Raw genomic sequence first — 53342 nt, 5'->3', positions numbered from 1 at the left:
GCGACGACGCCGCTCAACCGCGCGAAGATCCTCTGGGCTGCCGCCGACCTGATCGAGGCGCATATCGACGAGCTCGCCGAGATCGAGACGCTCGACCAAGGCAAGCCCTTGTTCGTCGGGCGCTGGGCGGAAATTCCGGGCGCGATCAACCAGTTCCGCTTTTTTGCCGGCCAGGCGATGGCGATCGAGGGGCAGGTGATCGAATCGTCGATCGACTATCAGCCTGCGGGCAGGAAGATGGCGACCTGGACGAAGCGCGAGCCGGTGGGCGTGGTCGGCGCGATCGTGCCGTGGAATTCGCCGCTGGTGCTGACCGCGATGAAGCTCGCGCCCGCGCTTGCCGCAGGCTGCACCATCGTGCTCAAGCCCGCAGAGAACACCTCGCTCTCGGCGCTGCGGCTGGGCGAACTGCTGATGCAGGCGGGCGTTCCTGCTGGCGTGCTCAACATCGTCACCGGGCTCGGCGGCGAGGCGGGCGCGGCGCTGGCGGCGCATCCGAAGGTCGACAAGATCGCGTTCACCGGATCGACCCAGACGGGCCGGGCGATCATCGACGCCGCGAAGGGGAACCTGAAGCGCGTCAGCCTGGAGCTCGGCGGCAAGTCGCCGATGATCGTGATGCCCGATGCCGATCTGGAACTGGCGATCCCTGGCGTTGCCAATGCGATCTTCTTCAACGGCGGCCAGGTCTGCGTGGCGGGCTCGCGGCTCTATGTGCATGCCGCGATCCGCGACGAGCTGCTCGAAGGCGTCGCGAAATATGCGCGCGGGCTCACCGCCGGGCATGGGCTCGATCCGGCGACGCAGATGGGGCCACTCGTTTCGCGGCTGCAGGCCGAGCGAGTCGAAAGCTTCGTCGCCGGAGCGAAGGCGGCGGGCGCGAGCGTGCTCACCGGCGGCGAACGATTCGGCGACGCAGGCACGTTCGTGCAGCCGACCGTGGTCGCCGATGTCACCCCCGACATGGCGATCGTCCGCGAGGAAGTGTTCGGCCCCGTGCTGGTCGCGCAGAGCTTCGATGATGCCGATGCGGTGATCGCCGCCGCCAATGACAGCGACTATGGCCTGGCCGCCAGCGTCTGGACCCAGTCGCTCAGCCACGCGCACCGCATGGCCGATGCGCTGGAGGCGGGCACGGTCTGGATCAACTGCCACCTGATGTACGACGCGGCACTGCCGATCGGCGGCATCAAGCAATCGGGCCATGGCCGCGACAGCGGGCGCGCCGCGCTCGACAATTATCTCGAATGGAAAACCGTCTGCGCGGTCGTCTGACCGCCGACCGAAAGGGGTATCTCGATGATCTTTGAACAACTTTGCGCGAGCGTTTCGCGCCGTACGCTGCTGGGCGGCATCGGCGCTGCCGGTGCGGCGGCGGCGCTGCCCGGTGCGGCGCTGGCCAAGGCGGCCAAGGGCCATATCCGCCCGCTCGACATCATGGACCCGCGCGAGAACCTGTACGGCTTTGCCAAGATGTGGGGCACGATCGGCGACAAGGCGGTGCTCTCGGGCTATCAGGGCGTGCAATATGCGATCGTCGGGAGCAACCGCGCCAAGCCTGTGTTCGGCTATTGCGGCTTCGGCAATATCCGCAACGCGATCCAGCCCGATGGCAGCGTGCGCGTGATCGGCAAGGAATGCGGCTATTTCACCGATCTCGCGACCGGCGAAATCCTCGATCACTGGGACAATCCCTGGACGGGCGAGCGGGTCGAGGTGTTCAACTTCCTCAACGACAAGTTCCGCGGCACGCTGGGCCTCACCCGCAAGGTCTTCAAGGTCGGCGATGGCGAGACGGTCAACAACGACATGGGCAAGGGCGGCGGCGCGGGCGAGCCTTATCGCCTGCCCTGGCAGGTGATCGGCGACCAGTATCTGCTCGGCTGGGACTATGCGCACGAATATACCAATCCGGTAACGCCCGAAGGCTGGCCCAGGGCGTCGACCGGCAAGCGCGTCAACCCATCCGAGCATTTCACGCTGTTCACCCCGCGCGCCGCGATCGACGATCGCGATATCGTCTCCGCGCCCTATACCGGCGGCTTCATGCGCCAGGCCCCCTGGTGGCCATGGATGCGCATGGGCCAGAGCGGAGTCGACGGCGTGCTGATGGGGCGGATGCACACCTACAAGATTACCGGTGGCATGGACGACGTGCCGGTGGCGGTGCGCAAGCGCGTCGAGCGCGACCGGCCCGACCTGTTCGAGGAGCCCGAGGACGGTCCCGATCTGGGCGTGATCGGCACGCTGGAACATTATGCCGAGCAGGTTCCGCCCGAAACGCCGGGCTACAGCCGCAAGAAATAAGGCGGCGGGCTCAGCGCGGCTGCAGGCCCCGGATCAGCAGGTTGGGCAGCTTGGCGTTGTCCCATTCGGGGCTCTTGGGCGGGGTTTCGCCCATGCGCAGCACGATCAGCCGGTGTTTCGGGCTGATATGCACCGTCTGGTTGCTGTTGCCGTCGAACAGGAAGAGATCCGGGTCGAGATAGGGTTCGGAATGGAGAACCTGCGGGCCCGGTGCGCCCGGAGCGCCGAAGCCGCGCCGCTCGCGATAGGGCTCGCCCAGCCAGACGCCGAGGCCGAAATTGGGGTTTTGCGGCGTGCCGGTGCGCATTTCGCGCACATAGCCGCTGGGGAGCAGGCGCTTGCCGTTCGCCACCCCGTCGTCGAGCAGCAATATGCCCAGCTTCAGCCAGGTTTCGGCGGGCAGCTTGATGCAGCAACCCGAATGCGCCAGGCCCTGCGGCCGGTTGACCCAGATTTCGCCGCCTGCCGCACCCAGCGGGCCGAGCACCTCCTTGCTGAGGAACTCGGAATAGCGCCGTCCCGTCGCGCGCTCGATCACCAGCGCGATCAGCTCGCTCGGCGCGTTGGCATAGGCATAGCGGCTGCCGGGCGCATCGGTCAGCGGATAGCTCTGCACGATATACTGGCCGTGGTCGGGGTCGAGATAAGCGCGGTTCCACGGATGCTCGGGATCGGGCGAATAGCCCTGGTCGAGAAGCCCTGAACGCATGTCGAGCAGATGCCGCACCAGAATCGCGGCCTTGAGCGTGCCTTTTAGTTCGGGGAGGAAATCCGCGATCGGCTGGTCGAGCCCCTTGATGCTACCCAGCATGATCGCGCGGCCGATCGCGATCGCGGTCAGCGGCTTGGCGAGCGACTTGGACACCAGCGGCGTGTCGCGCGTCGTGCTGCCGAAATAGCGCGCGCTCTCGAGTGCGCCATCGCGCCAGACCAGCAGCGCGCTGGATCGGTTCGCCTCGGCATAGCGCGCCGCTTCGTCGAGCGCGGCGGGCGCAATGGTCGGCGCCTTGCGCTGCGCCAGCGGCCTGACCCGGCGGGCACCCGGTACCGGCTCCATCGGGCTGTAATCGAACTGCGCCGGGTTGGCCATGAACGCGTCGAAACGCGCGCGATAGGTCGCATCGTCCGCTGGCGTGGCCGCCGTCGCCAGCAGCGCCAGCGCAGCCAGGGCGTTACGCGCGCTCAAGGATTTCCAGCGCGGCGATTTCCGCGGTCTCCATCGCCGATTCCATGCCCGGCTCCAGCCGCCGCAGGTGCTCGCCCGCAAAATGGATGCGGCCGTGCGGAAGCGCCATGTCCTTGGCGAACATCTTCACCTGGCCTGCGGCAAAGCAATGCTTGTTGCCGCCGACAAACGGGTTCTTCTCCCAGCTATATTCCACCAGCGGCTCGAGCGCGCCCTGGATCGACGGACGGGTCGCGACCAGCTCGGCGATGATGAAGGCGCGCTGCGCCTCGACCGGCATGGAATTGAGCTTCGTCGCGCCATCGCCGTTCATCCACACGATCAGCGACCCGTATTCGCCGCCGCGCCCGGTCATCACGAAGGCGCGCTCGAAATAGCGGTCGGACCAGATCGAGGGCGGCAGGCCATCGGCCTCCCAGAAGGGCTTGAGCACGCGGAAATGGAACTGGGTGGTGGCGGAATAGATCGCGCCTTCCACCGCATTGGCCTGGGCCAGGGGCAGGCCAGGAGTGAAGTTGATATAGCGCACCGCAGAGAAGGGCGCGGCCATGACGCAATAGCGCGCCCGCAATCGCTCGCCGCCCATCAGCCGCACCTCGACCTCGTCGGCGGTCTGGTCGATCGCCGCGACCGGCGTGTTCAGCATCACCCGGCCCTTGAGCGCGGCGGCCATCGCCTTGGGCAGCATGTCCGATCCGCCCTCGATCGCGTGGCTCTTGGCGTTCGCGCCCCGGCCATATTGCGGCTTGCTGGGGTCGCGAAACCCCTCGACCTTGATGCGGGCGAGATCGCGGAAGATGCTCATCGCCGATACCGAATGGAGGCTGGGGCCGTTGAGATCGATATCGGCGAGCTTGATGGCGGCTTCGGACACGCCGCGCGCACGCATATAGGCCGCGGCCGACATGTCATGCTCGTAATATTTCGGGTCGAGCCATTCGGCCGGGTCCTCGAACGGCACCCAGTCGAAGAACAGCTTGTTCTGGATGAGAAAGGGCAGGATCTCGCGCTCTGCACCGATCGTGTGGTTGGCAGGCGAACTCGCCCAGTCCTTGGGCAGGATCATCTGGCCTTCGATGTTCAGCACGAAGGGGGTCGGCTTCATCGCCTGATCGACCAGCCCGACCTCGAACTGCACGCAGGCATTGCGCACGCGGCCATAGAGCGGGCCGACCTCGCTGCCGCCGAGTTCCGCACTATAGCCTTCGGCGCGTCCGGTCCGCAGGCGTCCGCCGACCCGGTCATTGGCTTCGACCACCGCGACCTTCAGGCCCTGGCTTTCCAGGATGTGCGCCGCGTTGAGACCGGCGAGCCCCGCGCCGACGACGATCACGTCGAGCTTTTCGGGTTGTCCGCCGCCCTTGGCCGTCCTGGCAAAGGCCGAAGTTCCGATCAGCGCGCTCGCCCCGAACAGGAACGTGCGGCGGGTGCCGGTGATGAACGGATGCGGCATTGGGCGGACCTCCAGCGATTGCGTCGCCACACTATGCCGGTGCTCGGCTGGAGCACCAGCGCAAAACGGCGGCGATGTTCACCTGGTGGATAGTCGCGCGCGGTGGAGCGCCTGTGCCGCGCTCGCGCGGATCAGCGCCAGATGCTCGCGCGCCAGCTGCTCCGGGTCCATCGCGCCCTGGCCGAGCGGGATCATCGTGCCGGGCGACACCGCATAGCGCGGGGCAAAGCCATGCCCGGCGCGCAGCAGCGCCCAGGCGTTGGTCAGGTGGTTGCCATAGCGATCGGGCGTCAGGTCGGGGAACAGTAGCGCGGGGTCACCTTCGAGCAGCGGCTCGTGCGTGACGGTGCTCGCGCCCAGTCGGTCCGCTGCCGCGTCGACCACGGCCTGCCAGGCGGGCCAGTCGGTCGGGGGCTCGCCCGGCCAGCGATCGGACAGGCCATGGCCCGGCAGGTCGATCGCCAGCCCGTTTCCTTCGAACTGGTCGAGCGAACGCCCCGGCGCGTGAAGGTGCAGCGCGTCGCCGGTCCCGCGCCAATGGATCAGCCCGTCAAAGCCGCCTGCGGTGATCTCCAGAAAGCCCGCGTCTTCATCCTGCGCCGGCGCAAGACGCGGTGCGGGGTGGCAGGCAAGCCAGTCGGCAGCGGCGGCATAGTGCGCGGCCGGACCGGGCTGCACAGCGGTTTCCCAGCCCGCGGGCAGCGGCGGAAAGCGCGCGATATGCGCGGTCATGGGATCGGACGTGTAGCTCGAGAGAAAGGCTGGCGGCACGTCGGCATCGGCAGGGGGGACGTCGAACCCGGCGGAGAGCGCGGCGCGATAGCCATGGCGATAGGCATCGCCCGAGACGAGCAGGTCCATCACCTGCGCGTGCAGCGCGGCCGGATCGGCATGCGGCGCGGGCAGGCGCCGCGCCTGTTCGGGCTTGTACCAGGGGAAATACCAGCTCTGCTCGAGCATCCGGTTCCACGCCCAGAGCAGATGTTCGCCATAGGGCTGCGGGACCAGCGGCGGCAGATAGGCCTCGCCGACATCGTCGCGTTCGTGCGGAAGGAAGCAGGGATAGCCACCCACCGCCAGCGCCGCGAACCGCCCGGGGTGCCGCTTCAGCGCATTCATCAGGAAGATGCCGCCCGAGTGAAAGCCATAGGCGGCGATCTTTTCGAAGCCGACAGCCTCGGCGAACGCCAGGATCGCATCGGCGAAATCCTCGGTCGCCGGGCGCTCGATCGCCAGCGGGTCGGACTGGCCGAAGCCCGGCGAATCGGGCGCGATGCAGGTGAAGCGAGTCCCCCATGTCCGCATTACCGTCGCGTACTCGGCCGAAGAGCGGGGGCTCTGGTGGATCAGCAGCAGCGGCGGACCGTCACCGCACATCCGGTAATGCACGCGGCGCCGGCCGAGCGTGAGATAATGGCGGGTGATGCGCATGCCCCCGGGGATAGCGCGATGCGCCGCCATTCGCGGACCATCGTCCCCGCGCTGGCCGCACAGCGGATAGCCGGATGCGAGCCCGCTGCACTTGGCGCCCCGGTGCCACCAAGGGGCACTGGCCCGAAGGCGGGCAGCACTTTGGCAGGGGAATGATCGATGTGTGACGGCGTGACCGAACTGGGGCCGCAGCGTTACCGCGAGACTTATGGTCGATATTTCGAGCAGTTCGTCGTCGGCGATGTCTATGAACATCGCCCGGGACGGACGATCACCGAGACCGACAATATCTGGTTCTCGCTGCTGACGATGAACCAGCATCCGGCGCATTGCGATGCGAGCTTCGCCGCGAAGACCGAATTCGGCAAGCCGCTGGTCGCATCGCCGCTGACCGTCGCGATCATGACCGGGCAGAGCGTCTCCGATGTCAGCCAGAAGGCGGTCGCCAATCTCGGCTGGAAGGACATACGTCTGCTCAAGCCGGTCTTCGCGGGCGACACGCTCTATTCCGAATCCGAGGTGCTCGAGAAGCGCGAAAGCGACACGCGCCCGACCCAGGGCATCGTCACCGTCAAGACCATCGGCAGGAACCAGCGCGGCGAGGTGGTGTGCGAATTCACCCGCGTGATGCTGATCTGGAAGACCGGGCACGGCCCGATGGACACATGATCGGAAGCCGCCCGCCCGCGACGCGATGGTCGCACGGTGGATAGTTTGGGCCAAGCCCGCATCGGCGAACCCGCCGGTTTTCTAGCCAGAACGCAGATGAGACGAGGGACTGGACGCATGTCCGCAAAGGAACGTTGCCAGGTGGTGATTGTCGGGGCCGGGCCGGTAGGCACGACCATGGCGACCTTGCTGGCCAAACAGGGCGCAGATGTGATCGTGCTCGAGGCGAACGAGGATTGCGCCCAGGATCTGCGCGCCTCCACCTTTCACCCGCCGACGCTGGAAATGCTCGACGAGGTGGACGTGACGCCGATGCTGCTGGCGCGCGGGCTCAAGGCCCCGGTCTATCACTGGCGTGATCGGCAGTCGGGCGAGGTCATCAGCTTCGACCTCAGCGAGATTGCCGATGTCACGCGCTATCCCTTCCGCATCCAGTGCGAGCAATACCATCTGTCGCGCGCGCTGGCCGAGGGATTGTCGCGCTATCCGAGCGCGCAGGTTCGCTTCAACCACCGGCTGCTCTCGTTCGATCAGGACGAGCAGGGCGTCACCGTGTTCGCCGAAAGCCCGACCGCGATCCAGGAAATCCGCTGCGACTTCCTGATCGCTGCCGATGGCGCGAACAGCGTGGTGCGCAAATGGCTGGGGATCGAGTTCGACGGCTTCACCTATCCCGAACGCTTCCTGTGCCTTTCGACCGACGAGGACCTGACCGCGTATCTCGAGAATCTCGCCTATGTGAACTATGTGTCCGATCCGGAAGAATGGCTGGTGCTGCTGAAAGTGCCCTCGGTCTGGCGCGTGCTGCTGCCTACCGACGGCGCGGCGAGCGACGATGACCTGCGCTCCGACGAACGCAAGAACGCGATCTTCGAGCGGCTGATCGGCAAGGGTGCGGAGGTGAAGACCTTCCACCGCACGCTCTACCGGGTGCACCAGCGGGTGGCCAAGTCGTTCCTCGAGGGGCGGGTGATGCTGATCGGCGATGCCGCGCATCTTAACAATCCGCTCGGCGGCTTCGGCATGAATTCCGGCCTGCACGATGCATTCAACCTGTTCGAGAAGCTGCAGCCGGCGCTCAGGAGTGGTAAGCCCAATGGTTCGCTCGAACTGTTCGACCGGCAGCGGCGGCAGGTCACCCACGCTTTCACCCAGGCGCAGACGATCGAGAACATGGAGTTTATCCGCGGCGGGGCGGGCGAGGGGCACAAGCGCCGCCGCGCCGCGATGATGGCGATCCGCGACGATGACGAGCGCCGCCGCGCCTATCTGCTCAAACAGGCGATGTTCGAGAGCCTGGAAAAGGCGCGCGCGATCAACTGACCACCACTATCGGGGAGTGCGAGCAATGGGTGATGTGCTGGGCTGGCGCAAGCTGCTGGGCGTGATTGCGCCTTCGACCAACACCGTGGTGCAGCCGGACATGGAGCGGATGCGCCCAGAGGGCGTGACCAACCATTTCTCGCGCATCTTTGTCGAGGATCCGGTTGCGCTCTCCAACGAGGATTTCATCGCCGGGACCACCGCGATCGCCGAGAACACGATGGATGCGGTGCGCTCGGTCATGACCTGCCGCCCCGACTATCTGGTGCTCGGCATGTCGGCGATCACCTTTTATGGCGGGGTGCAGGGATCGATCGATTTCAAGCGCAAGGTCGAAGCGGTGGCGGGCGTGGGCGCGAGCACCGGCGCGGAATCGATCGCGGCAGCGCTCAAGGCCTATGGCAATGTGCGGACTGTCAGCTTCGTCTCGCCTTATTATCCGGTGGCCAATGCCGAGGTGCGGCGTTTCCTTGAGGAATCGGGCTTCGAGGTGGTGCGCGACGTGCCGCTGCAATGCCGCCGCTGGACCGATATCGCCAAGGTGACGCCCGAGCGGCTGCGCGAGGTGATCGACCATCTCGACGGCCCCGAGGTCGATGCGGTGGTGCAGGTCGGTACCAACCTGTCGATGGTCGATCTCGCCGCCGAGCAGGAGGCGGCCCGCGGCAAGCCGGTGATCGCGATCAACACCGCGACCTATTGGCACGCGCTGCGCGCCTGCGGCATCGAGGACCGGATCGAAGGGCTCGGCCGGTTGCTCGCCGAGCATTGAAGGTCGGGGCGGCTGAAGGCGATCAATCGACCGGCGGCACCCCTTCCGGATACCAGGAAACCTCGACGCGCAACCCGTCGGGATCGGGCATGAACAGCGCCACGATGCCATCGCCGAAACGCTGCAGACGCGTCTCGTGCCCCAGATAGGTCATGTATGCGGCCAGCGCCTCGACAAAAGCCGGATCGGGCGCGGTGAAGCCCAGATGGTTGAGGCCGGCGCCATAGCGCTCATAGGGGCGGGCTTCGGTCCTCGCGGTGCGGAACTGCAGGTACAGACCGTTGGCATTGCGCCAGATTCCGGACTTGGTGCGCACGAAGCCGAGCTTCGGCAGCAGCGCGCCATACCAGGCCGCGCTCGCCTCGGCATCGCGGCTCAGGATGGTCAGATGGTCTAGCGGCAAGGCGGGCATATTCTGTCTTTCGCAGGGAACCAGGAGCGCTCAAGGTGCCGGGCCTTTCGTTGGACTCCGGCCTCGAGTTACACCAGGCGCGACGGCGGTTGGAGATTTGTCGCCGTCGCGGAGATGTCAAGTCGTCCCAGCGGACACCGGCGCGTCGGGTGCGAGCAGCGGATCGGCGGCAAAGGCGCGGCTGAGGAAATCGATCAGGCTGCGCGTGCGCGCCGGGACATAGCGACCGGGCGGCAGCACGATATGGATCGGCATGCGCACCGGCTCATGATCGTGCAGGATCTGTTCGAGCTGCCCTGCCGCGATCGCGTCCTCGAACAGCCAGCGCGCGTTGACCGCGACGCCCAGTCCGGCCACGGCGGCGGCGCGGACGAGATGCGGACTGTCGGCGCGAAAGCTGCCACGGATCTCGACCGACGAGCCATCCTCGAAGGCCCAGCGCGATCCGGTGCCGAGCAGCGAATAGACGATGCACTGATGCTGCGCGAGATCGGCAGGGGATTGCGGACGCCCGGCGCGCGCGAGATAGCCGGGTGCGGCGACTGCGATCCGCCGCGCCACGCCGATCCGGCGCGCGATCAGGCGGCTGTCGGCGAGCTGGCCGACGCGCACCGCCATGTCCAGATTGTCCGCGACGAGATTGAGCGCATGGTCCGACGCAGTGAAATCGATCTCGATCCGCGGATTTTCGGCCATGAACTGCGTCAGCATCGCGATCAGCCGGTTCTCGGCGAGCGTCAGCGGCGCGGTTACGCGGACGATGCCTTCGGCGCCCCCCTCGAGCCCCACCGAGGCTTCGGCTGCCTCGATCGTATCGAGCGCGCTCATCGCCTTTTCATAGAAGCGCGCGCCATCGGTGGTCAGCGTCAGCGATCGCGTGGTCCGGTTGAACAGCCGCGTCTTGAGATGCGCCTCGAGCGCGGCGACATGCTTGGACAGCGTCGACTGGCTGCTGCCGAGCCGCGCCGCGGCAGCGGAAAAGCTGCCCGCGTCGGTCACCGCGGCAAAGCTTTTCATCCAGATTGCGATATCGGCCATGGGGTCTCGATCGAAAGGGCAGGGGCCGACGTGGCGCGGTGCAGATTAATTCTGACTGGGACTAAATGATAGTCGGATTGTCGCAATTGACGCCTGTTTGTCGTTAGATCACTGTGCCCGGCGCTGCGAGTGACAGGGGCTTTGCGGCCGAAAACGGGGGTTTTCTGCGTGCACCGCCCGGAGCGCCTTTGATGGAAATGCATCAGGTCCGATATTTTCTGGCGGCGGCGCGGACGCTCAATTTCACCCGCGCGGCGGAGGAGTGCAATGTCACCCAGCCCTCGCTGACGCGCGCGATCCAGAAGCTGGAAGAGGAATTCGGCGGCCAGCTGTTCCGGCGCGAACGGTCATTGACGCATCTGACCGAACTGGGGCGTCAGATGGTGCCGCATCTTCAGCGCACCTATGATGCCGCGCAGGCGGCCAAGCTGCTCGCCAGGGGCATCGGCAAGCAGGTGCACGCGCCAGTCACGCTGGGGGTGGCGGGTCCGGTATCGGATCAGCTCGGCGATGCGCTCTCCCAGGTCATGCAGGGCCTGCCCGGATTTCAGCTGTCGTTGGTCAAGGCGGACTCGACGAGCCTGTTGCAAAGCCTGTTCAAGGGCGAGGTGGACGCTGCGGTGCTCCCCGAGCCTGCCGATCCGCCCGAGCGGCTCGACACGATCCTGCTGTCGCGCCAGGAGCTGACCATCGTCGTCCCGATCGACTGCCCGGTGGCGCAGCAGCAGGCGGTGCAGCTTCCCGATCTCGCGCGGCTCGCCTGGATCGAGGGGGATGCGCACGTCACCGCACAGTTCACCGCCTTGTGCGTCGAGGCGGGGCTGCGCCCGGAATTTCGGCACAGCGCCAATCTGGAAAGTGACCTGGTCGAGCTCGTCGCCAATGGTCTGGGCTGTGCCTGGGTGCCTGCGAGCCTGGCCTTGCCCGACCGGGTCCGGCCACTTTCGGTCGAGGGCATCGCGATGATGCGCATGACGGTTTTCGCGACGGTATCGGGCCGCAAGCGGTCGGTCGCCACCGATGCGCTCGTCCGGGCGATCCGGGCGAGGGCCTGGGGCTGAGCGCGCTCAGTTGCCCGGTCGGGCCAGCGCTTCGACCACCGCGATCACGGCATTCGGGTCGGCGCGCCGGCGGAAATCGGGGTCGACATTGGCAAAGCGCACGATCCCGGCCCGGTCGAGGACAAAGGTCGCGGTGATCGGCAGCAACTGGCCCGAATTGCCGTAGATCGCGCCCAGATCGAGCCCGGCTGCGGCATAGCGCCGCGTCAGGTCCTCGCCGATCGGAAAGGCGAGCCCCAGAAGCAGCGCCAGCCCGTGATCGACATCGCACAACATGGTCGCTGCCGGCGCGATCTCGCGCCGGAAGTCCTCGGCCCTGCCGCCCGTCTCGGCGCTGATCGCGACGAACCTTCCCCCCGCCGCCTCGAGCCGGGGCATCGCGTCGTGCCAGGTGCCGAGCTCGCGCGCGCAATACGGGCACCAGCGGCCGCGCAGGAAGCCGAGCACGAGCGGACCCCGATCGAGCAACTGGTGCAGTGCGACCGGATGGCCATGCGAATCGGGCAACGCGAAATCGGCGAAACGATCGCCGATCTTGGGAGCGCGCGATCCGGCGCCGGACTGGCATAGCCGCGCGATCAGATCGTCCGTCGGTCGTTCCCAGGGGTCCTGCCCGGCGGGAGGGGAGGTGGGTTCAGGCTCGAGTGGCGGGCTCATTCGCAGAATCATGCACCGTGCCCGATCATTTGCAAATGGGCGCGGCGCGCATGGGTTCGATACCAAGCGGTCATGACCGGCGAGGCTGTCACGCGAGCGCGACGAGCACGGCTTCGGACATCCAGCGCTGCAGCATCGCGCCGGCCTGCGTCGCCGCCGCGTCGGAGCCGGTCGGACCCTTGGCGAGGATCGAGCATATCTCGCCAAGGCTGCCGCCGCGCATTGCCACGGCCAGCGCCTCGTGCTCGAGGGCCTCGATCGTCTGGAAGCGCGGCATCAGCCCCTGCCGCCAGACGGTGAGCACCGCCGGGGTCGGAAGCCGCTCGGCCGGCGGCGGGTCCGGCTCGCCATCGTCGAGCGCCTGCCAGATCAGCGCGACATTGGTGACGATGGGGCGGTAGGCCAGCGTGGGGTTGATCACCAGCCGGGCGCTGTCCCAATCGACCCCGGCGAGACTGGCGAGGTCCAGGTCCGGACAATCGGGGCCGTTGAACGCCACGCGCAGCGTCCAGTCGAGCCAGGCGAGCTCGGCGACTTCGGGATGGTCGGGATACAGCCCGGCCAGCGTCTCTTCGAAACCCGCGCCATAATCGGCCAGCGTCCAGCTCGCGGGCGGATGAAGCGCGATATGCCGCGCGGCGGCATGATCGAAGCGCGCATCGCCCAGCCAGGCATGGGTGCGTTCGAACACGTCGCCGAGCGCCGCACCCAGCGTCGCGCGATGCGCGAAATGATAGACGCCCAGGCCCCGCTGCGCCGCCGGGGCAACGCTGGCGAGCGTCACTGCGCCGTCGCTGCGCAGATAGCTGCAGAAATCGTCCTGAAGCTGGCGCAGGTTCATGCCGCCAGGCTCTCGCTCTGGTTCGCCAGTCGCCGCGCCATGGCCAGTTCGCCCAGCAGCGCTTCGAGCGGCGGAATGTCGTCGTCGCGTTCGATCATCACCGCGACCTCGCCGAGCCTGGTCATCGCCTCGGCATAGAGCGCCCAGACCGGATCGGGCACGGGATGATCGTGAGTGTCGATCAGCAGGCCATGCTGCCCGGCGCTGTGCCCGGCGAGATGAATCTGGCGCACGCGATCGAGCGGGATGCCTGCAAGATAGGCGAGCGGGTCATGGCCATGGTTGGTGGCGCTGACATAGATATTGTTGATGTCGAGCAGCAGATAGCAGCCGGTGCGGCGCGTCAGTTCGGACAGGAATTCCCATTCGGACATCGCATCGTCGACAAAATGGATATAGCTTGACGGGTTCTCGATCAGCAGCGGACGATCGAGCAGGTCCTGCGCCAGCGCGACATTGGCGGACGCGATGTCGAGCGCCTCGCGCGTATAGGGCAGCGGCAGCAGGTCGTGCGAATTGAAGCCATGGATACCGGTCCAGCACAGATGGTCGGAGACCCAGAGCGGATCGATGCGGTCGGCCAGGCGCTTCAACCGGCCGAGATAGTCGGCCTTGAGCCCGTCGGCGGACCCGATCGACATCGATACGCCGTGCATCGCGACCGGATAGTTCCTGCGCACCTGGTCGAGCAGGTGGAGCGGGCGGCCGCCATCGCCCATGAAATTCTCCGAGATGATCTCGACGAAATCGACCGGCGCGCTGCCGCTCAGATACGCGTCATAATGCTCGGTGCGCATGCCCAGGCCAAAGCCGGCGAACGAGGGAAGCGGGGGCTGGATCATGAACGGGGCTTTGCGTCTGAGGACCAGGAGCGGTTGCTCGGCCAGGCGGACAATGCCCGGCCTCGCTTGTGCGGTGCCGGGCCTGCCTGGATCGTTGGGGCGGTTACTTGGGTTCGGTCAGGCTGCCACCCTTGGCGGCACATTCCTTGGCCGTGGTCGCGATGAAGCCGCTGCCCTTGCACGAGTTCTGGCCCTTGCACGAGGTCTTGGCGGTGGCGCAGTCCGATGTGCCCTTGCAGGTGTTGATGCCATAGCAGTGCACCAGATCCTTGGGCTTGGCCTTTTCGGCGGCCTGGGCGCTGATGCCGAGGCCGGTCATGGCGAGCATCGCGGCGGTGGCAGCAAGGCTGATGGTCTTTTGAGCGGTGTTCATGATCGTGTCTCCGGGAATGGGTCGTTTCGGTGCCGGTCTGGCACTCTTCCGTTCGCAGGCCCGGCCGGATCGGTTACAGCGCGGCCCCGGTTACCAGCGCAAAAAGCGCGGTCCGCAGAGCGCACCCGCCAGGGTCGCGCCGCCGATGCCAAGCCCGTACCAGCACAGCACGAATGCCGCCGATTGCTCGGTGCAGGCCAGCGCGTACAGCGCCGCTGCGATCGATCCGGCCAGCAGGCCCGCCGCTGCGCCGGTTTGCCGCAGATGCACCGGTGCCTGCCCGCGCAAGCTGCGGAAAATGCCTCCGAGCAGCGGGAGCGACAGCGCGAATATGCGCCAAGGGCAGGCTTGCCATGTCGTTCCAAACAGCATGCGCTCCGCACCCGCCTGATGCGCGACCAGCATCTGGCCGAGCGCGACAAAGCCGAGTGCCGCAACGACAGCGCTCAGCCCCGGCAGCAGCGCAGCAGGTGGCAGGCCCGGGCGCGACAACGCTGCCAGGCTGCGCAACGCCAATGCCGCGAGCGCGATCATCGCTGCGGCCTTGAGCAGCAATGCCGGCAGTGCCGTGCCATGGCCAATGCCAGGCTGCACGCCCCAGGCCCCCAGCACGGCGAGCAGCGAAACGCCTCCGCCGATCAGCGTACCTCTGGCGATGACCTGCGCAGCGGGAACCGGTGGCACCGGCGTCAGGTCCTGGCATAGCGCCTCGATAAGTGCGGCCTGGTTCATGTGTCTGTGCTGGGTCCAAAAGGCATCGCAGGATTGCGGATGCGCGCCACGGCATGCGCCATGGGGCCTGCTACGCGACCGGGCGAACCGCGGTTACAATAGTGTGCGCAATATTTGCTCCATTCACCCGTATCGCGCGTAACCCTGGCAATGACTTGAGCGAAAACAGCATCATGGTCCGTTGGCAAGTTACGGTCCATCATGCGGCAGCATCGGCCATTTCGTTCCCCCCGAATCCCTGGTGGCCAGGCTGCCGCATGCGTGCTCTTGCTGAAGGGGATCGAGATGCGGAAACACTGGCGCTGGGCAGGCGCTGCCCTGACGGCCGCAATCCTGCTGACGCTGCCGCCCGCCGACGCCGCGTGCGGAAGTCCGGTGGCGCTGCAGATCCTGGGTTCGGGCGGTCCGATCGCAGAAGGAGAGCGCGCCGGATCCTCGGCGATCGTCTGGCTCGATGGCAAGGCAGTGCTGCTGGTCGATGCGGGAAGCGGAGCCTTTGTCCGCTATGGCGAGGCGGGGGTGCGGTTCGAGGACCATCTCGCGATCGCGATCACTCATTTCCATGCCGATCATGCGGCCGATCTCGATGCGATCCTCAACAGCGGCGGCTTTTCCGAACGGACCGCGCCGTTACCGGTGATCGGTCCGGGGGGCAGCGATTATTTCCCCGGAATGCGCGATTATCTGCACGCGCTGCTCGACCCGCAGACCGGCGCTTTCCGCTATCTTTCGGGCTATCTCGACGGCAGCGACGGCAAGGCCAGGCTGGTGCCGGTCGAGGCGGCCGTCGATGCCGCGAGCGTCGTGTTCGAGGATGTCACGCAGCAGGTTAAGGTGACCGCCATTCCCGTCGAGCATGGCGTCGTTCCGGCGCTCGCCTATCTGGTCGAGATTCGCGGCAGGACCATCGTCTTTGCGGGCGACCAGAATGCGATGAGCCAGCGCTTTGTCGAAGCGCTCGCGAGGCGCAGGCCCGACATTCTGGTCGCGCACAATGTCATCCCCGAAGGCGAGGGTCAGCCGCGCGGGCTGCACCGGCCGCCGGCTTCTATCGGCGAGATGGCAGCCGCGATCGATCCGAAGCTGCTGGTCCTTTCGCACAACATGCAGCGCGCGCTGGTGCACCAGCCCGAGGGCGAAGCGGCGATCCGCCGGCAATATCTTGGACCGATGGTGGTTGCCGGCGATCTGGCTTGCTTCGCGCTCTGAACGGCCGATCCCCGCCGGGATTCAGTCCGCAGGCGCGGAGGCAAAGCCTGCGAGCCTCGCAAGCCCGCGATGGATGTTCACCTTGACCAGCGATTCCGACTGACCGGTCATCGCGGCGGCTTCCTCGATGCTGTAGCCCTTGAGCTTGACCAGCCGGATGACCGCGGTCTGCGCCGGACGCAGCCGCGCCAGCAGCTCTTCCAGCACGACCGCGCTGGTGACGCTGAACTCGTGGTCGTCGACCTGCGGTTCGACCAGCTCGTCCTCGATCGACACCGTCGGCCGGCGTCCCATCGCGCGCAGCCGGTCGATCCACTTGTAGCGCGCGATCGTCGCCAGCCAGGGGCGGAAGGGGCGCCCGGGCTCATAGGTGTGGCGCTTCTGGTGGACCGCGATCAGGCATTCCTGCGCCAGGTCCTCGGCAATGCTCATCGGCAGGCGGCGCATGAAATAGCGCTCGAGCCAGGGCTGGATTTCGCCGAGTAGCCGGTTGTACGCGCCCTTGTGCCCCGCCAGCGCCGCCGCCATCAATCGACCCCATTCGTCCTGGGCACAAGCGAGGGTGGATACGGCAGCGGTAGGGCTTTCAGGGGCCATGGTCGGTCTCCGGCCCGACGCGGGAAATGCCGCGTTCGGATGACCGTTTATCGCCGGGTGCCGTGGCCTCGTGAACGTATCAGACGGGTATGGATTCGATGCGTGTTGTGCATGAACGCGCGGAAAACTGCCGCAAGCGGGCGTTTCACAGCCGGGTCAGCGCGGTCACCATCGCCTTGGGGTCTGCACGGATGCGGAAATCCGGTTCGACAAAGGCCTCGCGCACCTGGCCGCCCGAATCGATCAGGAAGGTTGCCGGAATCGGCAGGATGCCGCTGGCAGTGCCATAGACGTCGGTCAGGTCGAGTCCGGCATGGCGATAGCTTTGCAGCAGATCGGCGCCGGCATGGTGCGCCAGTCCCAGGTCGAGCGCCGCGCCATGGTCGATATCGCACAGCACGATCGCATCCCCGCCGAGCAGGGCATGGATGCGGTCCGCACCGCCCGCGACCTCGCCAACCACGACCACCAGTCGCCCGCCCGCTGCGGTGAGCGCAGGCATCTGATCGCGCCACTGGTCCAGCTCGCCCCGGCAATAGGGGCACCAGCGGCCGCGCACGAAGCTCAAGATCATCGGGCGGTCGGCGCGCAGCGCGGCCAGGCTCTGATACTGGCCCAGATGGTCGGGCAGCTTCAAATCTGGGAAGGGTGTTCCGACGCACGGAGCGGAATGCCCCGCCTCGAGCGCGGTCAGCCGCGCGACGAAGCGGTCGTAGATCTGGGCCCAGCCGCTATCATCGGCGGAGCGGCGCTGCAGGTCCTGGTAGAGTCGGGTCGTCTGTTCCATCGCCAGCCTATGGACCCCGCGAGGCCGCAAGAGAAGAGAGAGGGATGTATCAAGTCGATACGCGCGGTGCATGGCAGAGGATGCGCCGGCAGCTTGGGCACGCTGTCGATGCGCTGCTTGACGTCGCGCATGCGCATGGCAAGCTGGCTGCTCCCAAGCGGGGGGTGCGCGATGATCGCCTATTTCGAACGCAGGCCGGACCAGGCACTCCGCTGGGCGGTCAAGGCCTTCTGGCATCTCGAAGGTCATCTGCTCGGCGAGGCTGCAGCCATTCCCAAGCCTTATGTCGAACTGGTGATCAGCCTCGGCGATGGTCATTGGTGGAGCGCGGGCGAGCATGCGACGCCCTTTGCTGGCGGATGGATCACGCCGATCCAGACCGGTCCGCGCTTTTCGCGATCACTGGGACAGACGCGCTTCGTCGCCGCGCGATTGCACCCCGATGCCGCACGATTGCTGTTCGGCCCGTTGCCGCTCGGCGACGGGGCCCCGCCGCTCCTCGCCGAGGATGTGATCGGCCCGGAATTTCACGCCCTGCGCGACCGGTTGGGGGAGATGCCCGATGCCGATGCGCGGATCGCAGTATTGCAGGCCTGGCTGGCGAGGAGACTGCCGAACGCATCGCCGGGGTTGCGGGCCGCGCCCGCCGAGCCCTGGCGCGCGGAGCATCTGAGCCAGGTTCTCGGCTGGACCGACCGGGACATGCGCCGCCATTTCGCCCGAACGATTGGCTGCTCGCCCAAATACTGGCTGCGGCTGCACCGGCTTTCGGCGGTGCTTGGCGATCGCGGCTTCCAGCAGGGGCGCGAGACGCTCGCCGATACCGCCGCCGCGTTCGGCTTTGCCGATCAGGCGCATCTGGCGCGCGAGTTCCGCCTGCTCGCAGGGATGCCGCCCTCGGCCTATCAGAAGCGGCGCGAGGCCGAGGGGCTCGACACCGCGCCGACCATGGCCCCGCGCGCGCCGGTTTTTCCAAGCCAGGCCGGGCGGGCCGTGGCAGACCGCGGGGCACAGGAGGTGATGGCATGATCGTTTCACGTTTTCCGTTCCGCTTAATACTCGCGAGCGCGCTCGCCGCTGTCACGCTCCCCTTGACCGCCACGGCACAGGAGGCACCGAAGCGCATGCCCGCTCCCATCGTCTATTTCGATATTGCCGGTCCCGCCGATGCCGGACAGGCCGCTTTTTACGAAAAGGTGTTCGGCTGGACCGCAGGCCCGGGCGGCGTGGTCGCGGTGCCGGTGAGCGGCCCGATGCTCGCCGGAACGCTGCGCACCGACCCGGCGCAGAAGGTGATTTATATCGGCGTGCCCGACGTCGCCGCGACGCTCGCCGAGATCGAGGCGCATGGCGGCAAGACCGTCACGCCGCGATTCGAGGTGCCCGGGGTGGTGGTGCTCGGCCTGTTCACCGATCCTGCCGGAAACGCCATGGGCCTGGTCGAGCTGACCGCCGACGGCAAGACGAAAATTCCCTGACTTTTTTGCTCTCTCGCCCCGTGTTTTCCGAGGGTTTCGCTTGGCGAAAGCGGCCCATTGCTGCTATGCAACATGGGATAATATTGCGGGGAGCATGCGGGTGGCGATCGACTTCAAGGTGAATGGCAAGCCGGTCAGCGTCGAGGCGGAGGCCGATACGCCTCTGCTCTGGGTGCTGCGCGAAGAGCTAGAGCTGACTGGCACCAAATTCGGCTGCGGCATCGCGGCTTGTGGTGCGTGTTCGGTGCATGTCGATGGTGAGCTGACCCGCTCGTGCAGCGTCCCGCTCGCCGACATGGCGGGCAAGTCGGTCACCACGATCGAGGGACTCAAGAGCGCCGACGGCACGCTGCATGCGGTGCAGCAGGCCTGGATCGAGGCACAGGTGCCGCAATGCGGCTATTGCCAGTCGGGACAGATCATGGCGGCGGTGGCGCTGATCGAGCGCACCGGCAGCCCCAGCGACGAGCAGATCGACGAGGCGATGACCAATATCTGTCGCTGCGGCACCTATCCGCGCATCCGCAAGGCGATCCTCGCCGCGACGGGCAAGGCGGCGGCTGCGAGTGCGCCTGCTGCTGCACCGGCGATGGGAGAGGCATGATGGCGGACAATCCCAATCCCGACATGGACGTGATGGAGCCTGCGACCCCGGTGAAGAAGAAGCGCGGCATCGTGCGCCGCGCTTTTCTGGTCGGTGGCGCACTGCTCGTTGGCGGCGGCGTGTTCGGCGTCTACTGGTCCGACCGTTCGGCCAACGCCCGTGCCAAGGCGCTGACCGAGACCGGCAACGATCACAATTTCCTCAGCTGGATGAAGATCGCCGAGGACGACACGGTCACGGTCTATTCGCCGCATATCGATTTCGGTCAGGGCACGCACACCGCGATGGGGCAGATGCTCGCCGACGAGCTCGATGCCGACTGGTCCAAGGTGAAGGTCGAGCAGGCCCCGGCAGACCTGTCCTTCGCCAATGCCGCGCTGGGCCGCGGTTTCCTGCTCAGCGATTCGTCGATGCCGGGCGTGATCAACGCGCTGCCCAATGCGGTCATGGCGATGCTGGCGCGCTCGATGCCGCTGCAGATCACCGGCGGCTCGTCGGCTGTGCGCTTTACCGGCCAGGTCGGCATGCGCGTGGTGGGGGCTTCGGTGCGGCTCGCACTGATCGAGGAAGCCGCCGATCGGCTCGGCGTTCCGGCGAGCGAGCTGACCACGGCAGACAGCAAGGTCGTCCACGCCAAGTCGGGCAAGTCGCTGCGCTACGGCGAACTCGCTGCAGGCGCGGCGGAGCGTTCGTTGACCGGGTCGCCCGAGCTCAAGTCGGCCAAGGACTACAAGCTGATCGGCAAGCCCGTCCCGCGCATCGACATTCCTTCCAAGGTCGATGGCAGCGCCAAATACGGTATCGATCTGGTCCTGCCAGATATGCGCGTCGCCACCATTGCGGCGGCGCCGGTGCGCGGCGGCAAGCTGGTCTCGGTCGATGAAAAGCCCGCGTTGGCCGTGGCCGGCGTCGAGAAGGTGATCAAGCTGGACGACGCCGTGGTGGTCGTCGCCAAGCGCTACTGGCAGGCGCTCAAGGGCCTGCAGGCGCTGACCCCCAAATTCTCCGATGGCGGGCATGGCAATCTGACCAGCGAGACGATCCATGCCGCGCAGGTCAAGCTGCGCCAGACCGGCAAGCCCGAGGGCGAGGCGGGCGATGGCGATGTTGATGCGGCGTTCGGTGCGCCGGGGGCGAAGCTCGTCACCGCCGATTACCGCGTGCCGTTCCTGCACCATGCGATGATGGAGCCGTTCGCGCTGACCGGCCATTACAAGAACGGCAAGCTGACGCTCTGGGGCGGGCTGCAGGATCCGCTGACGACGCGCGACCGTGCCGCCAAGGCTTCGGGGCTGGATATCGACGATATCGTGTTCAACCCGATGATCATGGGCGGTGGTTTCGGCCGGCGCTTCCCCAATGTCACCGAGATCATCGATCAGGTCGCCGTCATCGCCAAGCAGGTGCCCTATCCGGTCAAGCTGGTCTGGAGCCGCGAGGAAGAGGTTCGCCACGGCACCTATCGCCCGCAATCGTCGAGCCAGTTCAAGGCATCGCTCGGCAAGGATGGCAGGATCACCGGCTGGCGCGCGGATTATGTGCAGAGCGACACCGCCGAGGGCGAGGTCACCTTCATCTACGACATTCCCGCCGTCTCGCGCCGCCATTTCAAATATCAGTCGAACCAGAATGATGGGCCCTGGCGCTCGGTCAACTCGACCCAGTTCGGCTTCTACAACGAAAGCTTCATGGACGAGCTGGCGAAGGCGGCGGGCGAGGACCCGTACCAGTTCCGCCGCAAGCACCTGGCCGAAGGATCGCGCCACCGCGCGGTGCTCGACATGGTCGCCAAGCGTTCGGGCTGGGGCACGCCGCTGCCCGAAGGCACCGGACGCGGCATCGCGATTGTCGAGAGCTTCGGGACCATCGTCGCCGAGGTGGTCGAGGCGACGGTCAAGGAAGATGGCCGTCCCAAGGTGCTCAAGGCCTGGGCGGTGGTCGATTGCGGCACGACGGTGAACCCGCTCAACGCCGAGGCGCAGATTGCGGGCGGGCTGATCATGGGGCTGTCTTCGGCGATCGGCGAGGAAATCACCATCGACAAGGGCGCGGTGGTGCAGGGCAATTTCAACGATTACGAGCTGATCAAGCTGGCCGATGCGCCGCCGCAGATCGATGTGCACTTCATCGAAAGCGGCGCGAAGATCGGCGGCATCGGCGAGCCCGGTCTGCCGCCCGCGACGCCCGCGCTCGCCAATGCGCTGTACGCCGCGACCGGCAAGCGCATCCGCACGCTGCCGTTGCGCGATCAGGCCAAGGCCTGAGCGCCGCGCGCGCAATGGCGCTGGCCGGCTGGCGCGCGGTCATCCTGGCCGCAGGCGCGGGCCGCCGCTTTGGCGGTGCCAAGCTGCTTGCGCCATTCGATGGAGTCCCGATGATCCGCCGCACCGCCGAGGTGGTGACAGCCGAGGGTTTCGATGAGGTGCGGATCGTGGTCGGCGAGCATGGTCGTGCCATCGGCGACGCGCTGGCCGGGCTCGACTGCCATCTGGTCGAGGCCGCCAACTGGCAGCAGGGCATCTCCGCTTCGATCCGCGCGGGCATTGCCAGCCTGCCGGACGAGGGCGAGGGGGCGTTCCTGTTCCTTGGCGACATGCCGCTGGTGCCGGTCGCCCTGTGCGGCGAAATGGCCCGGCTCGCGCAGCGCTCGGGCTATGCCGCGCGGCCGAGGGTCGATGGCAAGCCCGGCCATCCGGTCTGCTTCGTGCGTTCGGCGTTGCCCGATCTGATGCGGCTTTCGGGCGATCGCGGCGCTGGCGATGTGCTCAAGGGCAGACCGCTCGCCTATCTGGATACCGACGATGGCGGTGCGCTGCTCGATATCGACGATGCCGCCTCGCTGGCGCTGGCCGAGCGCGCATGGATTTCGCGCGCGACATCGGCGACCACCGACAGCGCGATATCGCGTGGGGCCTTGCCGAAGCCTTGAAGCCCGATCGGGGCGTGCAGCCGCGCGATGTCCGCCTCGCGCACGCCATGGCCGCGCAACAGCGCAATCCGTCCGTCGAGCCGTACGCGCGCGCCGATCGCGCCGACATAGAAGGCGGGAGAGGCGAGCGCGGTGGCGAGCCCGGCCTCGTCATCCTCGCGGTCGTGCGACAGCACGGCGACGGCGGTCCAGCGGTCGAGCCCGATCGCCTCGAGCGCGGCGGGGGCTTTGGTGCGATGATAGGCGATGCCGGGAAGCGGCGCGGCTTCGGGGCCGTTGGGGGTGACCAGCGCCACCTCCATCCCCATGGCCTGGCCGAGCGTGGCGCAGGCGAGCACGGTCGCATCCTCGCCGATCAGCACCAGTCGCAGCAGCGGGTCGAACCGCTTCGTGTAGCGGGCTGCGTCCCAGGCGAAAACGGGGGCATCGTCGCACGCAACCGCTTCGCGCGCCGCGCCGTCGCTGGTCCATGCAACGGGAAAGCGCGACTGAAAGCCATCGAGTAGCGCGGACACCGCCGGGTCATTGCCGCGCAGCGGCTCGACCAGCACCGAAATGCCGGTTCCGCAGGCGAGGCGGATGTCGATCCACGGGCTGCCCTCGCCATAGCGCAGCAGCCTCGGCTTTCCCTCGGCCATCGTCTCGCGGGCGTGCCGCGCGACATCGGCCTCGATGCAGCCGCCGGAAAGATAGCCCCAGTGCTGTTCGCCCGTGATCAGCATCTGCGCGCCTAGTTCGCGCGGGGCGGGGCCGGAGGTCTCGACCAGCGTGGCGATTGCGAACGGTGCGCCTGATGCGTGCGCCGCCATCAGCAGCGGGCGGATGTCATCGGTCTGCGCGTCGAATTGCCATGTGCTCATGCGGGACGACTTAGGGTGCGCCGGCTCGATCGGCAATCGCAACCCGATCGGTCAGGCTCAGCCTCCCGAAAGGCTGCGCAGGAAGCGCCTGCGGATCAGCCGGTCCTCGAGGATGCGACCGATGACGTAGAGCAGCGCGAACAGCCCGGCGAATACATAGGCCGAGGTCGGCGAGAAGCGGTCCTTGCCGCCCTCTTCCTTCTTCTTTTCCTTCTCGTCCTTCTTGGGCTTTTCGGGCGCGGGCGCGCCGAGCATCTGGTCGATCCAGTGCAGCTCGCGGACCTTGTCCTTCTCGTCCTTCTTCTTCTTGTCCGCCTGTTCGGTATCGGGCTTGGCCAATATGCCGACCCCGACGATGATCTGGCCGAAGGCGACGAACAGCAACGGCGCGAGGAAGCAGAAGAGCAGCGACTTGCTCGTCATCCAGTAGCGCAGCACGCCGCCGCCCGGCTGGCTCTCGACGCGCAGTTCGCCCCGATCGTAGATCGACATCCGGTCCTGAGCGAGGGGGTCCTTCTTGGTAAAGGTCAGGCTGCCCTCGGCCTGGTCGAAGCTGGTGCCGGGTTCGCGGAAGAACGGTTCGAGCCGGGCAAGGGCCTCGGCTGCGCTTTGTCCGGCCGGCAGCGGCAGTTCGCCGCGCACTGTCCAGATCCAGTCGATCAGCCGCATCCACGAACGGGTATCGCCGCTCGGTGCGATGGCGGGAAGGCGGTCGCCATCCATGCTGGGGGCCTGGCCGGTCATTCTGCGGGCACCGCGTGGGTGTCGTCGGGCTTGCCGAACTTCTGCTTCATCGTCTTCCAGCCTTCGGTGAACGGGTAGGTCATCTGCTCGCGGATCGACATGCGGCGGCCGCCTTCCATGCCCAACAGCTCGGCCTCGCCATCGACGCAGGTGCCGAACATGCGGTCGATGAAGATGAAATTGCTGGCATAGTTGCTGCGCGTCGCCTCGAAATCGAGCGAATGGTGCAGGCTGTGATGCTCGGTGGTGTTGAACAGGAAGCGCCACCAGGCGGGGGTGTTGAAGCGCACATTGATATGCTGATAGACGCCGATCGACATGCCGATCGCGCCTGCCAGCAGCGCGGCGCGCGGGAGGAAGTCGAACAGCCCGCCAATGCCCAGCCCGATCAGGAACAGCTCGACCGGGTTGCCGACCGCGCCCTTGTTGATGTTGAGCTGGGTGATGTAATGGTGCACCGAATGGGTGAGCCAGAGCGGGTACCAGTTGTGCATGCCGCGGTGCATCCAGTACTGGCCGAAATCGAAGATGAACAGGATCAGGAACGCCTGGACCAGCAAAGGCAGGCCAGTGAACCAGGCGAACTTGTCCCAGTTGAAGCTGCTCAGCAGGTTCTCGATCAGCACGTCGCTGCCGATGAAATTGTCGACCAGATTGAGGATGGTATAGCCCAGGCCCACATAGAACAGGTCGGTCACGCATTCCTTCCAGGTCAGCTCCCAGCTCTTGTGGCGCGGGTTGACCCATTCGAGCGCGAGCAGCAGCGCGCGAAACGCGATGCCGATGCCGATCGCGGTCGAGGCCTTGGCGATCGAATTGGGCGCATAATACCAGAACAGGATCATCGAAAAGAGCACGGCAGGCTGGAACCAGGTGAAGAACAGCCGCTTGAACGGCCCGCCCTCCACCCTGGGTACATTTTCCCAGCCGATGGTGACGGGTGAATCTGCCCCGATGATGCGGTTGCCGACGCGGACTCCGTTCATGTGCCTGTACTCGCGTTTCGGTCCCGGGCTGCCGGCATAGGGCAGCACTGAAGGCGGGACGGTTGAGGTTCGCAGTGGAAAGAGCGTTGTAAAATCCCGGCCATCACGCCAGACGGCATCGGCCAATAGTTCCCATAGACCTGATCTATGCGGTCATTCGTCACGGGGCGGCACCGGTACGATGATGAAGCGGTCATGGACATGCGACTGGCCCGGCGTGTCGAGCTTCGCCCTGAGCCCCTGGCGCAGTTCGGCGATCTCGCTCGCGGGCAGCTCGAGCGGATGCTCGTTCGGGTGCTCGAGCACCTCGTGCGCATAGTCGCGCCCCGGCTCGCGCGTCATCTCGATATGCGCGCCGAGCACCGCGCGGATCGGGTGCGTGCGCGCGAAAGCGCTCAATCGATCGATGCTGTCGCGGTTGTCGGCGAGGAAATTGACCGGCACGTAGAGCCGTCCGGGATAGAGCGTATCGCCCGAGAGCAGGATCTTGAGCCTCGGGTCATAGACCATCATGGCGGCCACCTGATGCCCCGGCGTCGGGACTATCGACAGCGCCCGGCCGCCCAGGTCGAAGGTCGCGATATCGCCGGGCCAGGGTTTGATCCCGAAAAACGCGGCGACATCGGCCGGTTTTAGCCCGACCAGCGTGGTGCCAGGCCGATCGCGAAACGCCGCATCGCCCGCGATATGATCGCCATGCGCATGGCTGTGCGCGACGACCAGCGGGATCGATCTGCGACCATGCGCGGCGAGCCAGTCTGCGATCACCCGGTCGACCACCGGGCGGATGACCCCGCCTTCGGCCCCGGTATCGATCAGCAGCGCCTTGTCGCGCCCGAACAGCAGATAGAGGAACGGCGCTTCGAAATTGGTCCTGACCGACTGGCGGATGACGAACGTGTCGGCGTCGAGTGCCTGGACCTGCGCGACAGGCTCGGCGCCGTTGGTGCCGTCGATCCAGCGTTCGGCGAACAGCCGGGGCAGGGGGGCAGCGGGTGCGGCGGCAAGCGAGCCGGAGGTCCCCAGCCCCATCATGAGCCCTGCAGTTCCAAGAATTCGGCCTTTTGCTGTCATCATCTGGCCCCCTTGATGGCGGGTCGCATGGGGCGGGACCGGCCTTGCCCAACCAGCCCTGCGCCCAAGCCTGCGATCAGAACCTGAACCGCGCCTCCAGACCCAGGGTCATCGGGTTGATGACGCTGTTGCGCAGATAGCGCAGCCGGACATTGTCGTTCAGGCCGACGCGAGAGCGATCGTTCGACACCGCGTTGACCGCATATTTGTCGAAGATGTTGTTGGCCCACACGCCAAAGCTGTAGCGGTCGGTCTCGTAGAAGACCGAGGCGCGGTGCGTGGTGAAGCCCGGCAGCTTGTCGCCGAACGCGCGATCCCAGCCCAGCCGGGTGACGACATTGCCGCGATAGGTCGCGGTCCAGTCGGCGACGATGTTCCCGTCCATGAACGGCGCGGTATAGGTCGCCCCCAGCGCGCCGCTGGTCTTGGCGGAACCGGGCAGCCGGTCGCCCGACAGCGCGTCGAGCTGGATCGGACGGCTGGGATAGATGCCCGCCGGGCTGTTGACCGCGATGATCCCCGGTACGTCCTGGGTCAGCCGCGCGTCGAGATAGGAGAAATTGCCCTGGATGGTAAAGCGGGGCAGCGGACGCAGCTGGAACGAGGTTTCGAAGCCTTCGGACTTGCCGGTGCCGCCATTGACGGTGATGCCGACCACGCCGTTGACCGTGGCCGAAGCGACCTGGATGCCGTTCCACTTGATCTGGAAGACGTTGAAATTGAACGTCAGCATGTTGTCGAACAGCTCGGTGCGGATGCCCAGCTCGAGGTTCTTTGTCGTGTCCGGGCCGAACTGCTGCTCGTTGGGCAGCGCACAGACATTCTGCTGGTTCGGGTTGAGCGGCAGCACGCACGGCGCGACCGTGTTGGGCCCGCCGAGGCGATAGCCCTTCGAATAGGTCGCATACACCATGACATCGGGCGTGATGTTGTACGAACTGTTGAACTTCCACACCCAGCCGCTCTTCTTGGCCACGCCGCCGGCCGAGGGCAGGTCATAGGGGCTGAGGGGATCGCCGAGCAGCGGCAGCACCGCGCGGCCCGACACTTCGGAGCGATAGCCGAAATAGCGCGCCCCGGCGGTCACCTGCCATTCGGGCGTGATGCGGAAGGTGCCCTCGCCGAACACCGCGCGCTCGGTCACCCGCGAACGGTTGAACGAGACATATTCGAGCTCGAGCGGGTTGGGCAGCGTGCCGAAGGCGACGAACGGGTGGTTCGGCAGCCGTTCGCGATAGTCGTTCTGCAACGTGCGGCGGTTGTAGAACGCGCCGAGCACCCAGTTGAACGGCCCACCGTGGCGAGAGACGAAGCGCACTTCCTGGTTGAACTGCTTGCGGCGGTTGGTGCTCTCGTTGAAGCTCGAAAAGGCCGGGAAGGATTCATAGCCGTAATCGAGGTCGAGCAGCAGGTCGGTATTGTCGCCGACCCGCTCGTTCTTCACGTCGGTATGCGCGGTGGTCGCGACCAGATCGGCGATATTGCCGATATTGGCGTTGATCTCGGCGCTGATCAGATGCGCGCGGCGATCGACCGGCTCGAGGAAGCGCGAGGCGCTCTCGTAGCGCCCGGTTCCGAACACGAAGTCGCTGTTATACTGGCCGCCATCGGTCTTGGTGCGCTGATAGGCATAGGTGATGTTGAGCTTGAAATCCTCGCTCGCCTGATAGAGCAGCTGGTTGCGCGTGCTGATCGTCTTTTCGAAATTGACGTCATTGTCGCGGCGCAGGTTGGCGGCATAGCCCGCTGCGGTGATCGTGTTCGGCCCGTTGGGCTGGGGCAGCGATCGGCCCGGCGTCTGAAGCAGCAGCGTGTAGTCGATAAAGCCGGGGTCGTAGAAATAGCCGGTGGCGCTGCGGAAGGCGAGATGATCCTTGATGATCGGGATGTTGATGACGCCATCGGCCTGATAGCCGAGCTTGCTGCTGTGCTGCTTGGCGTAGAAACGGCCGTGCACCTCGCCTTCGAAGCTTTCGAGATTGGGGCGGTTGGGAATGTTGCGGATCGCGCCTGCCAGCGTGCCGAGGCCATAGAGCGTGCCTTGCGGGCCGAGCAGCACCTCGACGCGCGCGATGTCGAGCAGCTTGAAGTCGTAATAGAGCGGCACTTCGCCCAGATACAGGCCGAGCGCGTCGTCGAACGAGGCGCCGGTCGCGCTGGTGTCCGAAGCGTTGAGGCCGCGCAGCACGATGGTTCCGGTCGATCCGGGGCCGGTGTCGGAGATGGTCAGGCCTGGGGTGAAATCGGCAATGTCGCGCACATCGTCGATGCGCTGGCGGGCGAGCTGTTCGTCGCCGATCGCGCTGATGTTGATCGGAACGTCCTGGATCGAGGTCGCGCGGCGGGTCGCGGTCACGACGATGACGTTGCTGCCGCCTTCCTGCTCGGTGTCCTGTGCGGCATCACCCGCCGTGTCCTGCGCAAAGGCAGGCGCGGTGCCCATGCCCATCAACATGGTAGCGCCCAGCAAGGTGGCGCGGAACAGCTTGTTCGTCATCTTCAGACCCCCAATTCTTGGTGAGCCTTTTCAAATGACACCCGTCTCCCCTGGGGTTCTGGCGATGCCGACCCCTTGATCGCCGGTTTTCCGGCCTGTTCTCCCTGAACCTCCCCACACGCGCCGCCTTGTCTGCGCGCGCGCCATTGCACGTCGCGCGGCGGTTTGGCCTGCGGGGGTAGATATCGCTTTGCGTAGGGTGATCGTGCCGTCTGCGCGGTGCGCAGCGCCTTGTCTGATATCCGAACAGGCCGGCTTTCGATCCACGGACCCTCGCTTGCGAACAGTCGATAGTGCCGCTGGCGATGTGCCAGCGACACCCGATACGGTATGGATATTACGGAATGCGTCAAGCGTAATAATTTTGCACTTGCTCAGTATGAACGGCATTTTGTGCTGCACCGCAAAAAATCACGGGATTGACGCGGTTTGATGGCCGATCGGCAAAGCCGCCTCTTACGCAGAAATGCTTCGCGAGCGAGCGCCGCTTCATGCCGGCGAATCACTCGCTGGCCACGGGTATCGCTGGGCCGCGCGAATCACTGTTCGCTAAGCGGGCCCGATTTTCCGGGCTTTGCGAGGTCGAGCGCTTGGAAGATCGAAGCGTGGCAGCCCGGCAACGCGAACTAGCGCCGGAAGCATCCTCTCTCCAACGGTTATTACGTTTTTCACTCATGGTAATATTTTCTGCTGGACAAGCTCGCCCGGCCTCGTGATGCTGCACTGCGAAAGGGGACCGAATCATGACAAGGCTGTTGCGCAGGCTTTCCACCCTTCTGGCGATGCTGGGGGCTTTCGCGCTCGCCGCCTGTTCCGGTTCCCCCGAGCCTGCCAAGCCCAAGACCGAATTCAATATCGGCTGGTCGATCTATGCCGGATGGATGCCCTGGCCCTATGCGCAGCAGGCGGGCATCGTGAAGAAATGGGCCGACAAATACGGCATCAAGATCAACTTCGTGCAGGTCAACGACTATGTCGAGTCGGTCAACCAGTACACTGCGGGCAAGTTTGATGGCGTGACGGTCGCCAACATGGACGCGCTGACCATCCCGGCGGCAGGCGGCAAGGATACCACCGCGGTCATCATCGGCGACTATTCGAACGGCAATGACGGCGTTTTGCTCAAGGGCGCGAACGGCCTGGCCGCGATCAAGGGGCGGCAGGTCTATCTCGTCGAGCTCTCGGTCTCGCACTATCTGCTTACCCGCGCGCTCGAAAAGGCGGGGCTCCAGTCGACCGACGTCAAGACGGTGAACACCTCGGACGCGGACATCGTCGCGGCCTTCGGTGCGGCGGACGTCAACGCCGCAGTCGCCTGGAATCCGCAGCTTTCGGTGATGAAGGGCGAGCCCGGCGTCGCTCAGGTGTTCAGCTCGGCCGATATTCCGGGCGAGATTCTCGACCTGATGGTGGTCGACACCGCGACGCTCAAGGCCAATCCGAACCTGGGCAAGGCGCTGGCAGGCATCTGGTACGAGACGGTCGCGTTGATGCAGCGCGACGATGCGGAAGGAAAGGCGTCCCGTGCTGCCATGGCCAAGCTCTCGGGCGCCACGCCCGAGATGTTCGACAGCCAGCTGAAGACCACCTTCCTCTATGCCGATCCCAAGGCGGCGGTCGCGGCGGCGACCTCTCCGGCGCTCGTCACCACGATGACCCAGGTGCGCGATTTCAGCTTCTCCAAGGGCCTGTTCAAGGGCGCGGCCAGCGCCGATGCCGTGGGCATCGCGTTCCCCGGCGGCAAGGTGCTGGGCGATCCGGCGCGGGTGACGCTGCGCTTCGACGATGCGTTCATGAAGCTTGCCGCGGACGGAAAGCTGTAAGCGCGGATCGGGGCAGGGGAACGGCGATGCGCTGGGTCAACCGACATCCCAAAAAGGGCGAGAGCATCCTGCTCGGTGCGCTGCCGGTCGCGGTGCTGCTGATCGCCTATCTGATCGTCGCGGCGCAGCGCCATGCCGACAACCCGATGGACAAGATCCTGCCGCTGCCCGGGCAGATGATGCAGGCCATGTCCGCGCTGATGTTCCAGGCGGGAGTAGGGCGTCGCCAGGCATTGAAGCCGGTGCGCAATGGACAAAACCCATCACAATGATCAATCAACCGCCCAGGGCTCCCATGCCAGGGCGGTTTTTTGGCCTCTACGGCCAGCGTCCCCACAAGGGCGCACAACTTGGTGACGCGGGATGGAGCAGCCCGCCACCGGATCGCCCACAAGCGATCCGGCAAAACAAATCGCTCCGGGCTGCATCAAAACAGCCCTCTTGGTGGCGCGGGATGGAGCAGCCCGGTAGCTCGTCAGGCTCATAACCTGAAGGTCGCAGGTTCAAATCCTGCTCCCGCAACCAAGACCTATCGCCGTCCTGGCATCGATCCATCACACCAGACCAGCCTCGGAGCATCCGCTTTCGGGGCTTTGCCGCGTCCGGGCTGGGCGTGGCCGGCGAAATAGCGTGCAACGGCGATCGCGCATCCGCCTGATCCCACCGGTTACATGGCCGGATGTTGCCGAAAAGCGACTTACCAACGCCGAAATGAGTCCGTCCCCAAGCTGTCGAAGAGCGGTTGAATTGACCATCCGCGCATGATCGGGTGCCTCCACCGCAATGCTAACGTGCAAGTTTACGCCGACTTTTCCACAAGATTGGCGCCGAATAGCTTAACCCTGGTGCCCGTCGCTGTCTCGAAACCGGACAGATTGTAAAATCCAGCGCATTCCTTGCACTCGTGTCGTCGCATTTAACCATTCCCGGCCGCGCGGCCCAGGCCTGCCGAGAGCGCCGAAAATCCGGACTTTCGCGTGGGGCAAACCATTGCAACTGCTATCAAAGCTGCGACATTGTCGCCAAAATGGCGCCAATCCATAATCGCTTTGCATTATTTTACACTCCGTTAATCACTCCTAAGGTCCGGTTCAGAAAATCGAGTCGCAAGATTTTATGCCGTTCGAGAAGCGCAAAGCTTCCGGGGGCGAGCTGCAGGAGATACGTTGTGCACTCGTACAGACGCACGGTCAGCGCCGTCATGGTGGCCTGGCTGGGGGTGGTCGGTATCGCCGTTCCACTGGGTAGCAAGGCCGTTGCGCAGGACATCGTCTACACGCCTGTCAATCCGAGTTTCGGCGGAAACCCATTCAATTCCAATCATCTGCTTGGCATCGCCAATGCGCAGAATGATTTCACCAACCCCGCTTCCAGCTCGAGCAGCTCGCAGGCCGACATCTTCGCCCGCCAGCTCCAGTCGCGCCTTCTGTCCGCGCTCTCGTCGCAGATTGTTACCGCGATTTTCGGTGACAACCCCCAGGAAAGCGGCACGATCAGTTTTGGCGGCCAGACTGTCAGATTCATCCGTTCGCTGACCGAAGTGACCATCACGATCATCAACGACGATACGGGTGAAGAAACCGTGATCGTCGTGCCGACCTTTGTGGATGTCGACTGAGCCATGCGTCTTCCGATCATTCCAACGCTTGCAACCCTTTCGATCGCGCTGATGGCGAGCGGCTGCACCACCGTGGGTGGCAGCGGCAAGGCCTTTATCCCCGAAACAACCAGCTATGCCTATCTGCCCAACGCGACGCAGACCCAGCTGCTGCTGCGCGGCATTCCCAAGCCTTCGCGCCAGGTCGCGGTGGCGGTGTACAGCTTCACCGACCAGACCGGCCAGTTCAAGCCCAGCGCCACCGGCCAGACGCTGTCGCGTGCGGTCAGCCAGGGCGGCGCCTCGGTGCTGGTCAAGGCGCTGCAGGATGTCGGCGACCGCAGCTGGTTCACGATCGTCGAGCGCGAGAATCTCAAGAACCTGCTCAACGAGCGCCAGATCATCCGCGAGATGCGCGAACGCTATCTGGGCGAGCGCGCGGTCAATCCGGACGCACTGCCCGCGCTGCTGTTCGCCGGGGTGCTGCTCGAAGGCGGGATCATCGGCTATGATTCGAACACGCTGACCGGCGGCGCCGGCGCGGCGTTCCTGGGCATTGGCGGGCGCACCGAATATCGCCAGGACACCGTGACGGTCTATCTGCGCGCGGTGTCGGTGCGCACCGGCGAGGTCCTGACCACGGTCACCGCCTCGAAGACCATCGCCTCGCAGGCCTTTGGCGCGAGCGCGTTCAAGTTCGTCGCGTTCCGCGAGCTGCTCGAGGCCGAGGCCGGGTTCACCACCAACGAGCCCGACCAGCTGGCTCTGCAGCAGGCGATCGAGAAGGCGGTCTATGCGCTGGTCATGGAAGGCGTCGAGCTGCGCCTCTGGGATTTCGCGGACCGCGAGGCCGGAATGGCCAAGCTGTTGCAATATCAGCAGGAACGCGATGGAAAATTCACGCCGGGACAGGTCCAGCGCGCCGAGGAAAAGGCGCGTCAGCTTGCCCCGATGAAGGTGAAGGACAGGAAAACGAACGGGAAGAAAAGCGAGGTAATCTCGGAGACCAATTAAGCAGCTATGTCCTGCATCACAGCTAGCGGCGTGGATGCAGGCGCAAGACAGGAGCGGCCAGGTCCCCGGAAGGGGTGTCCAAACCCTCCAGGATCGCGGACGAGAGCCGGAGCCGGTCAGGCGGCATCCGGAACTGACATAAAGACCTGACAAAACTCACGCACCGGAGCTGCAACTCCGATGCGTGAGCATGACAACAATGAGTGCGTGTGAAACAATCATGCTGACCCCGGCGGCAATGCTGCTTCCGGAGCAGCATGGTTATGACCCTTGAACAGAGGATTATCAACCATGAAGACCTCCATTTACACCTCGGTCTCGGCGCTTGCGCTGATGATCGGCATGCCGGCGGTGGCGCAGACTGTCGTCAACAACAACTCCACCATTGACCAGAGCGGTACAGCAGCGGTCGCGACCGTCACCCAGTCGGGCACCGGAAACGTCTCGGACGTCGATCAGAATGGCAACGGAGCGAACACGTTCGCATCGGGTCCCAGTGCGGGCAAGACTCTGGTCGCCGATGTGGAGCAGACCGGCACCGGCGGCTTCTCCGATGTCGATCAGCAGGGCAATCGCAACCGCGCCACTCTGGATCAGGGCGGCAACGGGATGCGCTCCACGATCACCCAGGGTAACAGCGCGACGGACAAGGGCAACACTGCCACCGTCATCCAGAACGGAACCGGCGGTGACAATACCACTGGATCGTTCGTTACCCAGATTGGCAACGACGGCCAGGCCTATGTCAACCAAGGCGCCGCAACGAATGGCGCCGTAAGCACCGTGACCCAGACCGGGACCAACCAGCGCGCTAGCGTTTTTCAAACTAGCGGTGCGGCAGACTCGGATGTCAGCCAGACCGGCAGCGGCGCTGCAAACGCATATGTCTATCAGGACGGAACGAACGAATCCGACATTCTCCAGCTTGGCGGCAACAACGAAGCTGCCGTCGATCAGCGAGGCACTGGCAACAGCTCGCTGGTTGAGCAGCGCGGTCGTAATGGCGATATTGGTGATCCGGACAACAACCTCGCCAATTTCGACACCAATGTCGGTGTTGCGCAGGACGGTGACGACAACGAGTCGACCATTTTTCAGAATGGCGACGACCAGGTTGCCGATGTGATTCAGAACGGCAATCTGAACAATGCCTCGATCACGCAGAATGGAGATTTTGCGGATGCCAGCATCACGCAGAACGGCAATCGCAACACGGCCACTGTCGTCCGCCAGAATGGCGATGGCAATGGCGACAACAGCCCACCGACCGCGCCTGTTGTGCCAGCTGACAATGCCACGGCTGATGTCATCCAGACCGGTGACGACAACTCAGCCACGATCACACAAGACGCCGTTCCGGTGGATGCGCTCATTACGCAAACCGGCGATGACAACGTATCGACGATCACGCAGTCGGCAACCTCGGCCAACGCCTCGGCCACCAGCCTGCAGACCAGCAGCAACAACTTCTCCGAAATCAACCAGAACGCCGGTGCCCGTGCAAACGTGACACAGGGTGGCGGTGCCAATACCCTTGGTCCTCGCAACTGGGACGGCGACACGCTGCCCCCGTCGGCGGCAGGTACCGCCTATAGCAACAACGTTTCGTTTGTTGATCAGAATGCGGGTGCCGATGGAGCCGAAGCCGATCTGATTCAGACCGGGACGTTGAACCGTTCGGCCATCACCCAGAGCGCTGATGCCACCGCAGATGTTACGCAGAGCGGCGTGTATAACACGTCGGTCGTGACACAGACCGGGGCTTCGACGGCCATCGTCGACCAGGGCAGCGTCGCTCCTGGCGATTTCGGTCGCAACGCCTCGCGTGTTACCCAGAGCGCCGATGGTGCTACGGCCGATGTTATCCAGCGGGCCGAAAACCTGACGGGAACGTTCGCACCGTCCAACACATCGCTCGTCCAGCAGGATGCCGATGGGGCGCAAGCCTTTGTTGATCAGACCGGCGACGAGAACGTGTCGGACATCCAGCAGACGGCTGTCAGCGGCGGCTTCGCCGACGTGACACAGAACGGCGTTCTGAACAACTCGCTGATCCTCCAGTCGGGTGCTTCCAGCGCAACCGTGCTTCAGTCCGGCGAATCGAACGATTCCGACATCGACCAGCGCGGAGCCGCCGCTACGGCCGATGTTCAGCAGACTGGCGATAACAGCAATTCGACCATCACCCAGCTTGCTGGCGGTGAAGTAACCGTATTGCAGAGCGGTGCCAACGGATCGACCTCGACCGTCACCACCGAAGCCGATTCGACCCTCGCTCCGCCGGCCAACACGGTCCTTGTCGACCAGAGCGATAACGGCTCGGGGCCGGCCATTGGTGAGTCGAACATTTCGACCGTCACGCAGGATAACGTCAACCTGGGTAGCAGTGTCAGCGTGACGCAGAGTTATACCGGCGCAGGCGAAACCGGCAACTTCTCAAACGTTGTTCAGGGGCGCAATGCCTCGAATGGCGACGTGATTGTCGATCAGCAGGGTTCGGAAAACTCCTCGCAATATTCCTCGACCACTTCGACCGACAATGACGCGACGATCCTCCAGACTGGACGCAACAACGACTCTGAAGTTGTCCAAAACTTCCAGAACGGTGGTGCGGTGGCTAATGTCACGCAGAACAATGCGGGTGGTGCCACCAACGTTGCCTATATTGAGCAGATCTCGGCTGGTTTTGCGACCAACCCGGCTCAGTTCGCGATCGGCGCCGAGGCATCGATCACGCAGGATGGTGAGGGCAATGACTCGTCGATCTCGCAGACCGGATTCTCGACTACGGCTCTGACCGCCAATGAAGCGAGCAGCAGCCAGATCGGCGATTTCAACGAGAGCGACATCACCCAGACGGGCGTCGATAACTTCGCTTCGGTCGAGCAAACCGGAACGGGCCATGAATCAACCATCCTCCAGACTGGTAATGGCAACAGTGCTGAAGTGACCCAAGGCGGCATGAACAATGCTTCCTCGATCACCCAGTCGGGCAACGGCAACACCGCCACGGTGCTGCAGAACGCACCCGCCGCTCCGCCGGTGAACTGACCCAAACGAAGACTGGCTGGCGTTGTGGACGGGCAACGCTAGCCGCTTCCAGCCCATTCAGCATATTAGGAATTCTTGATGAAACGTGTTCTTTTGCTCAGCGCGTCGTCGCTAGCGCTATTCACTGCGGTCCCGGCTGTCGCCCAGACCGTCAACAACAGTTCTACGGCCACCCAGAGCGGTACTGACGGTATCGTGTTCGTGGAACAAAAGGGTACGAATGGCAAATCGCTGGTCACCCAGGGCGGCGATACCAATTCGGCGACTCTGGACCAGTCCGGCGACCGCAACGAGTCCGAAATCTTTCAGGATAACGGAACCGGTAGCAGCGATGACAACAATACCGCTGATGTCACCCAGTCTGGCACCGACAATTTCTCGCGCGTTCGCCAGACCAACGACTTCTCGACCGCGACCGTCGAGCAGTCGAACCTCGGCAATGACTCGCGGGTCACGCAGAGTGGCGACCTGGACAATGCCGATGTCGAGCAGGAGGGCCAGGACAATGAGTCGATCGTCAATCAGTCGGGTAATCTGAACGACGCCTCCGTGGTGCAGTCCGGCGATGGCAACGAATCGACAGTGACTCAGAGCAGCGGCCTCAACCAGGCCCTGATCAATCAGGGTGGCGACCTCAACGACTCCAAGCTGATCCAGCAGGGCGTCGGTGCCAATATCGCCAATGTAGATCAGTCGGGCGACGACAACCTGTCCGACATCATCCAGGGTGGCGCGGGTAACGGTGTCGGAAGCACCGCAGCCGCTGGTGTCGTTCAGGAGAGCACAGGGAACGATGCGATCATCCGTCAGGCGGGCGGCCTTCACGAAGCCTCGGTGCTGCAAAAGGGCGCCAACGACAACTATGCCTCGATCAATCAGGGTGCCAATCTCAGCACGGACCACACCGCTGAGGTAGTGCAGGACGGGTTCGAGAACCGTACTGAGATCACCCAGCGCGGTTTCAACGAAAATGCCGAAGTAACCCAGAACGGTGACAAGAACCGGGCCTTTGTCGATCAGGGCGGCGATGTCGGTCGCAACCATGATGCCTTTGTCACGCAGGATGGCAGCAACAACCTTGCTGACATCGCCCAGCGCGGCGAGAACCAGACTGCCACCATTACCCAACCCGGCACCGGCAACGAAGCCGAGGTGGACCAGGGACGCGATAGGGCAAGTGGCTTTGCCGGGCTTTTTGATGGCGGCTTCGGGGAAGACCAGGAAGCAACGATCACCCAGCGAGGAAATGATAACACCGCGAGCACTGTTCAGCGCGGTGAGAACCAGAGCGCTACAATCGAGCAAATCGGTAGCCAGAACATCGGGACAGGCGCGTTCGCCTTTGGTGCCCAGATCGTTCAGGGCGGCGACAACGGCCGCGACAACGAGGCAAGCATCACGCAAATCTCGATGTTCAACCGGGCGCTGACGACCCAGAACGGCATTAGCCTTTCAGCTAATGTCTCGCAGGGTGGCAATGGTTCCAACACCAGCACGATCGATCAGACAGGCAATGGTGGTGCGATCGTACTCAATGCCAATGTGGTCCAGAACGGTGCGGACAATGTTTCGACCATCGACCAAGATGGAACCGGCCAAACGTCGAACGTCACTCAGCTGGGAGAAAACAACCTGTCCGACATCATCCAGACCGGTTCGGGGCACCTGGCCTCGGTGACGCAGTATTCCGATGCCAATGTGTCTTCGGTCAATCAGGGCGGCACAGGCCACACGGCCATCGTGACCCAGGGTGCACCCAACTGACACCCGATGATCCGAGGGGCAGCTCCGCACCATGCGGGGCTGCCCCAAGGGCAATGAAGGAGAGTTTCCATGCGCACATATTCTGCCAGGCTGACCGTCACCGCATTGATGGTTCTGGGGGCACAGACGGTATATGCGCAGACCGCTCCGGCCGATCCGTGCGCCGGCGCAGCGGGGGGGACCTGCACCGCGGGCGCGCCATCCGAGCCGATCGCGCTGATGCGGCCGGTGCCGCTGCGCACCAGCGCCTATATCGCGCAGATCGGCGACAACAACACCGCCAGCATCAGCCAGAATGGCAGCCAGCAATTCGCCCGGATCGGCCAGGATGGCGACAACGGCACTGCGCGGGTGACCCAGCAGGGCGCGGGCACCGCCTATCTGGAAATCGACCAGGCGGGTTTGCTCAACACCTTTGTTGCCAAACAGAATTCCAGCGATGGCGGCGGCAATGTCGCGGTCGTCGCGCAGCAGGGCGAAGCCAATGCGATCCTGCTTGATCAATCCGCGAGCGCCGGTAGTGTCAACACCGCAATGCTTGCGCAACAGGGGTCGGGCAACCAGATGCAACTGGGACAGAACGGGTCGGACAATCGTGCCGAACTGGTCCAGCTGGGTGACAACAACGCCATGACCGCAACGCAGAACGGAACCGCGAACCAGCTGCGCTGGGTGCAGAACGGCAATGGCCTGTCGGACCTCCAGATCGTCCAGAGCGGCAACCAGGCCATGTCGATCACCCAGTCCAACGGGGGCACCTGACATGCCCAGAACGCCCTCGCCACGCTCGCTGCCTCCGCTGCGCCTGCCCAGCAGGGGCGAGATGGTGCGCATCGCGATGCTGGGGCTGCTGGTGCTCGCGGCGATCGCATCCACGCAGGCGCTGCCCGGTGCATCGGCCCAGGATGGCGCGGCATCGGGAGCGCAGGACGCCGAGCAGGCGGACGAGACCGAAACCCGCGATCGCAGCGCCGCCGTCGACACCGACCAGGCCTCGTCCGCCGACCGGTCGCTGGCGGTCCCATCGATCGGCACTCGCCAGGCGGACAGTGCAGGGCTTGCGTCCGGATTCCAGCTTTCCTCGCCTTCGGGCAATCCGGTGCCGCCGCGCCAGCTGAGCTCGGCGGGCCAGGACGGCGGTCAGCTCGGCCCGCAGCGGCTGGAAGGCCAGGATGTGTGCGACGAGGCGGAGCCGGGCGCCGGTCCCGCGATCTGTGCCCGGCCGATCGAGACGCGCGCGGGCGAATTTTCCGGTCGCCGTCAGCCGCAGCTTTCCGCCGAACAGCGGCTGCTCGCGCAGCAGGCCGCCACCATCCCGGCGGGCGATGCGCCCGATGCGGCCGCGCGGCGGCTGGGTGCAGGGCGCAGTGCCGATCTCAGCAACAGCGATCTCGCCATCGCGGCCGTGGTGACCTCTGGCCAGACCGGCCAGGCGCCGTCCACCGAAGAAGAGACCAGCGATATTCCGGCCGATGCCACCAACGCGATCGATGCCATTCTGGGAGCCATCGTCAATGCCCCTCCGCCGCGGTGATGCCCGATGGCCCGCCCGCTTTCTCGCTGCATCGGTCCTTGCCGCCGCTGCGCCTGTTGCTGCGAGCGCTGACGCGATGACCACCGCCGCGGCGCAGGACCAGCCGATCACGCTTGTCGTCAGCAGGGATGGCGCATTGGTCGATGCCCGGGTGATGGCCGCGGCGCCTTGCCGCTGCGCTGGGCATTTTCGCATCGAATCGCGCTCGGGCGGTTCGAACAATTCGGTCAATACCAGCAGCTTCGGCGCGATCGACGAGGCGGGCCGCGTGCTCAGCCATGTCCGCTTCGGCGGATCGGACGACTGGACCATCCGGCTCACCGTCTCGATCGACGGGCGCGAGGATTATGTCATCACGCGATCATCGGGCATGGGGACGTGATGCACCCATGATCGTGCTTTCCAACCGGTTCGACAGGCTGGACGAGTTGATTGCCGATGCAGCGAGGGGCCATTGCACCTGGTCCGATTCGCTGGCCGCGATGGCGCCGATGATCGCGGCGGATGGCCTGTCGATGGACCTGATCTTCGGCGACAACCGCATGGTCCGATCGCTGGGTACGGTCGGTTTCGACCCGACGATGGTCCAGGCCTATGCCGATCACTATCATCGCATCGACCCACGCATCATCTATGCGCAGCGCTATGCCAGCCACGGCGTCATCTTCGACGAGGAGTTGCGCCGCCCCGATGATCCGGACGACCATGAGGAATTCTGGGAATGGCTGGAAAGCTCCAGCGCGCCCACCGAGGCATCGATGCTGGTCATGCCCTGTGTCGGGGATGCGCGCATCGGCCTGGCGGTGCACCGGCAGAAGGGCCGTGCGGACCATACCGATATCGTCCAGTTCTATCAGCGCTTCTACGACAAGTTCAACGCGATCAACCAGGCGTTGCGGCGCAGGCCCGGTGCGGCCGATGCGCGCAGCAACCTGCCGGGACAGCTGCAGCATATCGACTGTTTCTCGATCGTCGTCGACGAGGACATGCAGATTTCGTCGCCGTCGCCCGATCGGGCGCCGATGATCCGCTTCACCTTGCCGCTGACGGGCCTCGCGCGGCTCGACGAGGACGGTGTGCTGGCGGACATGCTGCCCGATTTCCAGTCGGCGCTGGTGGCCATGATGCAGAATGCCTTTCCGCAGCAGGGCATGGACCTGACGCTGAAGACCGGACTGGCCGATACGATGGCGCGGGTGGTGCCCTTGCCGCAAACTTCCGGCCCCAGAAGCGTCGAGGTCCATGTCACCTACATGAAACACGCGCTCGACGCGGTGAAGGTGTTCATGGGCGCGCTGGGCCTGACCCGGCGTCAGGCGGAGCTGCTCGATGTGCTGCGACGGGTCGATGCGCTCGAAGAGGCGGCCGCGCTGATGTCGATCAGCCGCAATACCGCGCGCGTCTTTCTGGCGCAGATCTTCGAACGCACCGGCATCCGGCGCAAGGTCGATCTGTTGCGGCTCGCCGATCAGTTCGCCTGAACCTGGCTCAGCTCTCGCCCGCCAGCGCAATCACGTCGATCTCGACCATCAGCTCGGGCAGCGCCAGCGCGCGCACCTCGACAATCGTGTCGGCGGGCCACGGCGGCGTGAAATAGCGACGCCGCGCCTCGACGATCGCCGGGAAATTTCCCATGTCGGTCAGATAGATCGTCACCTTGATGATGCGACTGCGGTCGCTGCCGCCGGCGGCGAGCACGCGGTCGATATTGGCGAAGGTCGCCTCGAGCTGCGCGGCGAAATCGCCGGCCCCGACAATTTGCCCGGCCGGGTCGATCGCCGCCTGGCCCGACAGGAAGAGCAGACCGCCCGCCTTCCAGCCCGGCGAGATCGCATAGGGTGCAAGCGGATCGGGGGTGATGGTGATGACCTCAGCCGGGACGGGCATGACAGGCGGCCTTTCGTGACGTAAAAGAGCGCGAGGATTCGCCTCGACACTGTAACCTTGTGGCGATGGATTGCGAATGACGGACATGATCGCCGCTCTCGACCCTGCCGAGCCCGCTCTGGCGCCCCAGGCCGCGCCCGATATCGCGCCGCCCGTGAGCGAACCCGATCACAGCCATGCGCTGACCACGCGGATCTGGCACTGGGTCAATCTGGTGTCGCTGATCGCGCTGTTCATGAGCGGACTCATGATCTTCAACGCGCATCCCCGGCTGTACTGGGGCGAATATGGCAATCGCGACGAGCCAGCCTGGCTGGTCATCGGCCAGCAGGGCTCGCGCGGATTTCTGGAGATCGGGGGGCAGCGCATCGATACCACCGGGCTGCTCGGGCGGTACGAGGACGGCGAGGGGCAGATGCGCAGCCGCGCCTTTCCCGGCTGGGCGACGATCCCCAGCGATTACAGCCTCGCCGATGGGCGGCACTGGCATTTCTTCTTCGCCTGGTTCTTCGCCTTCGGGCTGCTGTTCTTCATGGCCTTCAGCCTGTTGAACGGTCATATCCGCTCGATGATCGCGATGCGCGCGGCCGAATGGCACCCGCGCGCGCTGTGGCGGACGATTGTCGAACATGCCAGGTTCGATTTCCACACTGCGCCGGGCGAAGCCTATAACCCGTTGCAGAAGCTCAGCTATATCGCGGTGATCTTCGTGATGCTGCCGCTGATGATCATCACGGGTCTTGCCATGTCGCCGGGCACCGATGCCGCGCTGCATTTCCCGAGCATGATGTTCGGCGGACGCCAGACCGCGCGCTCGATCCATTTCATCATCGCCTGGTCGCTGATCGGCTTCATGCTGCTCCACGTCGCTCTGGTGATCGTGCACAAGCCGCTGACGTTGCTGCGCGGCATGACGATTGGGCACCGGCGATGAGCGAGACGAAGAGCCCCCTGATCGTGACGCGCCGCGCGCTGGTCGGCTCGCTCGCGGTCGCTTCGGGCGGGCTGCTCAGCGGCTGCGACGCGCTCAACGCCAACCAGGGCTGGCGCGACACGCTGCGACTGGCCGAAACCGGCAACATGGCGCTGCAGCGCGCGATCCAGGGGCGCGATCGGCTGGCGCGCGAATATTCGCCGCGCGATATCGGGCGCTCGGTCCCCGCGAACGGAACGCGCGCGCCGACCGATGCCGATTATCTCAAGCAGGCCGCGACCGGCTTTTCGGACTGGACGCTGACCATCGACGGGCTGGTGGAGAAGCCCACGCGCTTCGCGCTGGGCCAGATCCGGTCGATGCCGAAGCAGACCCAGATCACCCGGCACGACTGTGTCGAGGGCTGGAGCGCGATCGGCAAATGGACCGGAGTCAACCTCGCGCATCTGCTCGACAAGGTGCAGGTGAAGGACAGCGCGCGCTATCTGGTGTTTCACTGCGCCGATACGCTGCGCGCCGGGCCCTATTACGAGAGCATCGACATGGAGGATGCCCGCCATCCGCAGACCATGATGGCCTGGGCGCTCAACGACGAATTGCTGCCGATCGGCAATGGTGCGCCGCTCAGGCTGCGCGTCGAACGGCATCTGGGTTACAAGCACGCCAAATATGTCCGCCGTATAGAGGCGGTTGCTGACTATCGCCTCGCTTATGGCGGGGGCGGCGGTTACTGGGAAGACGCGGCGGGATATGAATGGTATGCTGGTATCTGACACGCGCAGCACCATCTAGACTGTCATGAGCCTGATCGATCGCTTTCTCGCCCGGATCATCCGCCAAGGCACGCTCGAGCTCACCGATCATCAGGGTCGCACCCGCAGCTTCGGTACGGCAGCGCCCGGCTTTCCCGATGTCGCGATCCGGCTGGCCGACAAGCATGTGGCGAGCTTCATCGCGCTCCACCCGCGCCTCGGGGCGGGCGAGGCCTATATGGACGGCCGGCTGATCATCGAGCGCGGCGACATCATGCAGCTGATCCAGCTCGTTCGCGCCAACGCGCCCTGGGACAAGGGCGGCGAGCTCAAGCCGAAAGGACCGTTGCGCAAGCTGGTCAAGGCGATTGGCGGGCGGATCGACCAGATCAACCCGGCGGGCCGGTCGCAGCGCAATGTCGCGCATCATTACGATCTCGACGACCGGCTCTACGATCTCTTCCTCGATGCCGACAAGCAGTATAGCTGCGCCTATTTCACCGATCCCGGCAACTCGCTCCAACAGGCGCAGGACGACAAGAAGGCGCATATCGCCGCCAAGCTCGCGCTGAAACCTGGCCTCAAGGTGCTCGATATCGGTTGCGGCTGGGGCGGCATGGCGCTCTATCTCAACCGTGTCGCCGATGTCGACGTGCTCGGCATCACCCTGTCGCACGAGCAGCTCAAGGTCGCGCGCCGCCGCGCCGAGGAGGCAGGCGTTGCCGACCGGGTGAAGTTCGAGCTGATCGACTATCGCGCGCTCAACGGAAGCTTCGACCGCATCGTCTCGGTCGGCATGTTCGAGCATGTCGGCGTGCCGCAATACGAGACCTTCTTCCGCCAGTGCCGCAAGCTGCTTGCGCAGAACGGGGTGATGCTGCTGCATACGATCGGGCGGATGGGCGTGCCCGGCGCGACCGATGCGTTCACCACCAAGTACATCTTCCCCGGCGGCTATATCCCGGCGCTGAGCGAGATCGTGCGCGCGAGCGAGCCCTCGCGGCTGATCGCCACCGATGTCGAGACGCTGCGGCTGCATTATGCGCACACGCTCAGGCTCTGGTACCAGCGCACGGTCGAGAAACGGGCCGAGATCGAGGCGCTCTACGACGCCCGCTTCTTCCGCATGTGGACCTTCTATCTCGCCGGGGCCACCGCCGCGTTCGAACATGGCGGCATGTGCAACTATCAAGTGCAGTTCGCGCGCAGCCGCCACGCGCTGCCGATCACCCGCGACTATATGGCCGAAGCCGAAGCGCAATACCGCTCAGGCTGAGAGCCTTTAGGCCGAATACCACGCGACGCCGTCGCGCACGGTGCAGGTCGCACGCCCGGCATATTCGAGATAGCGCAGATGCGCCATCGCTTCGCCGGTGGCGATGCCATAGACGCTGTCGTCGACCTTGCGCGCGAACAGGATGCCGAACGTGTCGACCGCGCGCATCGCCTGCTCCTTGAGCGCCGCCTCGAGCGCATCGAGCCGGTCGTGATGCCCCTCGGCCAGGGCATCGAGCCGCGCATGCACCCCGGTGAACGGGAAACCGTGCGCGGGCAGGATGAGCTCGTCGCCGGTCAGCGCGGCGCGGAATTTCGCGATGCTGTCGAGCCATTCGCGCAAGGGATCGGCGGTCGGCTCGCTCGCCATGATCGAGACATTGCTGGTGATGCGCGGCAGGATCTGGTCGCCCGCGATCACCACCTGGCCCGGCTTGTCGATCAGGCACGCGTGCTCGGGCGTGTGCCCGCCGCCGGTCATCACCGTCCAGCGCCGCTTGCCGATCTGCACCTCGCCGCCGTCTTCCATCCGCACATGGCCGATCGGAAGCGGCGCGACCATCCGCGCGAAATTGCCCCAGCCGCGTGCGCGCATTTCGTCCAGCCGCCTGTCGTCCCAGCCGGCCTGGCGCATCTGGTCGATCGCCTCTTCAGGCGGCTGTTCGCGCACATCGGAGGTGAGCATCCGCGCCATCAGCCATTCGGTGCGGTTCATCCACAGCCGCACCCCGAAACGGCGGCACAGCCAGCCGGCGGCCCCGACATGATCGGGATGGAAATGGGTGACGAGCACGCGGGTGATGCGTCGGCCCTGCAGCCCTTCGGCGAACAGCTTCTTCCACGCATCGGTCGAGGCGGGCATGTACAGCCCGGTATCGACGATCGCGACGCCATCGCCCTGTTCGTCGGTATCGTCGAGCAGCCAGATGTTGATATGGTCGAGCGATCCGGGAACCGGCAGCCGGGTCCATCCGAGCCCCGGCGCGATCGCGAAATACTCGCCATAGCCCGGCGCATGATCGCCGAGCGGATAGGTCAGCCCGCGAAATTCCTTGGGCTCGAGCCCATGGTCGGCGAGCGAGGCATCATAAGCGGGCGGCCCCGAGCGCGTTTCCACCTCTTCCGGGGCCGCTGCCTCGGCCATCAGTCGCGCCCGTCTTCGGCTTCGTCACCGCCGAGCAGCGCCGATTCGATCGCGGCCTCGCGCGCGGCTTCCTCGGCGGCGCGGTGCTGCGCATCGCGCTCGGCGCGCAATTCCTCGATCAGCGCCTCGCGGTCGCCGCCCAGACGGGTGTCGGTCGGCGCCTGTTCGGTGATGCCGGCCTTCTTCGCGGCCTTGGCGACGATCGCGTCGAGCTCGCGCTGCGAGCACAGGCCGAGCGTCACCGGGTCCTTGGGCTGGATGTTCGAGATGTTCCAGTGGCTGCGATCGCGGATCGCGGCGATGGTGTTGCGCGTCGTGCCGATCAGCTTGCCGATCTGCGCGTCCGAGATTTCGGGATGGTTGCGCAGGATCCAGGCGATGCCGTCGGGCTTGTCCTGGCGCTTGGACACCGGGGTGTAGCGCGGGCCCTTGGTGCGGCGCACCTGCGCGGGACCGGCGATGATCTTGAGACGATAGTCGGGATCGGCCTGGCCCTTCTCGATCTCGGCCATGGTCAGCTCGCCCGCGCGCACCGGATCGCGGCCGGTATATTTGCTGCTGGCAAGGTCGTCGGCCATCGCCTGGACTTCCAGGATGTGCAGGCCGCAGAAATCGGCAATCTGTTCGAAGCTGAGGCCGGTATTGTCGACCATCCAGGATGCGGTCGCGTGCGGCATCAGCGGCTGGGGGTTGGCAGACATGCGCGTTTCTCCAAAAAATATGGCCACCCCTCGCGGGGTGGCCGAATGCTGGGCACGGGCATAAGCGAAACTTGCGCTGCGGGCAAGCGTCTTGGGGCTGCGCGTCCTTTCCAGCGCGCCGATCGGTCGCCGGGCGATCGCCGCGCGGACGGCCGGGCGTTCAGGCGGCGAGCGCGAAGCGGGCGCTGATCGGCACCAGGGCGTTCAGGAACTGGCGGGTGCTGGCATCCCAGGTGAAGGCGCGCCCCGCTGCCAGGCAATCGGCGCGGTCAAGGCTGAGCGCGGCCGCGATCGCCGTGTCGAGATCGGCGTCCATTGCGCCCGCGCCCGGCGTCAGCACGTCGAGCGGGCCGGAGACCGGATAGGCCGCAACCGGAGTCCCGCAGGCCAGCGCCTCGATCATCACCAGCCCGAACGTGTCGGTGCGGCTGGGGAAGACGAACACGTCCGCGCCGGCATAATAGCCCGCCAGCGCCGCGCCCGATTGCGCGCCGACGAAATGCGCTTGGGGGTGCGCTCGGGCCAAGGCCTCGCGCGCGGGGCCATCACCGACGACCACCTTCGATCCGGGATGGCGGCTCGACAGGAACGCCTCGATATTCTTCTCGACCGCGACGCGCCCGACATAGAGCTGGATCGGGCCTTCGAGCTCGGCATAGAGCGCGGGCCGGGGGGCGTCAGGCCCGAAACAGCCCAGATCGACGCCGCGGCCCCAGTGCACCACCTGGCCCAGCCCCTGGCCGCGCAGCTGCGCCCGCACCGTTTCGGTCGACACCAGGATCGCCTGTGCAGGCGCGTGGAACCAGCGGATGAACGGCCAGAACATCGCGGCGGGAAGCCCGGTGCGCCGCGCCAGATAATCGGGAAACTGGGTGTGATAGGCGGTGGTGAAGGGATAGCCGTGATCGAGGCAGAAGCGCCGCGCGGCGATGCCCAGCGGCCCTTCGGTGGCGATATGCACCGCATCGGGCGCAAAGTCGCTCAGCCGGGAACCGACGCCGTAGCGCGTGGTCAGCGCGAGCCGGATCTCGGGATAGGAAGGGCAGGGGATCGAGGCATATTGGTCGGGCGAGATGACCAGCAGTTCGTGACCCAGCGCGCGCAGCCGCTCGGTCACGGCGGTCAGCGTGCGCACCACGCCATTGACCTGCGGCGCCCAGGCATCGGTGATGACCGCGATCTTCATGCAGGCCGGCATGCCCGTCTCCCCTGTCGCGCGGCCAGGGTTCAGGCCGCCACCGCTTCGCGTTCCTGCCGGGCGAGGGCCTCGGCCTCGGCCGCCTGGCGTTCCTTCATGATCTCGGCCCAGTGCAGTACTTCCATGCGCCCGTCGAAATGCTCGACCAGCGCGGTGCAGCCTTCGACCCAGTCGCCGTCATTATAATAGTCCACCCCGCCGATCTGACGGATCTCGGCGGTGTGGATATGCCCGCAGACCACGCCATCGACGCCGCGCTCGGCGGCAGCGCGCGCGACCAGCTCCTCGAAGCGCGAGATGAACTCGACCGCGTTCTTGACCTTGTGCTTGGCCATCTTGGACAGCGACCAGTAGGACAGGCCGAAACGCTGGCGCACCCAGTTGACGCCGATGTTCATGCTCATCAGCAGATGGTAGAGCGTGTCGCCGACGAACGCGAGCCAGCGGTGCGCGAGCATGATCGTGTCGAACTCGTCGCCGTGCAGCACCATCAGCCGCTTGCCATCGGCCGTCTCGTGGAATGCGGCGCGGCGGATCTCGACGCCGCCGAAATTGAGCCCGCTGAACTGGCGGAACATCTCGTCATGGTTGCCGGGGATATAGACGATCCGCGTGCCGCGCTTGGCGCGCTTGAGAATGCGCCAGACGATGTCGTTATGCGCAGGCGGCCAGTAGAATTTCTTCTTCAGTCGCCAGCCGTCGATGATGTCGCCGACCAGATACATGGTGTCGCTGTCGACATGGTCGAGAAAGTCGATGAGCATCTGCGCGTTGCAGCCGCGCGTGCCCAGATGCACGTCGGAGATCCACACCGTGCGATAGCGGCGGCGCTTGTCGACCGGCGCCTCGGGGATATAGGGCTGGCCGCCGGGAAAGCCGGTGACGTTGGCGAAGTCGTCGGCGGCAAGACTGTCCGCAGTGAACTGGCCGGTATGCGCCGCGCCCGCCAGGATCGCGCCGATCGGGTCGCTGAATTCGTCGAGGGCCATGTGGCGCTTGCTCCCTTGCGGATATCTGCATCCTCGGGACCACGCCAATGGCGGTTTAATGTGACAACTCGAATCGTATAGCGATGACGGCTTGATGACAGTCGGTGGACTATTCGCCGACGTCCAGCACGATCTTGCCGATGAGATCGCCCGATTCCATCTGCGCGTGCGCCCTGGCCGCCTCGGCCAGCGGATAGCGGCTGTGGATGATCGGCGACAGCTCGCCGGTCGCGACCAGCGGCCAGACCTCGCGCGCGATCTCGTCGGCGAGCAGCGCCTTGAACGCGTTCGAGCGCGGGCGCAGCGTCGATCCGGTCAGCGTCAGGCGCCGGCGCATGATCTCGAGCACCGAAATCTCGGCCTTCATGCCGCCCTGCACCGCGATGGTGACGTTGCGGCCATCATCGGCCAGGCAGGCCATGTTGCGCGGCAAATAGCTGCCGCCCACCATGTCGAGCACGATCTCGACGCCCTTGCCGTCGGTCAGGCGCTGGACCTCCTCGACGAAATCGTGCGTCTTGTAGTTGATCGCATGCGCCGCGCCGATCCGGAGCGCGGCGTCGCACTTGTCGTCGCTGCCGCAGGTGACGATGACCTTGAGATCGAACAGCTTGCCCAGCATGATCGCCATCGTGCCGATGCCGCTGGTGCCGCCATGCACCAGCACCGTCTCGCCGTCGCGGGCATAGGCGCGCTGGAACAGGTTGTGCCACACGGTGAACAGCGTTTCGGGCAGCGCGGCGGCTTCGACCATGGCGATGCCCGACGGCACCACCAGGCAATGGTCGGCGCGCGCAAGGCAGTATTCGGCATAGCCGCCGCCTGCGACCAGCGCGCAGACCGGCTGGCCGATCAGCGCATCGTCGGTATCGGGACCTGCGGCAACAACCGTGCCGGCGATTTCCAGTCCCGGAATGTGCGGCGCCCCTGGCGGCGGCGGATAAAAGCCCTGGCGCTGGATGACATCGGGCCGGTTCACCCCGGCGGCAGCGACGCGCACGAGTAGCTCGCCTGGCCCTGGCACCGGAACTTGTGTCTCGCCCGCCACCAGTACTTCCGGCCCGCCAGGCTCGGCATAATCAACCGCCTGCATGGTAGCTGGAATTACTTTCGTCATTTCCAGGATCGACATGACCTGGTGCTCCCCCCGTTGCCGGACAAACCCGTCAACTTCTGTAAATGCCCATATTGACAGCTAAGGCACCGGGGTCAACAATAAGTCCCATGGAGCCCGATGAAAGCCTGTCGCGCCTGCGTATGGACGCTGCCCACAAACTGGGCAGCGAGGATATCGATGCCTATTCGCTGGACGAACTGGATGCGCGCATCGCGCTGTGCCGGGCGGAGATCGCGCGCTGCGAGGCGCGCAAGGCCTTTGCCGCGCAGCACCGGCTGAGCGCGGAAGCGCTGTTTCGCAAGAGCTGATCGCCGCGTTGGGGGGCTTTGAGCCCGACGGCGCATCCGCCCCGCACGATCAGCCGTTCAACTGGCACGGCTTTTGCTGTGATTATTCGCGACGAGTGGCTTCGAGCCTGCTGGATTTGCCGTAACAGCGTCCTATATTGGTGCACGTGGAGCGCCCCGGAGTGGACAGCCGAAATGGCTGCGGGGCTATGGCAAAGAGGCGCTTGACGATGAGGGGCCCGGCCCTTTTTTCCGGGCGGATTGAATGAGAAGGCGGGTATCTCGCCCGCTGCGGAGTATCGCAATATGCCATCCTTTGCCGAATCGCTGGAAAAGACGCTGCACCAGGCGCTGCACAATGCCGCCGACCGGCGTCATGAATATGCCACGCTCGAACATCTGCTGCTTGCGCTGATCGACGATGCCGATGCCGCGCAGGTGATGCAGGCGTGCGGCGTGGACCTGGGCGAACTGGGCGATGCCGTCACCCATTATCTCGATAACGAGCTGGATTCGCTCAAGGTCGCCGAAAAGACCGACCCTGCGCCGACCTCCGGCTTCCAGCGTGTCGTCCAGCGCGCGATCCTGCACGTCCAGTCCTCGGGCAAGGACGTCGTCACCGGCGCGAACGTGCTGGTGGCATTGTTCTCCGAGCGCGAGAGCTATGCCGTCTATTTCCTGCAGCAGCAGGACATGAGCCGTCTCGATGCGGTGAGCTATATCAGCCATGGCATCGGCAAGGGCGGCCAGCCGGTCGAGCAGCGCACCGTGCGCGGGACCGAGGAGCCGCAGGAGGAAAAGCAGGACGCTGCCGCCAAGCAGAAGAAGGACAGCGCGCTCGACCAGTTCACGGTCAACCTCAACGCGCGCGCGCAGGCCGGCAAGATCGATCCGCTGATCGGCCGCGGGCCGGAAGTCGACCGCACGATCCAGATCCTGTGCCGCCGTTCGAAGAACAACCCGCTCTATGTCGGTGATCCCGGCGTCGGCAAGACCGCGATCGCCGAAGGTCTGGCGCGCAAGATCGTCGAGGGCGACGTTCCCGAAGTGCTGCAGAAGGCGGTGATCTATTCGCTCGACATGGGCGCGCTGCTCGCCGGCACGCGCTATCGCGGCGATTTCGAGGAGCGGCTGAAGCAGGTCGTCTCGGAGCTCGAGAAGATGCCGCATGCGGTGCTGTTCATCGACGAGATCCACACCGTGATCGGCGCGGGTGCGACGTCGGGCGGCGCGATGGATGCGTCCAACCTGCTCAAGCCCGCCTTGTCGAGCGGGTCGATCCGCTGCATCGGATCGACCACCTACAAGGAGTTCCGCAACCATTTCGAAAAGGATCGCGCGCTGCTGCGCCGGTTCCAGAAGATCGACGTGAACGAGCCGACGATCGAGGACACGATCAAGATCCTCAAGGGTCTGCGCACCGCGTTCGAGGATCACCACAAGGTCAAGTACACCCCCGATGCGATCAAGACCGCGGTCGAGCTTTCGGCGCGCTATATCAACGACCGCAAGCTGCCCGACAAGGCGATCGACGTGATCGACGAGGTCGGCGCGATGCAGATGCTGGTGCCGCCCGCCAAGCGGCGCAAGATCATCACCGCGCGCGAGATCGAAAGCGTGATCGCGACGATGGCGCGCATCCCGCCCAAGTCGGTGTCGAAGGATGACAAGAAGGTGCTCGAGCATCTCGACCGCGACCTGAAGCGCGTCGTGTTCGGCCAGAACAAGGCGATCGAAGTGCTGTCGAGCGCGATCAAGCTCAGCCGTGCAGGCCTGCGCGATCCGGACAAGCCGATCGGCAACTATCTGTTCTCCGGCCCCACCGGCGTCGGCAAGACCGAGGTCGCGCGGCAGCTCGCCAATATCATGGGCATTCCGCTGCAGCGCTTCGACATGTCCGAATATATGGAACGCCACTCGGTCAGCCGGCTGATCGGCGCGCCTCCGGGCTATGTCGGCTATGACCAGGGCGGCCTGCTCACCGATGCCATCGACCAGCAGCCGCATTGCGTGCTGCTGCTCGACGAGATCGAGAAGGCGCATCCGGACCTGTTCAACATCCTGTTGCAGGTGATGGACAATGGCAAGCTGACCGACCACCACGGCAAGACCGTCGATTTCCGCAATGTCGTGCTGATCATGACGACCAACGCGGGCGCGGCGGACATGGCGCGCGAGGGCATCGGCTTTGGCGATGTCAGCCGCGAGGACGCGTCGGACGAGGCGGTGAAGAAGATGTTCACCCCCGAATTCCGCAACCGTCTCGATGCGATCGTGCCGTTCGGCTATCTGGGAACCGAGGTTGTCGCCCGCGTGGTCGACAAGTTCATCCTCCAGCTCGAACTGCAGCTCGCCGACCAGAACGTGCACATCCGGCTCGACCAGGAAGCGCGCGACTGGCTGTCAGAACGCGGTTACGATCGTCTCTACGGTGCCCGCCCGATGGCGCGGCTCATCCAGGAGAAGATCAAGCAGCCGCTGGCGGAAGAGCTGCTGTTCGGCAAGCTGGTCCAGGGTGGCGAGGTCAACGTCCATATGAAGGACGGCGCCATGGCCTTCGAGATCGTCCCCGCGCCGCCCAAGGCGGGCAAGCCCAAAAAGGCGCGCGGATCTGCCAAGAAGGCGAGCGATACCAACGCGGATTGATCGAGAGGCCCGGCTGGCATGATGTCAGTCGGGCCTTTTTTGTTCCCAACCCACATCCGTTTGTCCCGAGCGTGTCGAGGGACCTTGCACAACCGTTCGGGATTTCGTCCCTCGACTTGAGTTTATCCTGAGCGGCTGGCTCGCCAGCCAGACGAAGGACCGGGACAAACGGGGGTGGGAGCCTTAGAGCCTCGCCCCATGACTACCTTCTCTCTCCCCTTTACCGCCGAGCCGCAGCACATCGACGAGCTCGGCCATGTCAACAATGCCGTCTGGGTGCAGTGGCTGCAGGAGCTGTCGGTCGCCCATTGGAATGCGGCGGCGGATCCGGCGCATGTCGCCGCCTATTTCTGGGTCATCGTGCGGCACGAGATCGACTATCGCGGCAATATCGGCCTGGGCGAAACCGCGATCGGGCGCACCTGGGTGCCCGGCACCCCCAAGGGCGCGCGCTTTGCCCGCCATGCCGCCTTTGCCGATGCCAGCGGCCGCGACATCGTTACCGCGATCTCGACCTGGGCGATGCTCGACAAGGCCACCGGCAGGCCTGCGCGCGTCACCGCGGATATCGCCGCCGCCTTCCAGCCCTGACGCGTCAGCCGCGCATCGCGAACGCGGCGATCGGCTCGTAGACGCTGCCGTCATGGCCGACATGGCTCTGCATCAGCAGCAGCTCGTCAAAGCCGAATCGGTCGCCCGGAAGCGGCGGCTGCGATGCCATCGACCAGCAGCCGCATTGCGTGCTGCTGCTCGACGAGATCGAGAAG

50 protein-coding genes, 1 tRNA gene and 1 pseudogene are annotated in these 53342 nt (G+C 65.2%); 29 read left to right on the top strand and 23 right to left on the bottom strand.

Annotation, left to right across the window (positions count from 1 at the left end; translation table 11 throughout):
- Both DM995_RS11275 and DM995_RS11270 read left to right on the top strand, forming a co-directional pair.
- The coding region (locus DM995_RS11275) for an aldehyde dehydrogenase family protein (protein WP_116969484.1) at positions 1–1275 on the top strand (1275 nt) is incomplete at its 5' end.
- Between the two features lie 24 nt (positions 1276–1299).
- Positions 1300–2307, top strand: coding sequence for a DUF1838 family protein (locus tag DM995_RS11270; protein ID WP_116969483.1), 1008 nt, complete (start codon positions 1300–1302; stop codon positions 2305–2307).
- Positions 2308–2317: 10 nt separating this feature from the next.
- On the opposite strand, the gene DM995_RS11265 is transcribed toward DM995_RS11270, so the two are convergent.
- From DM995_RS11265 to DM995_RS11255, 3 genes are all read right to left on the bottom strand, one after another.
- The gene (locus tag DM995_RS11265; protein ID WP_116969482.1) at positions 2318–3493 is read right to left on the bottom strand and encodes a serine hydrolase domain-containing protein; all 1176 of its coding nucleotides are present in this window, start codon (positions 3491–3493) and stop codon (positions 2318–2320) included.
- Positions 3480–4946: a flavin monoamine oxidase family protein gene (locus DM995_RS11260; protein ID WP_157973173.1), complete on the bottom strand. Its 1467-nt coding sequence runs from the start codon at positions 4944–4946 to the stop codon at positions 3480–3482. The genes DM995_RS11265 and DM995_RS11260 overlap by 14 nt, the downstream gene beginning before the upstream one ends.
- A 78-nt stretch (positions 4947–5024) precedes the next feature.
- Positions 5025–6377, bottom strand: coding sequence for an alpha/beta hydrolase (locus DM995_RS11255; protein ID WP_116969480.1), 1353 nt, complete (start codon positions 6375–6377; stop codon positions 5025–5027).
- A gap of 159 nt (positions 6378–6536) precedes the next feature.
- Between DM995_RS11255 and DM995_RS11250 the strand changes: the two genes are divergently transcribed.
- The 3 genes from DM995_RS11250 to DM995_RS11240 all read left to right on the top strand — a co-directional run bounded on the left by DM995_RS11250 (position 6537) and on the right by DM995_RS11240 (position 9141).
- Entirely contained in the window at positions 6537–7046 is a 510-nt protein-coding gene (locus DM995_RS11250) for a MaoC family dehydratase (protein ID WP_116969479.1), read from the top strand.
- 117 nt (positions 7047–7163) lie between these two features.
- A complete protein-coding gene (locus tag DM995_RS11245; protein WP_116969478.1) occupies positions 7164–8369 on the top strand; it encodes an FAD-dependent oxidoreductase in 1206 nt (401 codons plus the stop codon).
- Positions 8370–8394: 25 nt separating this feature from the next.
- Positions 8395–9141, top strand: a complete 747-nt coding sequence (locus DM995_RS11240; RefSeq protein WP_116969477.1) for a maleate cis-trans isomerase family protein — start codon at positions 8395–8397, stop codon at positions 9139–9141.
- Between the two features lie 22 nt (positions 9142–9163).
- On the opposite strand, the gene DM995_RS11235 is transcribed toward DM995_RS11240, so the two are convergent.
- Both DM995_RS11235 and DM995_RS11230 read right to left on the bottom strand, forming a co-directional pair.
- Complete coding sequence (locus DM995_RS11235; protein WP_116969476.1) at positions 9164–9553, bottom strand: VOC family protein; 390 nt, start codon at positions 9551–9553, stop codon at positions 9164–9166.
- A gap of 117 nt (positions 9554–9670) precedes the next feature.
- Positions 9671–10591, bottom strand: coding sequence for a LysR family transcriptional regulator (locus DM995_RS11230; protein WP_116969475.1), 921 nt, complete (start codon positions 10589–10591; stop codon positions 9671–9673).
- Between the two features lie 191 nt (positions 10592–10782).
- Between DM995_RS11230 and DM995_RS11225 the strand changes: the two genes are divergently transcribed.
- Positions 10783–11652, top strand: coding sequence for a LysR family transcriptional regulator (locus DM995_RS11225; RefSeq protein WP_116969474.1), 870 nt, complete (start codon positions 10783–10785; stop codon positions 11650–11652).
- A gap of 6 nt (positions 11653–11658) precedes the next feature.
- On the opposite strand, the gene DM995_RS11220 is transcribed toward DM995_RS11225, so the two are convergent.
- From DM995_RS11220 to DM995_RS11200, 5 genes are all read right to left on the bottom strand, one after another.
- A complete protein-coding gene (locus tag DM995_RS11220; protein WP_157973172.1) occupies positions 11659–12309 on the bottom strand; it encodes a peroxiredoxin-like family protein in 651 nt (216 codons plus the stop codon).
- 88 nt (positions 12310–12397) lie between these two features.
- Positions 12398–13150 carry an HvfC/BufC N-terminal domain-containing protein gene (locus tag DM995_RS11215; protein ID WP_116969472.1) on the bottom strand — a complete coding sequence of 251 codons (753 nt, stop codon included), beginning with the start codon at positions 13148–13150 and terminating at the stop codon, positions 12398–12400.
- Positions 13147–13992, bottom strand: a complete 846-nt coding sequence (gene bufB, locus DM995_RS11210; RefSeq protein ID WP_116969471.1) for an MNIO family bufferin maturase — start codon at positions 13990–13992, stop codon at positions 13147–13149. The genes DM995_RS11215 and bufB overlap by 4 nt, the downstream gene beginning before the upstream one ends.
- A 103-nt stretch (positions 13993–14095) precedes the next feature.
- Entirely contained in the window at positions 14096–14365 is a 270-nt protein-coding gene (gene bufA2 / locus DM995_RS11205; protein ID WP_023837306.1) for a BufA2 family periplasmic bufferin-type metallophore, read from the bottom strand.
- A 90-nt stretch (positions 14366–14455) separates the two neighbouring features.
- A complete protein-coding gene (locus DM995_RS11200) occupies positions 14456–15097 on the bottom strand; it encodes a DUF1109 domain-containing protein (protein WP_116969470.1) in 642 nt (213 codons plus the stop codon).
- A gap of 285 nt (positions 15098–15382) precedes the next feature.
- Here DM995_RS11200 and DM995_RS11195 point away from each other — a divergent pair, with 285 nt between their 5' ends.
- Entirely contained in the window at positions 15383–16306 is a 924-nt protein-coding gene (locus DM995_RS11195) for an MBL fold metallo-hydrolase (protein ID WP_157973171.1), read from the top strand.
- Positions 16307–16327: 21 nt separating this feature from the next.
- Here DM995_RS11195 and DM995_RS11190 read toward each other — a convergent pair whose 3' ends face one another.
- A complete protein-coding gene (locus DM995_RS11190) occupies positions 16328–16834 on the bottom strand; it encodes a sigma-70 family RNA polymerase sigma factor (protein ID WP_023837303.1) in 507 nt (168 codons plus the stop codon).
- 214 nt (positions 16835–17048) lie between these two features.
- Positions 17049–17690, bottom strand: a complete 642-nt coding sequence (locus DM995_RS21265; RefSeq protein WP_157973170.1) for a redoxin domain-containing protein — start codon at positions 17688–17690, stop codon at positions 17049–17051.
- A 171-nt stretch (positions 17691–17861) separates the two neighbouring features.
- On the opposite strand from DM995_RS21265, the gene DM995_RS21260 reads away from it, so the two are divergent.
- The 5 genes and pseudogenes from DM995_RS21260 to DM995_RS22310 form a co-directional block, all read left to right on the top strand.
- On the top strand, positions 17862–18719 hold the full coding sequence (locus DM995_RS21260) for a helix-turn-helix domain-containing protein (RefSeq protein ID WP_157973169.1): 858 nt from the start codon (positions 17862–17864) through the stop codon (positions 18717–18719).
- Between the two features lie 95 nt (positions 18720–18814).
- Entirely contained in the window at positions 18815–19168 is a 354-nt protein-coding gene (locus tag DM995_RS11175) for a VOC family protein (protein ID WP_116969466.1), read from the top strand.
- Positions 19169–19262: 94 nt separating this feature from the next.
- The gene (locus DM995_RS11170) at positions 19263–19772 is read left to right on the top strand and encodes a (2Fe-2S)-binding protein (RefSeq protein ID WP_198669329.1); all 510 of its coding nucleotides are present in this window, start codon (positions 19263–19265) and stop codon (positions 19770–19772) included.
- Positions 19772–22036, top strand: a complete 2265-nt coding sequence (locus DM995_RS11165; RefSeq protein ID WP_232824339.1) for a xanthine dehydrogenase family protein molybdopterin-binding subunit — start codon at positions 19772–19774, stop codon at positions 22034–22036. The genes DM995_RS11170 and DM995_RS11165 overlap by 1 nt, the downstream gene beginning before the upstream one ends.
- A 14-nt stretch (positions 22037–22050) precedes the next feature.
- Positions 22051–22530 (top strand): annotated as a pseudogene (locus tag DM995_RS22310) (nucleotidyltransferase family protein); the annotation flags it as partial.
- A gap of 26 nt (positions 22531–22556) precedes the next feature.
- Here the strand turns inward: DM995_RS22310 and DM995_RS11155 are convergent.
- From DM995_RS11155 to DM995_RS11135, 5 genes are all read right to left on the bottom strand, one after another.
- The gene (locus tag DM995_RS11155) at positions 22557–23561 is read right to left on the bottom strand and encodes an XdhC family protein (RefSeq protein ID WP_116969463.1); all 1005 of its coding nucleotides are present in this window, start codon (positions 23559–23561) and stop codon (positions 22557–22559) included.
- A gap of 57 nt (positions 23562–23618) precedes the next feature.
- Positions 23619–24305 carry a hypothetical protein gene (locus DM995_RS11150; protein WP_232824337.1) on the bottom strand — a complete coding sequence of 229 codons (687 nt, stop codon included), beginning with the start codon at positions 24303–24305 and terminating at the stop codon, positions 23619–23621.
- Entirely contained in the window at positions 24302–25291 is a 990-nt protein-coding gene (locus DM995_RS11145) for a sterol desaturase family protein (RefSeq protein WP_116969462.1), read from the bottom strand. Before DM995_RS11145 ends, DM995_RS11150 begins: the two co-directional genes overlap by 4 nt.
- Positions 25292–25444: 153 nt before the next feature.
- On the bottom strand, positions 25445–26326 hold the full coding sequence (locus tag DM995_RS11140; protein WP_232824335.1) for an MBL fold metallo-hydrolase: 882 nt from the start codon (positions 26324–26326) through the stop codon (positions 25445–25447).
- A 115-nt stretch (positions 26327–26441) separates the two neighbouring features.
- Positions 26442–28862 (bottom strand): TonB-dependent receptor, encoded by a 2421-nt coding sequence (locus tag DM995_RS11135; protein ID WP_116969460.1) that lies wholly within the window; start codon positions 28860–28862, stop codon positions 26442–26444.
- Positions 28863–29605: 743 nt separating this feature from the next.
- On the opposite strand from DM995_RS11135, the gene DM995_RS11130 reads away from it, so the two are divergent.
- The 11 genes from DM995_RS11130 (at position 29606) to DM995_RS11080 (ending at position 41126) form a co-directional block, all read left to right on the top strand.
- Positions 29606–30685: a putative urea ABC transporter substrate-binding protein gene (locus tag DM995_RS11130; protein ID WP_116969459.1), complete on the top strand. Its 1080-nt coding sequence runs from the start codon at positions 29606–29608 to the stop codon at positions 30683–30685.
- A 26-nt stretch (positions 30686–30711) separates the two neighbouring features.
- The gene (locus DM995_RS11125) at positions 30712–30957 is read left to right on the top strand and encodes a hypothetical protein (protein ID WP_198669328.1); all 246 of its coding nucleotides are present in this window, start codon (positions 30712–30714) and stop codon (positions 30955–30957) included.
- Between the two features lie 176 nt (positions 30958–31133).
- Positions 31134–31210 (top strand) — tRNA-Met (locus DM995_RS11120).
- A gap of 676 nt (positions 31211–31886) precedes the next feature.
- A complete protein-coding gene (locus tag DM995_RS11115; protein ID WP_023837467.1) occupies positions 31887–32303 on the top strand; it encodes a curli assembly protein CsgF in 417 nt (138 codons plus the stop codon).
- Positions 32304–32306: 3 nt separating this feature from the next.
- Positions 32307–33296, top strand: a complete 990-nt coding sequence (locus tag DM995_RS11110) for a CsgG/HfaB family protein (protein WP_023837468.1) — start codon at positions 32307–32309, stop codon at positions 33294–33296.
- A gap of 291 nt (positions 33297–33587) precedes the next feature.
- On the top strand, positions 33588–36347 hold the full coding sequence (locus tag DM995_RS11105) for a beta strand repeat-containing protein (RefSeq protein ID WP_116969458.1): 2760 nt from the start codon (positions 33588–33590) through the stop codon (positions 36345–36347).
- Between the two features lie 78 nt (positions 36348–36425).
- A complete protein-coding gene (locus DM995_RS11100) occupies positions 36426–38111 on the top strand; it encodes a hypothetical protein (RefSeq protein ID WP_116969457.1) in 1686 nt (561 codons plus the stop codon).
- Between the two features lie 69 nt (positions 38112–38180).
- Positions 38181–38873, top strand: coding sequence for a hypothetical protein (locus DM995_RS11095; RefSeq protein ID WP_116969456.1), 693 nt, complete (start codon positions 38181–38183; stop codon positions 38871–38873).
- A gap of 1 nt (position 38874) precedes the next feature.
- Positions 38875–39645: a hypothetical protein gene (locus tag DM995_RS11090; RefSeq protein ID WP_116969455.1), complete on the top strand. Its 771-nt coding sequence runs from the start codon at positions 38875–38877 to the stop codon at positions 39643–39645.
- Positions 39646–39721: 76 nt separating this feature from the next.
- Positions 39722–40027 (top strand): hypothetical protein, encoded by a 306-nt coding sequence (locus tag DM995_RS11085; RefSeq protein ID WP_116969454.1) that lies wholly within the window; start codon positions 39722–39724, stop codon positions 40025–40027.
- Between the two features lie 7 nt (positions 40028–40034).
- Entirely contained in the window at positions 40035–41126 is a 1092-nt protein-coding gene (locus DM995_RS11080; RefSeq protein WP_116969453.1) for a helix-turn-helix transcriptional regulator, read from the top strand.
- Positions 41127–41133: 7 nt separating this feature from the next.
- Here DM995_RS11080 and DM995_RS11075 read toward each other — a convergent pair whose 3' ends face one another.
- Entirely contained in the window at positions 41134–41532 is a 399-nt protein-coding gene (locus tag DM995_RS11075) for a RidA family protein (protein ID WP_116969452.1), read from the bottom strand.
- Positions 41533–41617: 85 nt separating this feature from the next.
- Here DM995_RS11075 and DM995_RS11070 point away from each other — a divergent pair, with 85 nt between their 5' ends.
- Genes DM995_RS11070 through DM995_RS11060 form a run of 3 tightly spaced genes read left to right on the top strand, consistent with a single transcriptional unit; the run spans position 41618 to position 44494 of the window.
- Entirely contained in the window at positions 41618–42466 is an 849-nt protein-coding gene (locus DM995_RS11070; RefSeq protein ID WP_232824327.1) for a cytochrome b/b6 domain-containing protein, read from the top strand.
- Entirely contained in the window at positions 42463–43239 is a 777-nt protein-coding gene (locus DM995_RS11065; protein WP_116969450.1) for a molybdopterin-dependent oxidoreductase, read from the top strand. The genes DM995_RS11070 and DM995_RS11065 overlap by 4 nt, the downstream gene beginning before the upstream one ends.
- 25 nt (positions 43240–43264) lie before the next feature.
- Positions 43265–44494, top strand: coding sequence for an SAM-dependent methyltransferase (locus tag DM995_RS11060; RefSeq protein WP_116969449.1), 1230 nt, complete (start codon positions 43265–43267; stop codon positions 44492–44494).
- 6 nt (positions 44495–44500) lie between these two features.
- On the opposite strand, the gene DM995_RS11055 is transcribed toward DM995_RS11060, so the two are convergent.
- From DM995_RS11055 to DM995_RS11035, 5 genes are all read right to left on the bottom strand, one after another.
- Positions 44501–45637, bottom strand: coding sequence for an MBL fold metallo-hydrolase (locus DM995_RS11055; RefSeq protein WP_116969448.1), 1137 nt, complete (start codon positions 45635–45637; stop codon positions 44501–44503).
- On the bottom strand, positions 45637–46338 hold the full coding sequence (locus tag DM995_RS11050; protein ID WP_116969447.1) for a DUF1013 domain-containing protein: 702 nt from the start codon (positions 46336–46338) through the stop codon (positions 45637–45639). The genes DM995_RS11055 and DM995_RS11050 overlap by 1 nt, the downstream gene beginning before the upstream one ends.
- Positions 46339–46498: 160 nt before the next feature.
- Complete coding sequence (locus tag DM995_RS11045) at positions 46499–47524, bottom strand: glycosyltransferase family 4 protein (protein WP_116969446.1); 1026 nt, start codon at positions 47522–47524, stop codon at positions 46499–46501.
- Positions 47525–47565: 41 nt separating this feature from the next.
- Positions 47566–48525, bottom strand: coding sequence for a UDP-2,3-diacylglucosamine diphosphatase (locus DM995_RS11040; RefSeq protein WP_116969445.1), 960 nt, complete (start codon positions 48523–48525; stop codon positions 47566–47568).
- Positions 48526–48634: 109 nt separating this feature from the next.
- Positions 48635–49618, bottom strand: coding sequence for an NAD(P)H-quinone oxidoreductase (locus DM995_RS11035; protein WP_232824325.1), 984 nt, complete (start codon positions 49616–49618; stop codon positions 48635–48637).
- A 131-nt stretch (positions 49619–49749) separates the two neighbouring features.
- Between DM995_RS11035 and DM995_RS11030 the strand changes: the two genes are divergently transcribed.
- From DM995_RS11030 to DM995_RS11020, 3 genes are all read left to right on the top strand, one after another.
- Entirely contained in the window at positions 49750–49950 is a 201-nt protein-coding gene (locus tag DM995_RS11030) for a DUF1192 domain-containing protein (RefSeq protein ID WP_116969444.1), read from the top strand.
- A gap of 285 nt (positions 49951–50235) precedes the next feature.
- Positions 50236–52575: an ATP-dependent Clp protease ATP-binding subunit ClpA gene (clpA, locus tag DM995_RS11025; protein WP_116970424.1), complete on the top strand. Its 2340-nt coding sequence runs from the start codon at positions 50236–50238 to the stop codon at positions 52573–52575.
- A gap of 198 nt (positions 52576–52773) precedes the next feature.
- Positions 52774–53166 (top strand): acyl-CoA thioesterase, encoded by a 393-nt coding sequence (locus DM995_RS11020; protein WP_023837485.1) that lies wholly within the window; start codon positions 52774–52776, stop codon positions 53164–53166.
- Positions 53167–53342: the final 176 nt, after the last annotated feature.

It is taken from the genome of Blastomonas sp. UPD001, assembly GCF_003426715.1.
In the GTDB taxonomy this organism is placed as follows: domain Bacteria; phylum Pseudomonadota; class Alphaproteobacteria; order Sphingomonadales; family Sphingomonadaceae; genus Blastomonas.
This window is presented reverse-complemented; position numbering and strand designations above follow the sequence as displayed.

Bases quoted from the DNA above. Each gene is read 5' to 3' on its own strand.
- DM995_RS11270 (WP_116969483.1), top strand. From the start codon at position 1,300: ATGATCTTTGAACAACTTTGCGCGAGCGTTTCGCGCCGTACGCTGCTG.
- DM995_RS11260 (WP_157973173.1), bottom strand. From the start codon at position 4,946: ATGCCGCATCCGTTCATCACCGGCACCCGCCGCACGTTCCTGTTCGGG.
- DM995_RS11255 (WP_116969480.1), bottom strand. From the start codon at position 6,377: ATGCGCATCACCCGCCATTATCTCACGCTCGGCCGGCGCCGCGTGCAT.
- DM995_RS11250 (WP_116969479.1), top strand. From the start codon at position 6,537: ATGTGTGACGGCGTGACCGAACTGGGGCCGCAGCGTTACCGCGAGACT.
- DM995_RS11245 (WP_116969478.1), top strand. From the start codon at position 7,164: ATGTCCGCAAAGGAACGTTGCCAGGTGGTGATTGTCGGGGCCGGGCCG.
- DM995_RS11240 (WP_116969477.1), top strand. From the start codon at position 8,395: ATGGGTGATGTGCTGGGCTGGCGCAAGCTGCTGGGCGTGATTGCGCCT.
- DM995_RS11235 (WP_116969476.1), bottom strand. From the start codon at position 9,553: ATGCCCGCCTTGCCGCTAGACCATCTGACCATCCTGAGCCGCGATGCC.
- DM995_RS11230 (WP_116969475.1), bottom strand. From the start codon at position 10,591: ATGGCCGATATCGCAATCTGGATGAAAAGCTTTGCCGCGGTGACCGAC.
- DM995_RS11225 (WP_116969474.1), top strand. From the start codon at position 10,783: ATGGAAATGCATCAGGTCCGATATTTTCTGGCGGCGGCGCGGACGCTC.
- DM995_RS11220 (WP_157973172.1), bottom strand. From the start codon at position 12,309: ATGAGCCCGCCACTCGAGCCTGAACCCACCTCCCCTCCCGCCGGGCAG.
- DM995_RS11215 (WP_116969472.1), bottom strand. From the start codon at position 13,150: ATGAACCTGCGCCAGCTTCAGGACGATTTCTGCAGCTATCTGCGCAGC.
- bufB (WP_116969471.1), bottom strand. From the start codon at position 13,992: ATGATCCAGCCCCCGCTTCCCTCGTTCGCCGGCTTTGGCCTGGGCATG.
- bufA2 (WP_023837306.1), bottom strand. From the start codon at position 14,365: ATGAACACCGCTCAAAAGACCATCAGCCTTGCTGCCACCGCCGCGATG.
- DM995_RS11200 (WP_116969470.1), bottom strand. From the start codon at position 15,097: ATGAACCAGGCCGCACTTATCGAGGCGCTATGCCAGGACCTGACGCCG.
- DM995_RS11195 (WP_157973171.1), top strand. From the start codon at position 15,383: ATGCGGAAACACTGGCGCTGGGCAGGCGCTGCCCTGACGGCCGCAATC.
- DM995_RS11190 (WP_023837303.1), bottom strand. From the start codon at position 16,834: ATGGCGGCGGCGCTGGCGGGGCACAAGGGCGCGTACAACCGGCTACTC.
- DM995_RS21265 (WP_157973170.1), bottom strand. From the start codon at position 17,690: ATGGAACAGACGACCCGACTCTACCAGGACCTGCAGCGCCGCTCCGCC.
- DM995_RS21260 (WP_157973169.1), top strand. From the start codon at position 17,862: ATGATCGCCTATTTCGAACGCAGGCCGGACCAGGCACTCCGCTGGGCG.
- DM995_RS11175 (WP_116969466.1), top strand. From the start codon at position 18,815: ATGCCCGCTCCCATCGTCTATTTCGATATTGCCGGTCCCGCCGATGCC.
- DM995_RS11170 (WP_198669329.1), top strand. From the start codon at position 19,263: ATGCGGGTGGCGATCGACTTCAAGGTGAATGGCAAGCCGGTCAGCGTC.
- DM995_RS11165 (WP_232824339.1), top strand. From the start codon at position 19,772: ATGGCGGACAATCCCAATCCCGACATGGACGTGATGGAGCCTGCGACC.
- DM995_RS11155 (WP_116969463.1), bottom strand. From the start codon at position 23,561: ATGAGCACATGGCAATTCGACGCGCAGACCGATGACATCCGCCCGCTG.
- DM995_RS11150 (WP_232824337.1), bottom strand. From the start codon at position 24,305: ATGACCGGCCAGGCCCCCAGCATGGATGGCGACCGCCTTCCCGCCATC.
- DM995_RS11145 (WP_116969462.1), bottom strand. From the start codon at position 25,291: ATGAACGGAGTCCGCGTCGGCAACCGCATCATCGGGGCAGATTCACCC.
- DM995_RS11140 (WP_232824335.1), bottom strand. From the start codon at position 26,326: ATGATGGGGCTGGGGACCTCCGGCTCGCTTGCCGCCGCACCCGCTGCC.
- DM995_RS11135 (WP_116969460.1), bottom strand. From the start codon at position 28,862: ATGACGAACAAGCTGTTCCGCGCCACCTTGCTGGGCGCTACCATGTTG.
- DM995_RS11130 (WP_116969459.1), top strand. From the start codon at position 29,606: ATGACAAGGCTGTTGCGCAGGCTTTCCACCCTTCTGGCGATGCTGGGG.
- DM995_RS11125 (WP_198669328.1), top strand. From the start codon at position 30,712: ATGCGCTGGGTCAACCGACATCCCAAAAAGGGCGAGAGCATCCTGCTC.
- DM995_RS11115 (WP_023837467.1), top strand. From the start codon at position 31,887: ATGGTGGCCTGGCTGGGGGTGGTCGGTATCGCCGTTCCACTGGGTAGC.
- DM995_RS11110 (WP_023837468.1), top strand. From the start codon at position 32,307: ATGCGTCTTCCGATCATTCCAACGCTTGCAACCCTTTCGATCGCGCTG.
- DM995_RS11105 (WP_116969458.1), top strand. From the start codon at position 33,588: ATGAAGACCTCCATTTACACCTCGGTCTCGGCGCTTGCGCTGATGATC.
- DM995_RS11100 (WP_116969457.1), top strand. From the start codon at position 36,426: ATGAAACGTGTTCTTTTGCTCAGCGCGTCGTCGCTAGCGCTATTCACT.
- DM995_RS11095 (WP_116969456.1), top strand. From the start codon at position 38,181: ATGCGCACATATTCTGCCAGGCTGACCGTCACCGCATTGATGGTTCTG.
- DM995_RS11090 (WP_116969455.1), top strand. From the start codon at position 38,875: ATGCCCAGAACGCCCTCGCCACGCTCGCTGCCTCCGCTGCGCCTGCCC.
- DM995_RS11085 (WP_116969454.1), top strand. From the start codon at position 39,722: ATGACCACCGCCGCGGCGCAGGACCAGCCGATCACGCTTGTCGTCAGC.
- DM995_RS11080 (WP_116969453.1), top strand. From the start codon at position 40,035: ATGATCGTGCTTTCCAACCGGTTCGACAGGCTGGACGAGTTGATTGCC.
- DM995_RS11075 (WP_116969452.1), bottom strand. From the start codon at position 41,532: ATGCCCGTCCCGGCTGAGGTCATCACCATCACCCCCGATCCGCTTGCA.
- DM995_RS11070 (WP_232824327.1), top strand. From the start codon at position 41,618: ATGATCGCCGCTCTCGACCCTGCCGAGCCCGCTCTGGCGCCCCAGGCC.
- DM995_RS11065 (WP_116969450.1), top strand. From the start codon at position 42,463: ATGAGCGAGACGAAGAGCCCCCTGATCGTGACGCGCCGCGCGCTGGTC.
- DM995_RS11060 (WP_116969449.1), top strand. From the start codon at position 43,265: ATGAGCCTGATCGATCGCTTTCTCGCCCGGATCATCCGCCAAGGCACG.
- DM995_RS11055 (WP_116969448.1), bottom strand. From the start codon at position 45,637: ATGGCCGAGGCAGCGGCCCCGGAAGAGGTGGAAACGCGCTCGGGGCCG.
- DM995_RS11050 (WP_116969447.1), bottom strand. From the start codon at position 46,338: ATGTCTGCCAACCCCCAGCCGCTGATGCCGCACGCGACCGCATCCTGG.
- DM995_RS11045 (WP_116969446.1), bottom strand. From the start codon at position 47,524: ATGAAGATCGCGGTCATCACCGATGCCTGGGCGCCGCAGGTCAATGGC.
- DM995_RS11040 (WP_116969445.1), bottom strand. From the start codon at position 48,525: ATGGCCCTCGACGAATTCAGCGACCCGATCGGCGCGATCCTGGCGGGC.
- DM995_RS11035 (WP_232824325.1), bottom strand. From the start codon at position 49,618: ATGCAGGCGGTTGATTATGCCGAGCCTGGCGGGCCGGAAGTACTGGTG.
- DM995_RS11030 (WP_116969444.1), top strand. From the start codon at position 49,750: ATGGAGCCCGATGAAAGCCTGTCGCGCCTGCGTATGGACGCTGCCCAC.
- clpA (WP_116970424.1), top strand. From the start codon at position 50,236: ATGCCATCCTTTGCCGAATCGCTGGAAAAGACGCTGCACCAGGCGCTG.
- DM995_RS11020 (WP_023837485.1), top strand. From the start codon at position 52,774: ATGACTACCTTCTCTCTCCCCTTTACCGCCGAGCCGCAGCACATCGAC.